Origin of the sequence: Mycobacterium sp. E3305 (assembly GCF_001666785.1) — a bacterium.
In the GTDB taxonomy this organism is placed as follows: domain Bacteria; phylum Actinomycetota; class Actinomycetes; order Mycobacteriales; family Mycobacteriaceae; genus Mycobacterium.
The window spans coordinates 1-41,922 of sequence record NZ_LZJA01000166.1 but is presented as its reverse complement, the minus strand read 5'-3'; the positions used below and the strand labels follow the sequence as shown (position 1 = coordinate 41,922).

Here is a 41,922-nt window from a genome sequence, read left to right as displayed (position 1 = left end):
TTGTGCCGATGTGGGATCCGGAATTGTGCGCGGCCGAGGTGCGGCGTCTGGCCGACAAAGGCTGCAAGGCCATCAGCTTCCTCGAGGCGCCGCACGCTTTCGGCTTCCCCAGCTTTCACAGCGAGCACTGGGACCCGATGCTGACCGCGATGTCGGAGACGGGCAGCGTGCTGTGCATGCACATCGGGGCCAGTGGCGGCCTGATCACGCTGGCGCCTGACGCTCCGATCGACCATCACATCATCCTGCCCACCCAGCTCACGCTGATGGCCTTGCAGGACCTCATGTTCGGCCGTACCCTGCGCAGATTCCCGGACCTGCGTATCGCCCTTTCCGAGGGCGGCATCGGTTGGATCCCCTATTACCTCGAGAGGGCCGACCGACACGCCAAGAATCAACTCTGGATCGGTCAGGACTGGTCGGATCGCATGCCCAGCAAGATATTTCGGGACCAGGTCCTGGCCTGCTTCATCACCGACCCGGCCGGCGTCAAGCTGCGCAACGAGATCGGCATCGACAATCTGGCGTGGGAGTGCGACTATCCGCACACCGACTCGACCTGGCCCAACGGCCCGGAGCAGTTGTTCGGCGAGTTCACGGCTGCCGGTGCGACCGACGAGGAAATCAATAAGATCACTCACGAAAACAGCTGTCGTTTCTTTGATTTCGACCCGTTCAAGCACACCGCGAAGAAAGACGCGACGGTGGGTGCGCTACGCGCCAGGGCCACCGACGTCGACCTGTCGACGGTGAGCAAGGCCGAGTACCGGGCCCGTGCCGAGGCGGCCGGCCGGGAGACGGTGCAGGTCTGATATGACGAGTACCGTCGATCTGCCCAAGATCTCGGCCGATGCGCACGTCGACGAGCCGCATGACCTCTGGTATGAACGCCTCAGCGTGGACCTGCGCGATCACGCCCCGCGCCGCATCCTGGCCAATGACGCCGGCGGGTGGAGCCTGGTCGTCAACGGCAGCCCCATCGGTTGGAACGAACTGTCGGCAGAAGAGGCAGCGGCGAAGGAGGCCGAGCGCGTGGCGGCGGCCTCGCCCGACGTGCGGCTCGACATGATGCGGACCGACCGCATCAACGCCGAAATCGTCTTTCCCACCATCGGGCTATACGCGTGGGGCATCGCCAATCCCCTTGCCGGGCAGTCGGTATGCCAGGTCTACAACGATTGGATTCGCGAGCAGATCGGGGGACACGACCGGATCAAACTTGCGATGATGATCCCCACCTGGGATGCCGACATGGCCATCGCCGAGGTCGAGCGGGTGGCTGCCGATCCGTCGGTGGGTGGACTGCTGTTGCCGCTGGTCGGCAAGCCGGAGTGGAACTCCAAAGAGTGGGAACCGCTGTGGGGCGTCATCGCGTCGACGGGCCGGCCGGCCGTCATGCATCAGGGCAGCGGCCACGACATGATCTTCTATCGAGGGTGGGGGAGCGGCACGGCGAATCTTCTTGCCACGCAATCGATGGCGCCGCGCGCAGCCGCCTTGTTGAGCTGCAGCGGGATCCTGGAGCGGCATCCAGACCTGCACGCTGTCTTCGTCGAGTGCAACGGCGGCTGGATCTCGTGGGCGATGCAGACGCTGGACTACTATTACCAGGCGCACGACGAGATCGGCTGGACCAAACCGAAACTTGCCGAACTGCCCAGTCACTACATCCGTCATCAGATCCACTCGACCTTCCAGGACGATCCCGTCGCGATTACGAACCTCGCGGATACCGGTGCCGAATGCCTGTTGTGGGGCAACGACTATCCCCACCCCGAGAGCACATACCCAGAGTCGGAGAAGATCCTCGACAGGCTCTTCGCCGGCGTCGACATCGACAGTGCGCGGGCCATCGTCGGCGGAAATGCACGCAGGCTATTTGGTTTTGACGAAAGCGTCCTGAAGGACGCCCCCTGAGTGGCCGTCCGATGAACGCAGAGTTCTCGCTTCGCCAACAGGACTACTCGCTCAGCGAGGAGCAGGCCGCACTGCGGGATTCTTTCCGGGCCTATTTCGAAAAGACCATCCCGACATCACGGGTTCGCTCGGCCGAACCGGACGGGTTCGACGCGGCGCTGTGGGACGAGCTCCAGGAACGTGCCGTCGTTGAGATGGCGCTGCCCCAAGCGGTCGGTGGCGACGGGGCCGGCTTGGTCGAGCTGGCGTTCGTGCTCGAAGAGGCCGGCCGCCGCGCGGCGCCGGTACCCCTGGCCGAGGTGTTGGCGGCGGCTCGCGCGCTCGCCCGCATCGACCCGTCATCGCGGCTGCTGGCCGCCATGCGCGATCGTGGCGCGGTTGTCACCCTCGCCCCGGGCACCGCCGACCGTCGGCTAGCACCCGCCGGAGCGATCGCAGAGGCCGTGCTCGCGCCGCAGGGCGCCAACCTGACGCTGGTCACCAGCCCGCCGGCGCCGACCCAGGCCAATCTGGCGTGCGCTCCGCTGGGCTGGCGCGAGGTTACCGGTGGCGCACGGGTGGGTTCGGCCGACGAGTGGGACCTAGCTGAACGGGAATGGCACGTCTTGACGGCGGCCGCGCTGGTCGGGCTGGGTCAGGCCGCCCTGGACCTCGGTGTGCAATACGCCAAAGAGCGCACGGCTTTTGGCACCCAGATCGGAGCGTTTCAAGCCATCGCTCATCCATTGGTCGACGCCGCCAACAGCGTGGGCGCGGCCCGGCGGCTGATGTGGCGCGCTGCCTGGTTCTGCGACCATGAACCCGAATCCGTTGGTGCGCTGGCCTTGTGCGCAGTGCTGGCCGCCGGTGACGCCGCCGAGCAAGCCGGGGCCACCGCCATCCACACCCAGGGCGGCTTCGGGTTCACCCTTGAATCCGACGTTCAGCTCTACTACCGCCGGGCCAAAGGCTGGGCGCTGGCCGTCGGCGACCGTCGCACCCTTCTGCGACGCGTCGCCCGGTGGGCGCCGCATGTGTTGAAGGATGCGCTCGCGTGAATTTCGAGACCATCGAACTCGACGACGACACCCTCACGTTCTGGCAGGGGGCACGCGCCTTCTTCGGCGAACACGTCACCCCGGCGGTGCTGGAAGACGAACGGCTGCACGGCGGCGGATTCAACGAGGGCCTGCACCTGGCGATGGGGGCGCGGGGATGGGTCACGACGCAATGGCCGACGTCCGAGGGTGGGGCGGGCCTGGACGCGTTGCGGGCGCGCATCGTCGCCACCGAATGGGCGCGCAGCGGCGCGCCCTACATCCTGGCCTCCACGACGTTGCTACCACCGATCGCCATCCGAATCTTCGGCTCGCCGGACATCCAGGCCGAGGTGCTGCCGCGGGTCGCTGACGGCACCGTTCGCATCTGCCTGGGTTACACCGAACCGGACTGCGGATCGGATTTGGCCGCGGTGCGCACCCGCGCGGAGCGGGATGGCGACGAATGGGTTATCAACGGACAGAAGATGTTCACCACCGGTGCCCAGTTCAGCCAATACTGCTTTCTCCTCACGCGCACCGACCCGTCGGCGCCCATGCACAAGGGCCTCACCGTTTTCCTTCTGCCCCTGGACACTGCGGGGGTGGAGATCCGGCCGATCGGCACACTTGGCGGCGAACGTACCAATTTCGTTTACCTGCAAGATGTTCGCGTCAACGACCGCTGGCGCCTGGGCGACGTCAACGCGGGTTGGACCGTGGTCGCCGCGCCGCTGAGCCAGGAACACGGCATCTCCGCCGACGGCAGTGACCCGACCATCGGGGGGCCCTACCTGGCCGAGTGCGAGAAACTCCTCGCGGAGTTCGTTCGTTGGGCCGCAACGCAACCGGGTCCCGCAGGCAAATCCTTGCTCGACGACGCCGTGGTGGCCGAGCGCATCGGCGAAGCGCTCGTCAAGGTCGAGATGACGCGTTCGGCGTCGGGACCGCCGGCTCGCATCCTGTCCTCCGACCTGCTGGTGCAGACGGCGTCGGAGCTGATCGATCTCATCGGCCCGACAGCCCTTCTGGCGCGCGGGGCGGAGGGGAGTGCCGGCGACGGTGCATTCGAAGCGGGATTCCGATTCGCGCCGGGGACCGGCATCTATGGCGGATCCACCGACGTGGCGCGAAACGTGATTGCCGAGCGATTCCTGGGACTTCCCCGTAGTACACCGCGAAGGAACAAAAATGAGCGAAACGACAGCGCTGTCGGCTAGCCACGACGAACAGTCCGACGACGCCGTAACGGAGGGCATAGCCGCCGAGGCCTTCGGGGGTGACTTCGCAGCGATGCTGACTGTCCCCGAACCACAGGAAGTGTATGCAGGCATCGGATCGGCGCCGATAATCGTGATCGACGGCAATCACATTGTCGGCGCCGCCAAGAGCGTCGACGCTCTGACCCGCAGCCACGATGTGCGCGGATCGGGGGCAGTGGGCAATACGCAGAGCGCCGATCGCCCGCTGATTCCGCTGGACATCGACCGGCCCGAGCACACCAAATACCGCAAACTGCTTGACCCGATCTTTTCGGCGAAGGCGATCGCTCACCTGGAGACCGACGTAAGAACGCTCGCCGACGAGCTGATCGACAAGTTCATCGAACGCGGCCACGCTGACATCTACGATGAATTCTGCGCGATCCTCCCGTCCACGATTTTCCTGCGCCTCATGGGAATTCCGCTCTCCGAGCTGAACTACTTCCTGCAGAACAAAGACGATTTGCTGCGCGACGTCGAGGGGGAAACCGTCGCGCAACGCGAGGCCAGGTACAAGGCGGCGGGCAAACGGTGCTACGCGTACTTCAACCAAGTTCTCGACGAACGCGAAGCGAGCGGCGAACCCGGGGACGACATCCTCGGCCGCTTCATGACAGCCGAAGTCGACGGCCACTCACTGACCCGCGAGAACATTCTCGACATCTGCTTCCTGCTGATGATCGCCGGCCTGGATACCGTAGCGGCGTCGCTATCCTGCATCCTGTCCTGGCTCGCGCGCCATCCCGACGAGCGCCGTCAGGTAGTGGCGAACCCGGAAATGTGGCCCGACGCGATCGAAGAGTTGATGCGTTGGGAGACCCCGGTGCCGGTGGCATCGCGCACTCCGACCGTGGACATGCAGGTCGGCGAGACGACCGTGGCCGCAGGAACGCAGGTGACGGTGCTGTGGGCCGCTGCCAACCTGGATCCGGAGAAGTTCAAAGATCCTCTCAAAGTGGACCTGACCCGTCGGCCCAATCCGCACTACTCGTTCGCAAGCGGTTTTCACCGTTGTCTGGGAAGCCATCTCGCCCGGATGGAGCTGCGGGCGGCACTCGACCAATTTCACAAGCGCATTCCCGATTACGAGATCACGCCGGGCTCATCGTTGCGATACGAAGCTCTTCCGGTGCGGCTGGCGCGGCCGCTGCCACTGAGTTGGGAGGTGCGTGGATGAGGCTGGAGCTCGACAGCGGAGCCTGCCAGGGGCATGGCCGCTGCTACAGCCTCTCGCCCGCGTTGTTCGACGCCGACGAGGAGGGGCACAGCGTGCTGCTGGCGGCCGAGGTGCCAGTAGGAGAGGAACCCTCCGCCACGGACGCCGTGCGGTCCTGTCCCGAGGAGGCCATCGCCCTTCATGACTGACCAAGCCGGCTCGACCGCGCGCCCCGACTCCGCGACGCCGACGTCGTCGGATCGTCCGCAGATCCGAGCCGGATTCATCGGTCTCGGGGACCAGGGCAAGGGAATGGCGGATCGGCTCATAGCCTGCGGGGTGCCCACGACGTTGTGGGCACGCCGGGCGGAATCGCTTGAGCCCTATCGCGGTTCTGCGGCGTCGTTCGCGGAAACCCGGGCCGAGCTGGGGGCCAACAGCGACGTGGTCGGGATCTGTGTGGTCGACGATGCAGGGGTCCAAGACGTCGTCCTGGGCGAATCCGGGGTGCTCGCCGGCATGTCGCCCGGGTCCGTGCTGGCCATCCATTCGACAATCAGCCTGGAGGTCTGTCACCACATTGCGCGGATCGCGGCGGAACGGGGCGTCGGGGTGATCGACGCTCCGGTCAGCGGCGGCGGCTTCGCGGCTGCCGAGGGCAAGCTCACCGTCCTCGTCGGCGGCGAGGACGAAAACTACGAAAAATGCCGCGCGGAGCTCGAAACTTTCGGCGGCAACGTGATTCACCTCGGGCCGCTCGGCAGCGGGTTGATCGCCAAACTCGTCAACAACACTCTGCACGCCGCCCACTACGCCCTGGCGCGCGACGCGATGGTTGCCGGCACTCGGTTGGGCCTGGACGAGCACGCTCTGGGCCGCGCTTTGTCGGTCAGCAGCGGCAACAGCTTTTCGCTGAACACCGCCGTCGCTGTCGGTGGCTTCGGGGTGTTGGCTCCAATGGTGGGACCCCTGCTCCGTAAAGACATCGGAATCTTCGACCGGCTGACCGGCGAACGCGATGCCCCCACCGGCTCGCTGATCGCAGTCGCCGACGAGGCGCTGCAGCTTTTCGGATATCCGCGTGAGCCGACTGAAACAGGTCTCTGACCGGTCACCAACGTGTTTCTGGCGCAGCCCGATTCGGCAAGTTGGCGTTGCGCCCACCGGGAACTCCACGTGGGTCGCCAACCAGCTTGTACGTCAGGCCATCCCGGCGATCGAAACCGGCGGCTGCACGGTCGGCGGTGTTGCTGTCGTCGCATGAATGCGGCTGGGAGCCGCCGCCGATGGCGAGAACCCCTATCGCTTCTCCGATGTCGACGCGGAGGAACCGCCCTCCTGAGCGCGACGATCCACACCGTCGCGGTCCGCACCGAAAAGAAACCTGTCGGCGATCGCATGCTCGTTGCGAATGGACATCTCCTGGGCGGTGTTGAGCCAGAGTCCCTCGAACCCGGCCGAGTGCATGCCCGCGTGGATGGCGCCGATGTTCCTCAGGTCCTGTGAGGGCAGCTCGCCCCAGCCGTCGTGGTCCTGCCACCGCTCGAAGACCTGCCACTGCGTCTCGGGCACCTCGCCGGGCGCGAAATGCTCCAGCGAGAACATCTCGAACGTGCACCGATTCGGGTCTTCGGCGTCGGGCAACATGCGGTATCCCAGCAGGCAGGACTTCTCGACCAGGATCACCATGGTCGGAAACACATGCCAGTCGCCGTTCCCCGCGAAGTATTGCTCCATCGACATCCGCGGGAAGTCAACGCCTTCGGCGCGGGCGAGCTCCTCGCACATCTGGTGGTACAGAACAAACGGTGGGACGTCGCCGGGCTCCATCGCGGCCAGCTTTTGCGCGGCCCGGTAGTCTCGCTCGGTGACCAGCGACCCGACCTCGAGGTATTGGTATTTCATCGAATTCGCGAACACCTCGGGTCGCGCCGCCTGCTCCTGGCGGCCCTTGTCGCGGCCGGCATGCTCGGGACGCTGTGTGTAGACGAACCGCGAGTGGTTCTTATAGGTGATGGTCGGGGTGTAGGGAGCGTAGACGTATTCTTGCGGCGCTGCGGGCTCCGCAGACGGCCGCGGGCCCTGCGCCGATCGCATCGTCTGCGGATGGGTCCCGGGCGTGTGATAGCCCTCGATGAAAGCGTCGACGACGGTCTTGTAGTTCGCCGGCAGGAACGTGCGCTTGCGCCAGCGGTAGCGCATGTCCTGCAACCGAAATGGAGCCAGCGCGGTCGGCAGCGGGTCCAGCCACTCGAGCAGATCCGGCGGGTCCTCGGCCATGCTCACGAACACCCAGCCACCCCACGTCCCAACCGCGACGGGACGCAGGCCCCACTGCTGGCGGGGGCGCGGTGCGAATTCGTCGCGACATGGGACGAAGGAGGACCGGCCATCCAATTCATAACGCCAGCCATGGAATTCGCAGCGCAGCTCTTTGTTGGCCGAGCAACCGCTGCCGCGGACGACCTTCATGCCGCGGTGGGCGCAGGTGTTGTGGAATGCCTTGATGCTGCCGTCCTTCTGGCGCACCACGGCGATGGACTGCCGGCCGATCGTGTACTCGTAGAAGCAGCCGGCGTCCGGTACTTCCTCTACGCGACACGCGGGCTGCCACACGCGGGTGAACAATCGCTCCAGCTCGAGGTTCAGGAATTCCGGGTCGATGTACCGGCTCTTGGGCACGAAAGTCTCGCCGCAGGCGAACTTTTGTGGCACCCGCTCGGTGGCAAGCTCGGTCATTGTCGCACTTTTCGTCGGCTCAGCTGGAGGGTGGCTTGTCAAAGATGTTGGGATACAGCACCGCTTCCTTGAACGACGTCTCGATCTCGGCGAATGCGGTCGGGATGTCCCACGTCCCCGACGCCGACACGATCTCGCGTTCGACGACCGGATTGGACATCAGGCTGATCCGCCCGTTCCCGGCGAAGATCACGCGCCGGTTGAGCCAGTCGGACTGCTCGCTGGCCAGATACACGACCGGCGGCACGCAATTCTTCGGCGAAAGGCGAACGTTCGAGTCCGAGTAGTCCATGCTGCCGCCGCCCTTGATGCCCTGCGTCATCCGGGTGCCCGCGATCGGCGCAACGGCGTTGCAGCGCACCCCGTAGTTGCGCAGCGCGTTGGCGCACGAGAAGGTCAGGCCGACGATGCCCATCTTGGCCGCGGCGTAGTTCGGCTGGCTCGGCGCGCCCTGCAAGCCCGACATGGATGTGAAGGTGATCAGCCGGTACTGCCCGCCGCGGTTCTCCCGCCACCAGGCTGCCGCGTGGCGCGTGACGTTGAACGTCCCTTTGAGGTGCACCGACACCACCGCGTCCCAGTCCTGCTCGCTCATCTTGAAGACCATGCCGTCCCGAAGGATCCCCGCCGCGTTCACCACGACGTCCAAGCCGCCGAGCGTCTCGGCGGCCCGGCCGATGAGATCCGCGCACGCGGCGAAGTCGGTGATGTCGGTGGTGTCGGCGAATGCCTTGCCGCCACGGCTCGTTATCGCCGCCGCGACGCTTTCGGCCGGACCGGAGTCCTGTCCGGTCCCGTCGACGCCGACGCCCGCATCGGAGACCAGGACCGTCGCGCCCTCGGCGGCCAAGCCCTCTGCCACCGCGGCGCCGATTCCCCGCCCGGCCCCCGTCACCAACGCGGTCCGTCCGTCCAACACACCCATCGTCATCCAACTCCTCGTGGCCTCGCGTCAAAGACGAGCATACAGAACATACAAACAATATCTGTATAGCTGTTTAGCGCCTACTCGAACCCCCACTCGGCATAGCGGCGCTCCAACTCGGCCATCGCCTCCCGGCCGCCGCGGGTACTGCGTTCCTTCATGAAGTTGAACTCGTCGTCGCGCCACACGAGGTTGCTGAACACCGTGTGGCCCATCGGGACCCAGTCCCCGAACTGCGCCATCCCGACGGCGTGCCAAAACGCGATCAGAGCGTGCTTTCCCACCATCAGGCCGTCGGCCGAGTGGTGAGCGATCGCGCGGGCATAGCGCAACGCTTCGTCGCGGAGCCGCTCGGCGGGCACCACCGACGCGGCTACCCCCCACTCGCGTAGTTCGTGCGCGGTCACCTTGCGGCCGGTGATCATCGCCTCGTAGCCGCGGTTGGGTCCCATCTTGAGCAACGCGAGGGGCATGGCCGTGGAGAACCCGGCGAACCCAATGCGCGCCTGAGGGCGGGCAACGTACATGTCATCCGAGACGACCAGAATGTCGGCGGCCAGGGCCAGATTCATCCCGGCGCCCAGCGTGGCACCCTGACAGCCGGCGATCACCGTCTTCGGGAACTCCAGCCAATTGGTGAGGTGCCGGTGCAGCCGCCGGGCGTTGCCCAGGCGCGCGGTCTGCGGCAGTCGCTCGCCCTTGCGCAGTCCCGCTTCTTCCACCGGGAGCCGGCGCACGTCGTCGCCGCTACAGAAGTCCTTGCCTTCGGCCAGCAACACGACGGCCTTGACCTGGTCATCGTCCTCGGCGCGGTCCAGCCGCTCCTTGAAGAGTCGATGCATGCCCGGAGACAGGATGGCGTTGCGCCGTTCGGGCCGGTTGATGGTGATCTGCGCGATGTGCGGTTCGACAACCTCATAGCGGACCCAGTCCTCATCGACCTCGAATTCGCCTCCAGCCGCGGAGTCGGTGGCCATCAGCCCTCCTTCGCGCGTTGGCAGTACATAAGTACACTAGTCGATCAATTGTCACATCGGGTGATACGGTCGGCGAATGCCAACATTCACGGTCACCAAGCGGCTCGCCGTGTCACCGGACGCGGTGTGGGCCGTTCTCGCCGACTTCGGTAACGTCGACTGGATCCCCGGACCCAGCGATGTCAGGGTCGAGGGCGAAGGACCCGGCATGCGGCGGTTCATCGCAGCGAGCACCGAGAAGCCGGTCATCGAGACCCTGATCTGGATCAAGCCGGACGAGCGTGCGCTGTCGTACGAGATCACCAACAATCCGATGCCGGTCAGCCGCTTCGTGGCGGTCAACACCGTGACCGAGAGCGCGGATGCCGGCGGAGAATCAATCGTGGTCTGGGACATCGACTACGAGCCCATCGGTGACGACGCCGCCGCGCGCGATGCCATGGAGGCCGTTTACGGCCTGATGGCGGGCTGGGTGCAGGACTTCGCCCAAGCGAAAGAGTCCGGATAGAACACTTAGACAGAAAGTGTCTATTAGTTTAGGATTGTTCGAGTGATTGATCCTCTCGATCTGGTACTGATCAGCGTCGACGACCACACCGTGGAACCACCCGACATGTTCAACGGCCGGGTGTCAAGCCGTTTCGCCGACGACGCACCGCGCATTGTCGAGGACGCCGACGGCATGTGTTTCTGGGTGTACGACGGTCTGCAGCTGCCGAACATCGGGCTCAACGCCGTTGTGGGCCGGCCCAACGACGAATGGGGATTCGAGCCGTCGCGATTCAGCGACATGAGGTCGGGGTGTTACGACGTCGACGCACGGGTGAACGACATGGACGCCTCGGGGGTCCTTGCGTCGCTGTGCTTCCCGTCGTTCCCGACCATCTCGGGCGCGCTGTTCACCTACCGCGGGGACCGCGACGTGTCCGAGGCGATGGTGCGCGCCTACAACGACTGGCACATCGAGGACTGGTGCGGGCGGCATCCCGACCGGTTCATCCCGATGGGGATCCTGCCGTTGTGGGACGCGAGCCTGGCCGCGGCCGAAGTGCGGCGCCTGGCGGGGCGCGGCTGTCGCGCGGTGACGGCTCCACAGCACATCGGGAGCTACGGGCAGCCGCCCTGGCAGGATCCGCACTGGGATCCGCTGTGGGAGGCGATCTGCACAGAGAACACGGTCGTGAACATCCACATCGGCACGGGCGGCGGATTGCCGGTGCCGTCGGACCTGACCACCTATCTGGCGTACAACTCGATGCTGCCGATCGACACCCAGCGCTTCGTTGCCGACCTGTTGTTCTCACCCATTGTGAAGAAGTTCCCGTCCATCAAGTTCTCGCTGTCGGAGGGCGGCATCGGATGGATTCCGTTCCTGCTGGAGCGATTCGAGGACATCTACTCGCGACAGCGGGCCTGGACGGGAGACGATTTGGGTGACGGGCTGAGCCCCAGCGACGTGTATCGCCGCAACTTCATGTCGTGCTTCATCCGCGACCGGGTCGGCATCGAGATGCGGGAGCGCATCGGAGTGGACACCATCTGCTGGGAGATGGACTACCCGCACTCGGACAGCAGCTGGCCGGACGCGCCCGAGCAGCTCGCCGCCCAGTTGGAGGGCTGCACACCCGACGAGGTCGAGGCGATCACCTGGCGTAATGCGGCCCGCGCCTTCGGCTACACCGGCGTCGAGCGACGGGGCAGGGAACACTGCACCGTCGCGGCGCTGCGGGAAAGAATTGCCGGCCTGGATCTGTCGGCGCCCAAGGTGGACGCCGGCCGCGCGCCCAGGGCGGGCGCTACCGCGATCACGTACGGCGACATGAAGGTACGGATGGCGTCGATCCTTCGCGGTGGGGCGTGACCGAACCGGATTACGGGGTCGTCCTCACCGGGGCCGATCGGCAGTTCCGCGACGAGGTGCGCGGGTTTCTTGCAACGGCATTGACCTCGGACGTGCGCGTCCAGGGCCGCGACGAGATGGATCGATTGAGCCGAATGCGCCTGTGGCAGAGGCGTCTTCACGACGCGGACTTGGCGGCGATCTCATGGCCGTCCGAATTCGGTGGTCGCGCGGCCACTCCGGTGCAACAGCTCATCTTCAACGCCGAGATGGCCGCCGCGCACGCTCCAGAGCCCATCAACCGCAGCGCCGTCAATCAGCTCGGCCCCACGATCATTCAGTGGGGTACCGACGAGCAACGCCAACGCTATCTGCCGAAAATCCTTTCGGGCGACGAGGTGTGGTGTCAGGGATTCAGCGAACCCGACGCGGGCAGTGATCTCGCCGCCCTGAAGACCAGGGCCGAGATCCACGGCGAAGAGCTGGTCATCACCGGGCAGAAGGTCTGGACGTCCAAGGCGCAATACGCCGACTGGATCTACATCCTGGCACGCACGGATCCCACGGCGGACAAGCACCAAGGAATCAGCTACATCCTCGTACCCCTACGCACCAGCGGGATCGAGGTGCGCCCGATCCGCCAGATCACCGGGCAGGCCGAGTTCAACGAGGTGTTCTTCGATTCGGTGCGGGTGCCGCTCGACAACGTGCTCGGCCCACTGCACGGCGGTTGGCGGGTGGCCAAATCCACGCTGGGCTACGAGCGCGTCGGACAGAGCCGCACCCATCGGATCGAACGGCGGCTGGCGATTCTGATCAAGATGGCGCAGGAGCAAGGAGCGCTGGGGCACCAGGGCTGCGGCGACGGCTACGTGGCCGATCGGATCGTCGGTTTCGCCGCGCGGGTGGAGGCGCTGCGTCAGATCTCGGCCCAGGCGACGGCCGCCGGCGTCCGCGGCGTCAGTCCCGGGCCCGAGGCGTCGGTGGCCAAGCTGCTGACGTCGGAAGTCGATCAGGAGATGGCCAATTTCGGGCTGGAACTCACCGGGCCGGGTGGCACCCTGGAGCGCGGCTCGGCGGGGGCGACGAACAACGGGAACGTCGCACGGAGCTACCTGCTGATGCGGGCGGCGACCTTCGGTGCGGGCACGTCCGAGGTCCAGCGCAACGTGATCGCCGAGAAGCTGCTGGGACTGCCGCGTGACCCCTGATGGCCCGTCGTCGCTGAACGAACTCGCACGCAGCGCGGCCGAACTCGAGCAGTTGCGGGCGTCGGCCGATGACGCCCTCCGAAAGGTGTGGTCTGCCAGCTCTTTTCGGAGCCTGCTCGATGGCCCCGGCCCGGTGTTCGACCCGAAGCTGTGGCAGACGATCGTCGAGGCCGGGTGGGCCGACGTCTTGGTCAGCGAGGCCGCCGGGGGCGGAGGGGGCGGGCTCCGTGATCTGTGCGTGCTGGCCGAGGCCGCCGGCGCGGCGTCGGCCCCTGCCCCGCTTGCGATGGCGGCGGCCACGGGATGGTGCGAGAACCGCTGCGCCGACGGGATTCCCCTGCTGTTGCCCGAGCGCGGAGAGCGCACCGCGGCGGGCGTCTCCGGAGTGTGGCCGCTCGTGCCGTTCGGTGCGGTCGCAACCAAATTGTTGGTCTGCGCGGGCGACGGAGAGTCCGCCGTGCTCGGGGTTGTCGACCCGGCGGAGGCGGGCGTGGTGCGCGAGCCGGTGACGCCCCTGGATCACAACCCCGGCGCACGAATCACGCTGAGCGATACGCCGATTCAGGTCCTCGAGACCGGGCCGGATGCGGTCCGCCGCCACGGTGAAGCCGCGCTGCGCGCCCTGATCGGCCGGGTGGCCGAGTTGGTTGGCATTGCGGCGGCCGCCAACGAGGCCGCAACCGAGTACGCGAAGCTGCGCGTCGCCTTCGGCCGCCCGATCGGCGCCTTCCAGGCGATCAAGCACCGCGTGGTCGATCAGCGGTGCGCGATCGAGATCGGGCGGGCGCTCGTCAATCGTGCCGCCGACGCTTGCCAACACGGGCATCCCGAGGCCCCCGCGCTGGGCTCCCTCGCCGCCTACTGGGGTATCGACGCGCTGCGTACCGTGCCCGAGGGCGCCACTCAGGTGTTCGGCGGCATCGCGTACACGTGGGAGCACGATGCCCACGTTCATCTCCGCCGGGCGGCCAGTGCCGCGGGAAGTCTCGGTCAGCGCGCGCACCACCGCGACATCGTGACGCGCTGGCTCACGGGGCGCTATCCGGTGGAGCAGCCGGGAGGCGACGGGTGAACTCGTTCCTCTCGGGTGTCAAAGTCCTTCAGGTCGGCGACGGGATCGCCGCTGCGGCGGCCACGTCGCTGCTGGCGAACCTCGGCGCCGAGGTGAGGAAGCTCGGCGGCGGTTTCTCGCCGTCCCGGGTAGGGCCGATGATCGCGGTTGGCGCCGCGTCGGTGCCACTGGTTGACGTGGTTCTAGATCGTGGCAAGCGAATTCTGCAATCACCAAGCGACACATCGGCATTGATCGACGCACACGACATCGTGATCGTCGACCACGACGCCGCGATCGACCCGCCGCAGGCCAGAAACGCCGTGGTGGTGAGCGTCAGCCCATTCGGCCTGACCGGACCGCGCTCCGTCGAGCGGGGTGGTGAACTGATCGCCCAGGCGACCGGTGGCATGCTCGCTACGATCGAGGGCTCCGACGGGACGCCGGTGCCCGCCCCTGGCTATGTCGCGCTCAAGGCGGCGGGCGCGGTGACGGCGCTGGCGGCCCTGCACGGCCTCGATCGGCGCAACGCTACGAGCGCGCCGGTGAGCGTGGATGTGTCGGTGCAGGAGGCGGTCGCATTCACCGCGGCCCTGCCCGAGTGCGCCCACGTGCTGTACTCCTGCCCGGGAAGGGCGGGCAGCGGGCGTTATCTCGCCCCGTCGGGCTTGTTCGCCTGCCGCGACGGACTGGTGCGCATCACCGCCGTCGAAAATCACCAGTGGACCGGCCTGTTGGTGGCCTTGGGTCATCCCGCATGGGCCACGGGCCTGGGCGAACGAGCCGCCCGGATAGAGCACGCCGATTTGATCAACCACCACGTCGGGGCGTGGGCGGCGACGCTCCTCAAGGAAGACTGCGCAGCCCTGTTGCAGGCCAACGGCGTGCCTTCGACGCCGGTGAATACACCCGCGGAGATCCTGACGTCGCCCCAATTCGCTTCTCGCGGAGCCATTTCGGTGACTCGACTGGGCGGTACTGCCCTGTCCGTACTGGCCCCCCCATGGGCGACGCGCCCGGGCGGGCGGTTCGGACGGCACCGCACGGGCCGGCTGAACGACCTGCGAGTCGCCGAGCTGACCCACGTCCTGGCCGGGCCGATCGTCGGCGCGTTGCTCGGTGGGATGGGTGCCCGGGTGCTGCGACTGGAAGACCGCGACCGACTCGACATCTACCGCCGCACCGGACCGTTCGCCGCAGGGCGGCCCGGCGTCGAGCGCGGCGCGTATTTCGCGGTGGCCAACCACTCCAAGCGCAGCGCGCTGATCGATCCCGGCCGGCCGACGCAGGACGTCGCCGCCGCCCTCGAGGAAGCCGACGTGCTGATCGAGAATGTCGGCGCGGCACGGCTGACCCGGCTCGGCGTCGACCCCGCCGAAATCGCCGACTCGGGCCGGTTGGTGATGCGGGTCTCGGGTTTCGGGTCGACGGGTCCCATGGCCGGATACCGCGTGTACGCCAACAACGTTCAGTCCTACGGGGGTCTGGCCGGACTCACCACGGGATCCGACGGGTCGCCGGCGCGGCTCGGCACGGTAATCGCCGACCCGCTGTCTTCGGTGGTGGCGGCCACCGTGATAGCGGCTTGGGCGCTCGGGCCTGCCCGCGACTTCGGGGCGGTGATCGATCTGTCCATGGCCGAGGTGGTGGCGTCCACGGTGGCCGAATTCGTCGCCGCGGCCTCGGCCCCCGACGGGGTGGTGTCCGACGGTGGGGCCGACGCGCGGGGCGGCGTCTACCGTAGCGCCGATGACCGCTGGGTGGCGGTCGAACTCTCGGCTCCCGCGGACCGGGCGCGCCTGACGGAATTGGCCGGGGAACCCGATCAGCTCGCCGCGCTGATCGCCGGCGAACCGGCCGGCGAGGCGGCAGCGCGCCTGACGGCCGCGGGGTTGCGCGCTGCGGTCGTGCAGCGCGCGGACGACCTGGTGAACGACCCCCACCTGGCCGCGCGGGGATTCTTCCCGGAGATCGCCCACCCCGATCCGGATATCACCACCGCGCGCCTGGTCGGTCTCCCGTGGCGATTCACCGGGCAGGGCCCGATCCCGCTGGCGCCGCCGCCGGCCCTGGGCGACGCGAGTGCCCGTCAGGAGAGGATGACAAGTGCCGGCTGATCCACCCAGTGATGAGACTGCGACGGTGTGGGCGTCGACGTTCGTGCCGTCGAGGTCGCCGATTCCCGAGTTCGGCCAGGAGGGCTACTCCGTCGCATGGGTCGACACTCGCGAAGGCCGGGTGCAACTCCTGGTGTCCGGGCCACGGCCCGGGCCCGGTGCCGTTGGCCGAATCGTCGAGCGGAAGCTTGGCGAGGCTGAAGTGCTGCTCTTCGAGGCGGATCCGGCGTGACGGGCGTCCACGTCGCGGGCGTCGGGCTCACCCCGTTCGGCAAACACGGCGACACCGCGCTCGCCCAGTTCGGGGTGACGGCCGCCCGGCAGGCGCTCGAGGACGCGGGTCTCGGCTATGACGCCATCGGCGAGGTCTTCTGCTCGTCGTCGATGGCGCCGCCGCAGACCGGGCTGAAGGTCGCGCATGCGTTGGGACGCAGCGGGATCCCGGTAACCGCGATCGAAAGCGCCTCGGCGGGGGGCATGGTCGCCCTGCGGCATGCTGTGTGGGCGGTGGCGTCGGGCCGCTGCGAGGCGGCGTTGGCGATCGGCTATGAGAAGACGACCGCGCTCGAGCCCGGCGGGGTGGTACCGGCGGCGGTCGATTTCTGGGACCGGTTCCCGCCGCAGATCCACTACGCGATCGAGGCGAATCGATTTCTGTACGAGGCGAACTGCGCGCCGGATGTTATCGGTGCCGTCGCGGCCAAGTCGTATAACCAGGCGCGCCTGAATCCGCTGGCGGCTCGGCGCAACGACCACGAGGTGACCGTTGAACAGGTGATGTCGTCGCGGATGATCGCCGAGCCGCTAACCAAGATGATGTGTCACGCCTCGGTCGACGGCGGTGCCGCGATCGTCGTGACGTCCGGACCACGCATGCGGTCCGTGGCGATCAACGCCATCGAGCAGACGAGTTGGCCGCGCGACCCGGGCTGGCCGCTGGCCGGTCCGTGCGTCGGTCCGCCGTCGCAAATAACCCTGACGGCAGGACGGGCTTACGCCGCGGCGCAGGTCGCGGCGAATGACGTCGGAATTGTTTCCCTGCATGACATGTGCGCCAGCGAGGAGGTCACCGCGCTGATCGCACTCGGCCTCGTCGACGTCAAGGATGTCGCCGAACTCGTCCAGTCGGGCGGGTTGGGATCCAAAGGCAGGCTGCCGACCAACACCGACGGCGGCTGCCTTGCCCGCGGGCACGCGTTCGGTGCAACGGGACTGGCCCAGGTCGCCGAGGTGGTGAGTCAGCTTCGTGGAGAGTCGGATTCGCGGCAGGCCGCCGATCCCCGCGTCGGGCTGGCGCAGGCGATGGGGGGCGGTGGGTCCTGTGTTGTGGCCGTACTGGGTCGGTGATTCGGCCCTCAGCCGGGGTCTTCGTAAGACCGGCCGAAAAAGCGTTCGACGAGGGCGCGTTCGTCGGCGGGGTCCCTCACCGGCCACCACCACAGCGCCAGGAACGCCCGGATAAGCCATTGGGCGGCAAGTGGATCTGCATTGTCGGATCCGAGCATGTCATAGGCGAGTGCGATGACAGCGGGGGAGTTCGTGAGCCACTCGCTGCGCGGCACCGTCGGTGCGGTCTGCATGAGCTGAGCCAACGGATCAGAGCGCAGGCGCTGCAGGGCCAGGATGGTGGCCGTCACCACTCGTTCGCGGCCGGTCAGGTCTTTGATGGCCTCGCGCACGGTATCGACGATGCGGCTTGCCTGGAGGGCAACCACCGCGTCCCTGATGGCCGCCTTTCCGCCGGCGTGCCGGTAAATCGTCGCCGGTGAGCAGTGGACCGTTTCGGCGAGGCTCTCGATGGTGAACTCGTCGTATCCGACGTGCGAGATGAGGTCGGCGGCGGCCGCATATATCCGTTCGGCGGCTGCGCTGCGGCGATCCCGGCCCACCAGCCAGTCGTTCCGTGCCATGCAACCCTCCCGTACAGCCGACAGAAACTTCCCTCAGGGTGAGAATTATCGGTAACAATTCTCAGGCTAACGCGCTGGTCCTCCCGCGCAAGCGGTTTGGGGTGCACGGACGGCGCGGCGGGAGGCTTATCAAACTTTCCTCGCCCTATTGACCGCGCCGACGGTCACCTTCAGCCTGGGTCTATGGCGGTCTTGAGCGACCCGGTCGATTTCTTCGGTGCCGAGGCTTTGCAGGATCCGTATCCGATGTATGACCGGATGCGCGCGACCGCTCCGGTGCATCGCATCGCCGATTCCGACTTCTATGCCGTGTGTGGCTGGGACGCGTTGATCGAGGCCGTCACTCGGGTCGATGACTTTTCGTCCAATCTCACGGCAACCATGATTTTCCGCGAGGACGGCAGCATCGGGGCGTTGCCGATGATGGAGGCGGGAAGCCCCACCCACGCCCTGGCCACGGCCGATGATCCGGCGCACGCACTGCACCGCAAGATCTTGCTCCCACACCTGTCCGCGCGCCGGGTGCGGATCATCGAGGAATTCGCTGCGGAGACCGCCGAGCGCCTGTGGGAGGAGAACCTGCACCAAGGACGCATCGAATGGATGGGCGCGGTGGCGAACCGGCTCCCGATGATGGTGGTCGCAAAATTGCTGGGCCTGCCCCATGCCGATGTCGACAAACTGATCCGGCTGGGTTACGCCACCACCACCCTGCTCGACGGCGTCGTCACCGAGGCGCAGCTCGCGGAGGCCGGGATTGCGGCGTTCGAACTGTCGGCGTACGTCATGGAACATTTCGACAAGGCGGATACCGCGGACAAATCCGGGCTGATACCGGACATGGCCGCCCGCTACGCCTCCGGCGAGGTGGACCAGGCCGTGGCGATGGGCATCATGCTCACGCTGTTCAGTGCCGCCGGCGAGTCGACCGCCTCGTTGTTGGGCAGTGCGGCATGGATTCTCGCCGACCGCCCCGAGGTCCAACAGCGGATTCGCGAAAACCCGGAACTACTAGGCAATTTCATCGAAGAAACACTGCGCTACGAGCCGCCGTTTCGTGGCCACTACCGCCACGTGTGGCGTGACACCACCCTCGGCGGGGTGGAGGTGCCGGGGAATGCGCATCTGATTCTTTTGTGGGGAGCCGCCAACCGCGACCCCGAGCACTTCGAGTCGCCCAACGAATTCCTTCTCGACCGCAGCAACGGGAAGGGGCATGTGACGTTCGGCAAGGGCGTGCATTTCTGCGTCGGGGCGGCCCTGGCCCGGTTGGAGGCTCAGATCGTGTTCAAGATGCTACTGGAGCGGACCACCTGGATCGACGCGTGTGACGTCGGAGATTGGCTGCCCAGCATCCTGGTCCGGCGACGGAAGCGGCTGGAGCTCGTCGCACGGTAGCGGCCTCCGACGCGCGCGTCAGCGGCCGAGTAACCGGGCCAGCGGCGTCAGCGGGTGCACGCCGCCGGCGCGGTTGAGAACCGGCTCCAGTAAACGCATTTGCCGCATGATGCGGCGGTGGAACAGCCGAATGAGCTCGGTGTCCATGTTGTCGGGCGCCTGCAGCACGAATGCCTCAAGCGCCGCATCGCCTGCACGCCAGTCGGCGTATCGGGAGCCGAGCAAGCGTTCGACGTCGTCGAGGTTTTCGGATTCGATCGCGGGGCCGTGCCGGCAGACGCCGGCGACGTAGCGCGCGGTTTGCGCCGTTTGATGCCGGCGAAAGCGCTCAATCTCGGTCTCGGCCGCTAGCTCCTCGATGATGGGTGCCAACGCGTCGATAAGGCCGCTCTGGCGGACATCTGTCGCCTGCGGGAGTCGGTAATCGCCGAGGGCGACGCCCTCGACCGCGGCCATGGCTTCGACTGCGTTGAGCGAGCATTGCTGAAACCACTCCTCATATTGCAGCAAGTCGCTCATCGGAAAAGGGTTGTGCAAGACCATCACCAACGAGAGAGGCGTGGTGAGCGAGAACTGCGCGGTGTGGAACTCGACCACCGGCAGGTCCAGTTCCACGCCGGAAACCTCCTCATAGCGCCGGAACGCGCGCTCGAGGTCGCCGAGGGGCTCGGAGATGTCGCGCAGGCGCAGTCCTGCGAGGTCGTGGGCGGTGTCGCCGAGGTAGGCCAGTTCGACGTCGAGCAGTCCGGTCACACGACCGTCGGCGAACATGAACTGTCCGGGATCGCCGAGGACGAAGCGAGGGTCGAACCGGTGCGCGGGAACGTGGCGGCGGATCCAGCCGATGCCGAATTCCAGAAACGGCTCCGGGCGCTTCTTGGTAGACCGATACCTCGCGACGGACGCTTCGAAGCTCGACAACGCGTGCTGCTGAGGGCTTTCGGGCAACTTGAGCCCGGCGGTGGAGAACTCACCCGGATCCAGCCGATGGATCCGCGCAAGGATTTCCATGTATTCATCGATGACCGAGTTGCGTTCTGCTGCACTCGGCGAGGTTGACAGATTGGTGGCGCCGGGGAGGCGATCCATCACGATGGCCGGTGGTGCCTCAATCCGACCGTGAATGTGTGGGACTGGAATCCCTTGCTTCTCCAGGGCTTCAAGGATGTCCGCCTCTCGATGGGTGGACAACGAGAACTCCATGCCCTCGCGGTTGCCCCGCACATACAGCGGCATGATCGTGCCGTCGCGTTCGACGTCGGCGAACCAGGCCGGACGCCAACGTGGTTGGCGCTCGAAGGCCCGCACGGGCCCCAGGTGACTCTCGAGCCAGCTTCGTACCGCCTGATCGGGTGTCATGTCGTCGGGGAGGTCAGAAACCCATTTTCAGCGCGGCACCGGCGTCGATGAACATCTGCAGCCCGGTGACGTATCGCGATTCGTCAGAGGCGAGGTAGACCACGGCGTGCGAGATGTCCTCGGGCTGCACCCAGGGCACCGGCATCGCCTGGAGCATCGGGTAGATCACGAAGGCATCGTCGTGTGTCGGAGCCTCCAGGTCGGGCCGGAACGTCTTGTACATCATCGGGTTGTTCATCATCGCGGTGTTCACGTTCGTCGGGTGCACGGCGTTGACGCGTATCTCGCGCGCCGCCAGCGTCATCGCCATCGATTTGACCCAGTCGCGGACGAACTTCTTGGCCAGACCATAGCCGAGCCCGCCGGGGCCCGCGTTGCCGCCACCGTTGAACATGTCGTGTTGGGAGACCAGTCCGGCGATCGAGCCGGTGGCGATGATCGACGCACCGGTGTCCAGATGGTCGAACGCGGCGTTGACGGTGTTGACCACGCCGAGGAAGTTCACGTCGAGCACGTCGCGGAACGCCGGATACCCTTTGTGCTCTCCGTGCGGGCAGATGCCGGCGTTGGCGACGACGACGTGCAGCCCGCCCAGTTGGGCAACGCCGTCGTCGATCGCCTTCTTCAGGGCCGCCCGATCCCGCACATCGGCCACCGCGGTGACCACCCGCCGGCCGGCCTTCTCCACCAGCTTCGCCGTCTCGTCGAGGTCGCTCTTGCGTGCCATCGGGTAGTCGTTGGTCGCGATGTCGTCGCAGATGTCAACGGCGATGATGTCGGCACCCTCGTCGGCGAGATGGACTGCGTGACTGCGTCCTTGGCCGCGCGCCGCACCCGTGACGACCGCAACTTTGCCGCTGACTCGATTCATCTGCTTACTCCGTTGGTTGGATCTTAAGAGGGCTGTCGATCACGCGATGGTCCCGCTGTCCTTGAGGGCGATGATGTCGTCCCAGTCCTTGCCCAGTTCGAGCAATAGCGCCTCGGTATGTTCGGCGAACTCCGGTGTCGGGCCGAGAGTAAACGGTGTCTGATCGAAAAGCACGGGGCTCGATACCAACTCGAGGGCACCGCCGCTGCCTTGGACGGGCGCGATGACACCGTTTGCCCTCACCTGCTCGTCAGCCACAACATCCATCGTGTTCTGTACGGGCGCCCACTGCCCTTCGAAACCGGCCAGCGCTTTGCGCCAGTGCTCGAGGGTTTTGCTTCCGAGCACCTCGCGCAGGATCGCAGTTGCCTGGGCCGCGTTGCGGGTTAGCAGCTCATGGCTGGCAAAGCGTTCGTCGGTGGCAAGCTCGGGGAGTCCGACCCGCGAACAGAAGTCCGCCCAATGGCGGAAACCTTGCATCATCGACAATCCCATGTACCGCCCGTCGCCGGTGCGGTAGAAGCCCACCAGCGGATTGTGGGGGGCGACGTTGGCGCCGGCGGGGTTTGCCTGCCACGGCTCTCCGGAGATCAGCGCGGCGTTGACTGCCACCCCCATCGCCCACACCCCCACTCCGAGGAGCGACACATCCACCACCTTGGCCTCACCGGTCCGATCACGAGCGAACAGCGCCGCCGCGATTCCGCCGGCAATTGTCATGCCGCCCAGAGAATCTCCGTACGCCGGGCCGGGTTGTGCGACGACGCCGCCCATATCGGGCGGGGTGACGCTTGCCGCGCTACCGCCCCGGCTCCAGAAGCCCGTCATGTCGTAGCCACCGATGCCGGCCTCGTCGCCGAGCGTTCCGTATGCGCTGCCCCGCACATAGACGATGTCGGGATTCGCCGTCCGCAAGTCATCGACGTCGATCCGCAGTTTGGCACGGGCGTCGGGCAAGAAGTTGGTCAGGAACACGTCGCTTGTGCGCGCAATGTCCATCAGCAATTCATGGCCGGCCGGTGTCGAGATGTCCAGGGCGATAGATCGTTTGCCGCGGTTCGCGTGCTCCATGACGGGGTTGCGGTCGCCGGCGATCTGCACGTTGCCGAGCTGACGTAGGCCCCGCTGGGCATCGCCGGTGCGCGGATGTTCGATTTTGAGTACGTCGGCGCCCCAGTCCGCCAGCACCGCACCGGCGGCCGGAACGAACGTCCACTGGGCGACCTCGAGGACGCGTACGCCTGCCATGGGTCCGCTCATGGGCACGCCCCTCAGCGGTAGTCGAGCACAACAGGCAGGTGGTCGTGCGTGTGCACCAGCGTCGACACGCGGGGCACTCGGTCGCCGACCACGTGAATCCCCTTGGCGCGCCGCGCCACTTCCTCCAGCAGCAGACGAGCTTCGCGTCGAGCCAGGGCGGCGCCCATGCAGAAGTGCTCGCCGACCCCGAAGCCGAGGTGATTGGCGGCGTCCTGGCGGTGGATGTCGAACTGTTCGGCGGTCGGGCCCCAGTGCTCCTGGTCGCGGTTCGCGGACGCATAGGCGAGCAGCACCCCGTCGCCTTCCTTGACCTCCGCACCGCGCAGACGAACGTCGCGGGCCGCCTGCCGGGCCATGCTCATCACCGGCGTCCAGTAACGCAGCACCTCCTCGACGGCGTTGCCGCTCAGGCCAGGTTCGGCGAACAACACCGCCGATTGGTCGGGATGCGTGTCGAGGCAATCGGCTATTCCCGCGATCAGGCTCTGCGTGGTCTCACTGCCGGCGGCGAGCAAGGTGAGCGCGTAGATCATCACCTGCATGTCGTCGAAGGGCTCCCCGTCAACGGTCACCTGGGAGAGCATCGTGAGCAGATCGTCCTGAGGATGCTCCTTGCGTTCGGCGACGAGGCCCATCAGATAGGGCCCGATGTGTTCGAAGATGAATGCGTAGTCCTCGTCGCTCGCGGCCCCACCACCGACGTTGGCGATCGTGGTCGCCCAGCCCGCGACCTTCGGCCAGTCTTCCTCGGGCACTCCCAGCAGGTAGGCGAACACATACACGGGGATGGGCTCGGCGACCCGTTGAATCCAGTCGAATTCACCGTTCGGCAGGTCGTCGAGCGCATCGTTGACGACCTGGCGTACCCGGGCCTCCATCTTGGCGACCGCGGCCGGCGTGAACCGCACGCCGACGGCCTTGCGGTGCACTCGGTGCACCGGCGGATCCATGAACATGATGCCGCGGTTGCCATATCCCTGAGGGTCGCGGCCCTCCCGGTGCGCGATCAGATCCATCATGATCCCAATGCGCTCCGACTTGAACCTCTCGGGTCGAGCCGAGATACCCTTGATGTCTTCGTACTTGGTGATCACCCAGAACTGGCCCTCCTCGTACCAATGCACGGGATCGTGTTCGCGCAACTGCGCGAATGTGGCGTTCGGGTCGCCGAGGTAGAACGCCGGCTCGTCGAAGCGGGCCGCTGTGATCGTCACCATAAGACTGAACAATAGAACATCAACTGTTAATCTGCGAGTAGCCGTCCCGCCGGCCTGGCTGCGGCGCGGCATTGGCAGAAGAACAAAATCTGTTTTATTGTTGCATGGTGAGCGTCGGGTTGTCCCACCTTCGGGTATGCGACCTCGGCGGTCAACTGGCGGGCGCCGGGGCGACGAAGATCCTGGCCGCCTTCGGTGCCGAGGTCATCCGAGTCGAAGACCCCGCAACGCGCGGGATGTGGGACGCGCTGCGCGGCGTCGGCCCGTTCGTCGACGAGCGCCGGGGCGTGAATCTGGGTGCCGGCTTCAACAACCACAACGTGGGCAAGCTCGGGGTGACCATCAACCTGCGTCAAGAGGCAGGCAAGCAGCTGTTGCGTGAGCTGATCGCCCTGTCCGACATCGTCTGCGAGAATTTCGCCGCCGGCGTGCTGGACAGGATGGGTTTCGGCTACGACGAGCTGCGCCGGATCAAGCCGGACATCATCTACGTCTCCAACTGCGGCTTCGGACATAGCGGCCCCTACCGCGATTTCAAGACCTGGGGTCCCATCGTTCAGGCGCTGAGCGGGCTCACCTTCACAGCCGGGTTGCCCGACCGTGAGCCCGCGGGATGGGGTTACTCGTACATGGACCACGTCGCCGCCTACTACATGACGGTCGCGATCCTGGCGGCCCTGCATCAGCGCGAACGCACCGGCGAGGGTCAACACATCGACTTGGCCACGGTGCCTGCGGGAATCGCGATGCTGCCCACCGAGGTGCTGGATTGGACGGTCAACGAGCGGCCCGCGCGCCGGCCGGGGTTCCCGGACGGTAACCACGCCGACTTCGGTGAAATGGCCCCGCATGGGATCTACCCGTGCCTGGGCGAGGACCGGTGGGTCGCCATCGCCTGCCGCGACGACCGGGACGTCGCCCTGCTGTCCAAAGTCGTCGACGAACCGCGATTGACAGAGGACCGATTCGCCACCCTGGAGCAGCGGTTGCTCGGCGCCGACGCACTCGACGCACTCGTCAGCGCCTGCACCCGGACCCGCGAAGCCTCCTCGCTGGCAGCCGAACTCACTGCGGCCGGGGTGCCGGCGAGTGTCGTGAAGTCGCCGCGGGAACGGATCGACGAAGACCCGGACCTCGCCAACTGGGGACTGTTTCCGACCGTGACGCACCCCGAGATCGGGACGGTGCGCGTCGAAGGGGTTCCCCTGCGAATGTCGGCGTCGCCGTGGAGCATTTCGCGGGCCGCGCCGTGTCTGGGCGAACACAACCGAGACGTGCTGGGCGGGCTGCTCGGGCGCAGTGATCAGGAGCTGGACGAATTGACGAAGCGGGGTGTGATCTGAACGCGCTGAGCGGGATTCGCGTCGTCGAGATCAGCGGCCAGTTCACCCCCGTCGGGGGAAGGTTGCTCGCCGAACTCGGCGCGGAGGTCGTCGTGGTCGAACCTCCCGCGGGATCTTCACATCGGTCACGACCGCCGTTCGCACACGACAACATCGGGTCGGATACCAGCCTGCGCTGGTGGAGCGGCAACGTGGGCAAGAGGTCGGTGACCGTCGATCTCGACACCGCGGAGGGTGCCAACGCACTGGGGCGCCTGATCGCTGGCGCCGACATCGTCATCTCCGGGTCCGGCCCCGTCGGCGATGCCCGGCACCCGTCCCTGATCTGGGTGGCGGTCACCCCATTCGGCCTCGACAGCATGCGGGCCGACCAACCCGTCACCGACCTCACCATGCTCGCCGGCGGGGGTCCGGTCTGGAACTGCGGCTACGACGATCACTCCCTGCCGCCGGTCCGTGGCGCCGGCGAGCAGTCGGCCAACCTCGCCGGCCTGTATTGCGCGATCGGAGCGCTGGTGGCCCTTGCGCACCGGGACCAGGCCGGCCAGGGTCAGCTCGTCGACGTCAGCGTCAATGCGGCCTGCAACGTCAGTTCGGAGCAGACGACGTACCACTGGCTGGTCAACAACGAGACGTGCGTCCGCCAGACCGGCCGTCACGCGTACTTCACGCGGAGCCAACCGACGCAGGTCCGGTGCGCGGACGGCGCCTACGCCACCACCGGCGTGCTACCCCGCAAGCCGACCGAATTCGCGAACCTGCTGACCTGGCTCGCGGACCTTGGCCTGACCGACGAGCTTCCCGAGGCGGTGTTCCTGGAAATGGCCGCCTCTCGCGACGAGCCGGTCGACATCGCGATGATCGGTGCCGACGACGAGACCACCGCGATACTTATGGCGGCCCGCGACGCGATCACCTTGATTGCTTCCCGGATGCCGGCGAATGAGTACTTCCTGGAGAGCCAGCGACGCGGATTCCCCGCCGGAGCGGTGCTGTCACCCGACGAGGCCTTCGAGGACGAACACATCGCCGCCCGCGGGTTTCACGTGCCGGTCCACCACCCGGAACTGCGGGAGACGTTCCGCTATCCGGGCACGCCATACCTTTTCAGCGCCACTCTTGCGGGCGGGCCCGTACGGCCACCCTTGCTCGGGGAACACAACGCGCTGCTCGACGAACTTGCCGACGACACCGCATGACCCCCGGTGACCGCCTCACCCATATCGGGCTGTGCGTCAGCGATCTCGAAAGATCCGTCCGATTCTATTGCACGGCAATGGGATTCGACGAAAGCGGCCGCCTGACGGTCGACGGGCCCGAGACGGCACGGCTGCTGGGCGTGCCCGGGCTGGTGCTGGACTTGGTCTACCTGCAACGCGACGGATTTCGCCTCGAGTTGCTCGGCTACCCGGTACCGGGCGTGCGCGAGAAGCGCCGACCCCGCCGGATGAACGCGGTGGGCTTCACGCACCTGTCTTTCCGCGTCGACGACGCGGACGCGGTCGTCGCGCGTATCGAGCGCCTGGGTGGCCAAGCCCGACCGGAACGAACGGTCACATTCGACGGCGGCAACCGGGGACTGATGGCGACTGACCCCGACGGCAACTGGATCGAGTTGATCGAGCGCACGGCGCCGAGCGACTGAGCAGTTAGTCACTCAACGTCCGATTGTTCATTGCGATGATAGAGTCAGGGCTGTGCCAGCGACCAGCGAGTTGATGTATTCGCCGTTCTCCAAGGCGATCTTCGACGATCCGTACCCGGTGTACCGGAGATTGCGCGACGAGGCGCCGGTCTACCGGGATCCCGAAAACCGCTGGTGGGTCCTGTCCAGGTTCGACGACGTGTCGCAGGCTCTGCGGAATTGGGAGACGTTCTCGTCCAAGCGCGGTCCGGCACCGGAGAACCCGGACAACGACGGACGGAAGTACTCGGTGATCTCGATGGACCCGCCTCGCCACGACCGCATTCGCGGGGTCCTCAAAGGGTTCTTCACGCCAAAAGCGGTCGCCGCCATGGAGTCTGCCCTGCGGGCCGTGGTCCACACGCACCTTGGCCGGCTGCAACCGGGTACCACCGTCGACGCGATGGAGGCGTTCGCGTTCTCGGTGCCCACGGACGTGATCGGTGATCTGCTCGGCGTGCCGCACAGCGACCGCGCGCAGCTGCGCGTCTGGTGGGAGGCCTTCCTCACCCGGGAGGAAGGGCAGGTCGCGATGCCGGCCAAAGCCATCGAGGCCAACCGCCTGATCAGCCAGTACATCGGTGACCTGATCGAGCGGCGCCGCACCGACCCGGGTGACGACCTGATCAGCGTCGTGCTGCAAGCCACGTTCGACGACCCCGAGGCCGGCGGCCAGCGCGCCCTGACCCCGCACGAGGTGCTCATGTTCTGCAATCTCCTGTCGGCCGCCGGTTCGGAAACCACGCAGAAGCTGATCTCCAACGGCCTCGTCGCGCTCGCCGAGCACCCCGAGGAGTGGCAGCGCATCGTGAAGGACCGCAGCGTCATTCCCGCCGCGGTGAACGAGGCGCTGCGCTACGACACGCCGAGCCACTGGGTGGCTCGCACCTTGACCAGGCCCGTCGAGCGACACGGCGTCACCATGGACGCCGGCGACTGGGTGCTGCTGCTCCTGGGCAGCGCCAACCGCGACGAACGGCGCTACCACGATCCCGACCGTTTCATCATCGACAGGCCGCGCGGCACCGACGTGTATTTCGGGTGGGGAATCCACATCTGTCTCGGGCAATGGTTGGCTCGCCGCGAGGCGCAGCTGGTGTTCGAGTACATCGCCGACAGGTTTCCCGACTACGCCATCGGGGCTCGGGAACGCGTGCTTACCGCGACGGTGCGCGGATACACCAGCGTGGAGATGACCCTGCGCTGACCATGGAGATCGCCTTTACCGACGAGCAGCAACTGCTCCGCGACACCGCCGCGCAGCTGGGGGCGAGCGTGGGGGTTTCCAGCGCGGACGAAATCCCGACCGGCGAGGCGCTCGACGCCCAGTGGCGCCGCCTGGTGGATCTCGGTGTGCCGACGTTGCGTTCACCGCGCCTGTGCGGGCTCGAGGCGAGCGGCGTCGAAACCGTCGTCGTGATCGAAGAACTCGCCAGAACCCTCAGCGCCGTTCCGGTGGTGGGCCAGGCGGTGCTGGCCACCGAGCTCTTGGAGGCGGCCGGAGCCGAGAAGGAACTGGAGCTCGTCGCGGAAGGCGGCCTTCGGCTGGCGCCGGTGCTCGGCCCCGACTTGATGGGTTTCGGCTCGGCTCACCGACCTGGGGTGGCATTCGACGCCGCGGGCGCCACCCACGGACTACTGACCGCCCGCACCGACGGACAACGTCGGCTGGTGTGCGCACCACTGTGCGGCGCCGACCCGCGCGGACTGGACCTGACCCGTGAATTCCATTGTTTGCCAGCCGATTCGGTCGCTTCGGCGGTGGTGACCGGCGAGGCCATCGAAGACGAACGGTGGCAGCGGGTCGAGTCCTTGGCGATGACCGCCGTCGCCGCCGACCTGGTCGGCATCATGCAGGGTGCCCTGGACGACGCGGTCCGCTATGCGGGCGAGCGGGCTCAATTCGGGGTCAAGATCGGCTCGTTTCAGGCCGTGGGTCATCTGCTCGCCGATGCCCTGGTGCAAGTCGAAGGCGCCCGGAGTTGCCTCTGGCACGCCGCGTGGGCGATCGACCACTCGCCGGCCGACGAGGCGCGGCTGGCGGCGATGACGGCCAAGGCATACGCCTCGGCCGCGGGCCGGGAGGTGGTGGAAACCACGGTGCAGGTCTTTGGTGGCATCGCGATCACCTGGGAGCACGTTTCACACCTGCGGCTGCGTCGGGCGCTGTTGGACCGGCGGTTGTTCGGCGACGAGACGGTGCACTACGAGGCCATCGCCGCGCTGCGGCTGGCGAACCGGGAACTCGCCTAGCCATGGACTTCAACGACAGCGCACCCGAAGCGCAGTTCCGCGCCGAGCTCAGGCAGTGGCTGTCCGAGCACGCCGCCGACGCCGCGATTCCCGACGACCCGGCGGCGCGGGCTGACGCGCAAAATGCCTGGCACCAAACGCTTTACGAAGCCGGCTACATCGGGTTGTCCTTTCCCGTCGAGTATGGGGGGCATGGCAAGGCGCCGGTCTACGAGGCGATCCTCAACGACGAGCTCGGGCGGGCCGGCGCCGCGCCCATCGAGGGCGTCGGTCACCTCAGCAACGCGTTACGCCTGTTCGGAACCGACGAGCAGCGCGACACGCTGCTGCCCGGGCTATTGTCGGGCCGGGTGCGCTGGTGTCAAGGGTTCTCCGAACCCGAGGCCGGATCCGACCTCGCCGGCCTCAAGACCCGGGCCGATTGCCTCGACGCAGGCGGGCGTGAGATGTTTCGCGTCAACGGCCGCAAGATCTGGACGAGCTTCGGTGCGGTTGCCGACTGGTGCTTCCTGCTGTGCCGCACCGAGCCGGACGCACCGAAGCACGCCGGCATTTCCGTGTTGCTGGTGCCGATGTCGACGCCCGGCATCGAAGTGCGGCCCATCGTGAACGCCGCGCGCAACCGCGAGTTCACCGAGATCACGTTCGACAACGTCGATGTACCCGCGGGCAACCTGCTCGGCGGGCGCGGGGAGGGCTGGTCCATTGCCAACCAGCTGCTCGCCTACGAGCGCGGTCCCAGCGACATCAACTGGATCGGCCGGCTCAAGACGCAGCTACGTCGCCTCGAGGACGACGTTCGCGTCGGCTGGCTCGAAGACTCGCCGTCGGCTCGGGCCCGGCTCGGGCAGGCCTACGTGGAGCTGCGGGCACTGCAGATCAAGGTCATGAGATCGCTCACGGAGCGAAAGAACGGCCGGCTTCCCGGGCCCGAGGGTTCGGTGGACAAGTTGCTCATGACACGTGCCGACCAGTTCTTCGCCCACGCCATGATGGACCTTTCGGCCAGCGGCCCGCTGCTCACCGAAGGCCTGGAATGGGATATCTACGTGTGGTCGCGCGCCGCGGGCATCTACGGCGGAACTGCCCAGGTCCAGCGCAACATCGTCGCCCAGCGGGTGCTGGGCTTGCCGCGCGCCTGAGTGGAGCGGGGTCAGCCCTGTGGGTCCCGCGTCAGGTGCTTGTAGGCCTCCTGGAGCCCGTTGAGTCGTCGCATCAGGGTCGCGTCCTGATCATCCGACGCGCCGAGTTTGGCAGCGACCTCGGCGATCTCGGCGGCGAGCCGTTCGGCCGCCTCACCTTTGGTGAGCAGGTCCTGGTCGGCCCAATCGTCGTGCGGGATGCGCGACTGTGGGCTATCGGATGTTGTCATGGTCCTCCTTGATGCGCCCTGTTCGTTTGGGCTCCGGCCACCATCGGCGCTATAGTCAAATAGTCAGAATCTGTTCACTTGTACCGTATCGCACGACTTCGAGAGACGACTCCCACAATGCCGCTGCAACCTTCGATGAAGCTCCTGTCCGTCGATGATCACCTGATCGAGCCACCGCAGGTCTGGGCGGACCGACTGCCGAAGAAATTCCTCGACGCCGGTCCCCGCATCGTCGATTTCCCGCGCGACGGGGCTCCGCCGGTGCAGCAGTGGGTCTACGAGGGCAGGGCCTATCCGAACATCGGGCTGAATGCCGTCGCCGGCAAGTCGCCGGAGGAGTTCGGTGTCGACCCAATCCGCTACGCGGACATGATCCCCGGGTGCTACGACCCGAAAGCCCGACTGGCGGACATGGACATCGACGGCGTGCACGCCATGCTGTGCTTTCCGTCCTTCCCGCGCTTCTGTGGCACCGTCTTCCTGGAGGGCGAGGACAAGGAACTCGCCCAGTTGTCCGTCCAGGCGTGGAACGACTTCTCGCTCGACGAATGGTGCGCCACCGACCCCGCCCGCTTCATCCCGATGGCGATCACACCGCTGTGGGACGCGGCCCTGATCGTCGCCGAGATCGAGCGGGTGGCGGCCAAGGGCGCACGGGCGATCGGGCTGCCGGACAACCCGACCAACTTGAAGCTGCCCAGCTACCACACCGCGTACTGGGAGCCGGTGTGGTCGGCGCTCGAAGAGACGAACCTGACCGCGGTGATGCATTTCGGCAGCGGCGGGTTCCCGCCCCAGACCGCACCGGAGGCACCTTTCGCGGTGATGATCACCTTGATGGGCACAACGTCCATGGCCGCGGCGACCGAGCTCATCTTCTCGCCGGTGTTTCACAAGCACCCGAACCTCAAAGTCGCGTTCTCCGAAGGCGGCGTCGGCTGGATGCCGTACCTCGTCGAACGCGCGGACTACGTCTGGCGCAAGCACAAGTTCTACCAGAACATCCACCCCACGGTGGCGCCGTCGGAGCTGTTCCGGCGCAACATCTCCGGATGTTTCATCGAGGACGAAGTCGGCATGTCGATGCGCCACCAGATTGGGATCGACAACATCACCTGGGAATGCGACTATCCGCACTCCGACTCCTTCTGGCCCAAGAGCCGCGCGCGCGCCGAGGAGATGCTCGCCGACGTGCCCGACGAGGAGGCCGCCAAGATTGTCGAACTCAACACGCGGCGCTGGTACGCCTTCCCCGAGGGCGGCTTCAAGTCCTGCACCGCGGATGCCGGGTGGCGCCCCAACGGCGGCAACCCGCCGGAGTACGACTACGACGAGGTCATGGCCGGCCACGGCGGCATCGGATTCGACGCATTCATAGACAAGATGGAAGAGCAGAAGTCTCACAAGGTCTGACGCGCACGGAGCTTCAATCGACCGGGACGGCGATGTCGGTCGAATTCGCCCGTCCGCGTAGCACTTTCGAGTCGACGACCCGCCATCGGTGCGACTCCTCCTGATCGGCCATGTCCAGCGCCACGGCGGACGCGGCGACGCCCACCGACAGCTTGGCGACGTCGGTGAGCCGCGCCGCCTCGTTGACCGGGTCGCCGATCACCGTGTACTCATAGCGGCCGGGGTGGCCGACGTTGCCGGCCACCGCCATGCCGGCCGAGACGCCGATGCCGGCCCTGATCGGCGCGCCGGGCGGATTCAAAATCCTGTTGAGTTCGCGCGCCGTCGCCAGCGCATGCGCGGCGCGGTCATCGTCGTCGAGGGGGGCGCCGAAGATCGCCAGCGCGGCGTCCCCTTCGAACTTGTTGACGAAGCCCCGATTCGCTTCGACCGCGTTCACGACCATCGTGAAGAAGTCGTTTAGCGTCGCCAGCAACTCGGGCGGCTCCAGTGTGGTGGCCAGCCGCGTCGAGCCGACCAGATCCACGAACAACACCGCCACTTCGCGGTTGACACCGCCCATCTCGATCTGGTCACCGGCGGCGGCGAGTTGCTCGGCCAGACGGGCCACATCCTGGCCGACGTGGCGGCCGAACAGGTCGCGCAGCCGTTCTCGTTCCCGCAGTCCGGTCGCCATGGTGTTGAAGCCCGCCTGTAACAGACCGAGCTCGGAGGCGTCGAAAACGGCAACGGACACGTCGAATTCGCCGCGCTGCACGCGTTGCATGCCGTGCCTGACCTCGTCGATGGGATCGGCGATCGTTGACGCGTTGAATGCGGCGACCACCAGGCCACAGGCCATGGCGCAACCCACGAGGACGATTACGACCAGCGCAAGCCGATGAGCGGAGTACTCGACGAACAGGGCGCTCGCGGCGACGAGCATGACCATCAGCGTCGGTACTCCCGTTCCGATCACCCAGGCGCTCACCGCTCGCAGCCGAAGACCCGGCCCCCGTGGCCGTGACGGCGGGTCTTCGGTGAGCAGCCTGGCCGCCGTCGGCCGCAGCGCAAACCTGCACATCCAATAGGACAGCGCGGTTGTCACGACGGCACCGAGCAGGATCGAAACTCCCAGGGTTGCGGCCAGCCAGGGGGTGCGAAAATTCGTGAGTACGAATATGACGGCGGCCGCCGACCATACCGTTCCGTGGATCACGGCCATTCTCATCGGGATGGCCAGGACGACGCGGCGCGCGGTGGCATCGTTGGCCCCCGCGGGCAGGCCCAGCAAGGTGTACCCGCATATCGCGGCCAGCGGCAGGGCGGTGCCCGAATAGCAGACGCCGGCAACGATGTTGACCAATATCACGTGGTGTTCGCGGAGCGCCGCACCCGTCGGCAGGGCCCACGCGGTCAATGCCGCGATCAGGACCGAGCCAGTGACGGTCGGGACGATCGCCCCCGATATCACGAGCGATTTGCCGGCGGGAGCGAACGGCGAACGCAGCCGGCGCCGGACGGGCTTCACGGCGACTGCCGGGCGGCGGTCGACTTTCCCCGCCAGCTCTCGACACTGACGAGTCGTCCCGATGATGCCAACGTCATGAACACGGTGCCGCCGTCGGGGCTCAGCGCGACGTTTGTGGTCATCGGATCGTCGGCGGGAATCGCGCCCAACAGCTCGCCGGTCGGGGAGATCACGGTGACACCGCCGGTCCCGAGGGTCGCGACGAGGATTCTGCCGGCGGCGTCGACACAAAGCCCGTCCGCCCCTCCGACATTCAGCGGGCCCCCGCTGGGCACCGTTGCCAGACCGCGCGCCCGGGTCACCATTCCGGGGCCGTCGAGCGCGAATTCCCAGACCCGGCGCGTTCGCGTCTCGGCCACGTAGAGCAACGCCCCGTCCGGGGACAGGGCCACGCCGTTGGGCATCTCGAGTGGGTAGACGATCTCGCGAAGCCCACCGTCGACGGTGCCGTAGAGCAGGCCGGTCATGCCGCGGTTGCGGCCTCGCGTGACTCCGCCGTCGGTGACGTAGAAGCCGCCATCGCCGTCGACGCAGATGTCGCTGGGCCGCATCAGCGGCAGCGTGCCGCCTGAAAGCGCGGTGAATTCGGTGCACAGGGTGCTGACCCGACCGCTGGCTTCGATCAGCTGCAGCGCGGGAGTGACTGGGTGGTCGGGCGCCCCCACCGGCCGGAAAAGTGTTGCACAGCCGACGAAATCGTAGGGCCACGGCCCGAGTCCGAAGGTGGAGCCGCCGTTCTGGCAGACCACCAGCCGACCGTCCGGAAGCCGGGCCACCCCGTTGGGGCCACCGCCGGTCTCGGCGACCGTCTCGGTGACACCGTCGGGGCGGACGCGGGTGATCCTGCCGGCCGCCATCTCCGACACCACGACGGAGCCGTCGTCGTAGACGACCGGGCCTTCGGGGAAGGAGAGCCCCTCGGCTAGGCAACGGCCGGAGCTCACGGCCGCGTTTCCCCGTCGGCCTTGCTCTGCCACCAAGCCGTGAAGACCGGGTCGCTCAGCGGCAGGTCGCCGACGCCGGTCTGGTTTCGTGGCCAGGCTGCGGCTCCTTGTGTCAGGGGCGACGGCCGGCGGCTGACGCCGTAGCACAGGTGATGCCTTCGGTGCAGGAAAAGCCAACGCCCGCAGTGCCGCTCGTAGCGGTCCTCGTACTTGATGAGCTGTTCGACAAACCCCTCGGCGTCGGTCTGGGCGAAACACTGGGCCCAGACCTGCCCGCGGGCGCGGTCCGCTGTGTCCAGCTCGACGAGGTGGTTAGCGACGAGGATGACCGCGAATACGCTCCCGTCGACGCTGGCCGACATCAGCCGGCGCAGCGCCTCGGGGCCCTCTCCGTGCTCGCCGAACCGGGCGTGCGGGACGAACAATTCGGCCATCGCATCGACGTCCCGCGTTTCGATCGCGGCGGCGTAACGGAAGGGCAGTTGACGAATTTCCTCCTTCGCCAACAGGTCCCGAATTTCGGTGTCGTGCATCGGGGCTAGGGCACCGGGGTCGAGGGGCCGAGTACGTAGCGCCCCGATTGCGGATGGTGATACCAGCCGCCGGCCGCCGATGTCCCGCCGTCGACGTGCAGCGTCTGCCCGGTCACGTAGGCGCTGAGGTCACTGGCGAGGAAGATTGCGGCGCCGGCCATTTCGTCGACGTGGCCCGCGCGGCCCATCGGCACCATGAGTTTGGCGTTTTCGACGCCGTTGGGCGCCATCTTCTGCAGGCTCTCGGTGAGCGTGAAGTCGGGCGCGAGCCCGTTGACGCGGATGTTGTGCGGTGCCAATTCAAGCGCGGCGGTCTTGGTGAAGTTGACCACGCCCGCTTTGGCCGCGGCGTAGGCGGCAAACCCGGGCGCGGCGCGGACCGCCTCGATGGTGCTGATGTTGATGACGCTGCCGCCCTGTCCCGCCTCGACCAAGGCCCGCGCTACGCGTTGCGTACAGAGCAGCACCTGCGTCAGATTGATCCGGATCAGGGCATCCCAGCCGTTGGGCGAGGTGTCCAGCAGGCCCGACCAGAAGACCCCGCCGGCATTGTTCACCAGGATGGTCGGAACCCCCAGCGCGTCGACGGTCGTGGCCAGCGCCGCGTCGACCTGTTCGGCGTCGCGCACGTCGGTGACGCACGCGAGGCCGCCGACCCGCGCGGCCACCTCCGTGGCACTCGGATGGTCCTTCTCCCAGATGGCCACCCGTGCGCCGAATTCGGTGAGGGCCTCGGCGATGGCGCTTCCGATCCCACCGCCCCCGCCCGTGACGACGGCGACCCGGCCGTCCAGCGATGCGGCGTTTCGGTGCAGCGTCATGAGCGTCTCTCAGCGCCCACGAAAGTCCGGGTCGCGTCGCTCGGTGAAAGCCGCCATGCCCTCGGCGACGTCGTCGGTCGCGGCGACCTGCTCCACCAACAGCGCCTCGGTGCGAAACGCGGCATCGCGGTCGACGTCGAATGCCTGATTCAGCATCGCCTTGGCCGCCGCCAGCGCACGGGTGGGCCCGCTGGCGAGCCGTTGGGCCCAGGCGGCCGTCTCGGCTTCCAGGTCATCGGCACCGACGACCTTATTGACCAGGCCGATCCTCTCGGCTTCCGCGGCGGAGAGCTCCTCGCCGAAAAGCAGCAGCTGCTTTGCGACGTTGAACGGAACCTTGCGCGCCAGCAGATAGGCGGCACCCCCGTCCGGTGCGAGCCCGCGCCGCGCGAAAAGCTCGATGATGCGAGCACTTTCGGCGGCCACGATGAGGTCGCACGCCAGCACCATGCTGGCGCCCACCCCTGCGGCGGTCCCGTTGAGCGCACACAACACCGGCTTTTCGCAGTCCAGCAACGCCGTCACCACCGCCTGAGACCCGGTACGCAGAATGCGGGCGGCGTCGCCCGCAATGCGGTCCTTCTTGGGCTGCATTCCCGGGTCCCGAAGATTCGGTCCCGTGCAGAAATGCTTGTCACCGCGGCCGGTGAGCACCACCGCCCTGACGCCCGCGTCGTCGGACGCGGAGCGGAGGTTTTCGATGAGGGCCTGCTGCACCGCCCGCGTCACCGAATTGCCGGCCTCGGGGCGGTCCAAGACCAACCAGAGCACCGCGCCTTCGGTGCGGACGGCGAGGTCGGGTGTCACAGCCGCATCGGCACGCTGGCGGGGCCGCGCACGGAATTGGTGTGCACGTACGTCACGGCATCACGGTCGACGTCCCAGGTCGGGAAACGCTTCAACGTCTCTTCCAGCGCCACCCGGGCCTCGAGGCGGGCCAGCGCCGCGCCCAGGCAGAAGTGTGAACCATGGCCAAAGCTGATGTGCCGGATTCCCGTGCGCTCGACGTCGAGGACGTCGGGGTTCTCGTATTGGCGTTCGTCGCGGCCCGCCGACCCGGTCAGCAGGGCAACGCGCGAGCCCGCCGGGATGAGCGTGCCGTTGTAAGTGACGTCGCGTTTCGTGTAGCGGCCCTGTACCGGCGAGGGGGCGTCGTAGCGCAGCAGTTCCTCGACGGCGTTGCCGATCAGGTCGGGCCGGTCGACCAACTTGGCCCGCTGGTCGGGGTATCTCGCCAGTGTCAGCGCGGCCCACCCCAGCAAGCGGGCAACTGTCTCGTTGCCGGCGACGTTGATCATCGCGATGAACATCAACACTTCGCCATCGTCCAGGCGGCGGGTCTCGCGGCCCGCCTGGACCAGGTCGGAGCTCATCAGGTTGCCGACGATGTCGTCGGTCGGTGCGGCCCGCCGTCGCTGAATCTGATCGGCGTAGTAGCCCAGCAGTTTCACGTTGGCCTGCTGGCCCTCCTCATTCAGCTCGGTCGTGCCCTCGTCGCGATGCAGCTGGGCATCCGACCACTCGCGCAGGTTGTCGTGGTCTTCCTCGGGGAAACCCAGCAGCGAGCTGATCACCATCACCGGGAGCTTCATCGAGAAGTCGCGCACGTAGTCAAAGCCGTCGGTGCCGACGAACGCATCCAGGTAGGCGCAGCACAGCGAGCGGACCCGGTCCTCGAGCTGGGCGACTTGAGTGCGGAAGAAGGTGCGATTGACCATCTTTCGCAGTGCGGTGTGGTCGGGTGGATCCATCATGATCATCGCCCGGGGCGGCGGCCAAGGCTCGTCGGTGATCGCGTCGAGGGTGATCCCGTGCGACGAGGAAAACGTCTCGGTATCCAGCGACGCTTCCATCACGTCGGCGAACCGGCTCAAAGCGTAGAAGCCGTACTGGTCGTTGTAGTAAGTTGGCGCTTCGTCGCGCAGCCGTTTCCAGACCCCATACGGATTCTCGTGCAACGCGCGGTCGAACGGATCCCAACGTAACTCGATCGTCGTCATCGGCACCGTCCCTTCCCAAAGAACACTAATACATTATCTGTATAGTTGCACCATGCTGACGGCGTGGTGATCGTCTGCCCGGTGTTGAGGAGGACGAACGATGGAAACGCGAGAACTCGAGCACGTGATCTACCAGAAAGATGGCCCGATCGCGCGGATCATCCTCAACAACCCGGACGCCGCCAACGCCCAGAGCTCGGAAATGGTCCACAGCGTCAACGAGGCGCTTGACGATGCGCAGTACGACTATGACATCAAGGTCGTCATCATCAAGGCCAACGGCAAGGGGTTCTGCTCCGGTCACATCCCCACCGGTGCGTACCCCGAATTCATGGCCGAACTGCAAGCGTCCGGCAAGGTGTGGCGTTCGGCCGCGCAGTTGTTTTTATGGCCGGTGCTGAAGTTGTGGGAATTCCCCAAGCCGGTGATCGCCCAGGTGCATGGGTATGCGATCGGCGGAGGTACCACCTGGGCGCTGATCCCCGAGATCACGGTGTGTTCCGAGGACGCGTGGTTTCAGATGCCCCTGGTGCCGGGGTTCGGCCTGCCGGGCGCCGAGACCATGTTCGAGCCGTGGGTCTTCATGAACTACAAGCGGGCCGCCGAATACCTCTACACCGCCCAGCGATTGAGCGCGGCGGAAGCGCTCGAGTTCGGTCTCGTAAACCGGGTGGTCCCGGCCGACAAGCTTGAGGCCACCGTGGAGGAACTGGCCACCCAAATCGCCAAGGCGCCGCTCATCACGTTGCAGGCCGTCAAATCCGGCGTCATCCGCGCGTGGGAGACGATGGGGTTCCGCACCCACCAGCAGGCCACCAACGACCTGCAGGCGATGGTGACCGGCAGCAAGGAATTCCAGGAATTCATGGCGGAGCTGATGAAGAAGGGCTCCAAACCGACCGAGCGCATCTAGCCATGCCGTGCAAGCCCCTCATCCAATTCGGCGGTGACGAGAACACCGAGGCACTGCGGACTTCGATCCGCGAGTGGCTGGCGGACAACCTCGCCGACGAGTTCCGCCGCACCGCGGCCAATCCCGACTACCTGCCGCGCGACGCCCACGAACGTGCGGTCTCGTTCTGCAGAAAGTTGCACGAGCAGGGCTGGTTCGTGCCGCACTGGCCCGCCGAGTACGAGGGCGGCGGACGCGGGATCGTCGAACAGGTGGTCATCCGCGAGGAACTCGCTTATGCGGGCGCACCGCTGGTGAACACCAACGGAGTCAACATGCTGGCACCGGTGCTGTTCAAATACGGCACGCCCGAGCAGAAGGCCGAGCACCTGCCGGCGATCGCCCGATCGGAACGCATGTGGGCACAAGGCTATTCGGAACCTGAGGCCGGCTCGGATCTGGCGTCGCTGCGGATGACGGCCCGGCGAGACGGCGACGAGTACGTCCTCGACGGACAGAAGACGTGGACCAGCAACGGCGTGCTCGCCGATTGGATCTTCGTCCTGGCGCGCACCTCGCCCATCGAGGACAAGCGCCAGGCCGGAATCTCGTTCTTCCTCGTCGACCTGGAAAGTCCGGGAATCACGCGCCGGCCGATCCGGTCCATGACCGGGTATCCGACCTTCGCCGAGGAGTTCTTCGATGGTGTGCGTGTGCCCGCCGCCAACCTCGTCGGAGCCGAGGGGCAGGGCTGGACGGTCGGGAAGGCGCTGCTTGACGCCGAACGGTCGAACGTCACCAGGGCGGCCCAGGCGCAACGCTACCTCGATGAGCTCATCGACTGGTGCCACGCGCAGAAGGGCTCGGCGCACGACCCCCTGTCCGATCCGGCCAACCGCATCGCGTTGGCCCGCGCCGTCGAACGCGTCGAGGTGGGCCGCGCCCTGTCGTATCGCGTAGCGCACCTGCAGGCGGCCGGCGCCCTGGATCCCGCGCTTCCGTCGTTGTCGAAGCTGTATCACTCCGAACTGACCGCCGAACTGCGCGCACTCGGGGCCCAGATCCTGGGTCCGGCAGGCGAACTCATGCCGGACGATCCCGACGCGGTGCTCGACGGGCACTTCTCCGAAGGCCTCTTGCTGTCCTTGCTCCACACGATCGGCGGCGGCACCAGCGAGATCCAGCGCGATCTGATCTCGACTGTTGGCCTCGGGATGCCGCGCTGACGTCAGGCGTACCCGGCCCGGCCCTTGGCGGCCGCCGAACGTTGTTGCGCCACGGTCGCCATCGCCAGCTCGAGCGGATGGAAGGCGGCGAGCTGGGCGGCCTCGGCGGAATTGATCAGCCGCTTCGTCATCTCCACCGCCCCCGCATCGGCTCGGGAGATTTCGTCGGCGATGGACAGGGCGCGGCTGACGGCGGATCCGGGTTCGACGATCTCGGTCACCAGCCCGAGCTGCTCCGCCTCGCCGGCCGGCAATCGTGTTCCTCGCAGCAGCAACGACGCAGCGCGGTTGCGGCCCAGCTGCTGCGTTAAGCGCCAGGCCAATCCGCCGTCGGGCACCACCGCACGCGCGACGAACGGGGCGGCAAAAAATGCGTCGGAAGCGCACACGACGAGGTCGCACGCCAGCGCCAAGCTCCAGCCGAGGCCGACGGCCGCACCCTCGACTGCTGCGATCGTCGGTATCGGCACAGCTTTGAGTTGTTCCATTACGCGTTGGGCGTGCTCGACGCGGCCGGCAGGGCCCAATGGACCGTCGCCGCGTGCCGGCCCCGTCTTCAAATCCCCACCGGCGCAGAAGAAGTCTCCGGCGCCGGCTAAGACCAACGCGCGGTCGCCGTACGCAACCACTCCGCCGAGCGCGATCGACAGCTCGGTCCAGGTTTCGTAACAGAGGGCGTTGCGCCGGCGTGGCCGATTGAGGAAGAGGACGGCGATGCCGCCATGGTCCTCGCGGCGAATGAGCGGATCGCTGTCCGTCACTGTCGGCCGAGGAACTTGTCGATGGCGGCCCGGTGTTCGGGCGTGGTGAAACACTCGGTCTCCGCGGAGATCCCGTATTCGAGGATGCCGGTGATCGCGCGCTGGGCGTGCAGGTTCAGCGTTCGTTTGGTGTCCTGCACCGCCCTCGGTGGTAACGCGGCCAGGCGGTGGGCGATCGACAGCCCCTCCTGCTTGATCTCCGCGTGCGACACGACGCGGTTGGCCAGGCCCAACTCGACGGCCTTGTCGGCCTTGATGCGTTCGCCGAGCATCAGGTATTCCTTGGCCTTCAGCAGGCTCATCAACAGTGGCCACAGCACCGACCCACCGTCACCGGCGACCAGGCCGCTCGCGACGTGAGTGTCGGCGAAGAACGCGCGGTCGGACATCAGGACGATGTCACACAACACCGCGATGCTGCACCCGAAGCCGACCGCGGGCCCGTTGACGGCCGCGACCACAGGCAGCGGAAAGTCGATCATGTCCCGCACGATGCGGCGGGCGTCGCGCATCCCGGCGCGGCGTGTCACCGGGTTGTTGACGTGGGTTTCCAGCCACTCCACCAGGTTTCCGCCGGCGGAGAAGTAGTCGCCCGTGCCGGTGATCAGCACAGCCCGCGCGTCGGCATCTTCGGCCAGCGTCGCCCACAGTCTCGAGAATGCCGTGTGCATTCTGTTGTTGACCGCGTTGGCGTCGTCGGGGTTGTTCAGCGTCACGATCCGGACGGGACCGTCGGCGGCAACGAGGATCTCGTCGCACCCGGTCAGTTCCGACGTGCCCTGCGGTAACTCGGTCATGGGCGGTCAGCCGTCCTCGTGCGGCGCCAGCCACGCCGGTCGTCGGGTCTGGACAAACGCGTCTCGATCGCGGCTGACCGCCCAAGCCGGAGATCGCTTCTGCAGGAACGCCGTGAAGGCCTCGATCTGTTCGGCGGTTCCGATCGA

At 66.8% G+C, this 41,922-nt stretch carries 41 protein-coding genes; 24 read left to right on the top strand and 17 right to left on the bottom strand.

Going from position 1 to position 41,922, the window contains the following annotated elements; translation table 11 throughout:
- The 7 genes from A5701_RS15565 to A5701_RS15535 form a co-directional block, all read left to right on the top strand.
- Positions 1–812: amidohydrolase family protein (locus A5701_RS15565; protein WP_156670105.1), on the top strand; the 812-nt coding region annotated here is incomplete at its 5' end.
- An 85-nt stretch (positions 813–897) separates the two neighbouring features.
- Entirely contained in the window at positions 898–1,917 is a 1,020-nt protein-coding gene (locus A5701_RS15560) for an amidohydrolase family protein (protein WP_197504988.1), read from the top strand.
- A gap of 11 nt (positions 1,918–1,928) precedes the next feature.
- Positions 1,929–2,954 carry an acyl-CoA dehydrogenase family protein gene (locus A5701_RS15555; protein ID WP_067755187.1) on the top strand — a complete coding sequence of 342 codons (1,026 nt, stop codon included), beginning with the start codon at positions 1,929–1,931 and terminating at the stop codon, positions 2,952–2,954.
- Positions 2,951–4,153, top strand: coding sequence for an acyl-CoA dehydrogenase family protein (locus A5701_RS15550; RefSeq protein WP_067755184.1), 1,203 nt, complete (start codon positions 2,951–2,953; stop codon positions 4,151–4,153). The genes A5701_RS15555 and A5701_RS15550 overlap by 4 nt, the downstream gene beginning before the upstream one ends.
- On the top strand, positions 4,125–5,372 hold the full coding sequence (locus tag A5701_RS15545; RefSeq protein ID WP_082950440.1) for a cytochrome P450: 1,248 nt from the start codon (positions 4,125–4,127) through the stop codon (positions 5,370–5,372). Before A5701_RS15550 ends, A5701_RS15545 begins: the two co-directional genes overlap by 29 nt.
- Positions 5,369–5,560, top strand: coding sequence for a ferredoxin (locus A5701_RS15540; RefSeq protein ID WP_067755181.1), 192 nt, complete (start codon positions 5,369–5,371; stop codon positions 5,558–5,560). The genes A5701_RS15545 and A5701_RS15540 overlap by 4 nt, the downstream gene beginning before the upstream one ends.
- Entirely contained in the window at positions 5,553–6,458 is a 906-nt protein-coding gene (locus A5701_RS15535; protein WP_082950439.1) for an NAD(P)-dependent oxidoreductase, read from the top strand. Before A5701_RS15540 ends, A5701_RS15535 begins: the two co-directional genes overlap by 8 nt.
- A gap of 192 nt (positions 6,459–6,650) precedes the next feature.
- On the opposite strand, the gene A5701_RS15530 is transcribed toward A5701_RS15535, so the two are convergent.
- From A5701_RS15530 to A5701_RS15520, 3 genes are all read right to left on the bottom strand, one after another.
- Complete coding sequence (locus A5701_RS15530; protein ID WP_067755178.1) at positions 6,651–8,090, bottom strand: aromatic ring-hydroxylating dioxygenase subunit alpha; 1,440 nt, start codon at positions 8,088–8,090, stop codon at positions 6,651–6,653.
- A gap of 19 nt (positions 8,091–8,109) precedes the next feature.
- Positions 8,110–9,021: an SDR family NAD(P)-dependent oxidoreductase gene (locus A5701_RS15525; RefSeq protein WP_231972836.1), complete on the bottom strand. Its 912-nt coding sequence runs from the start codon at positions 9,019–9,021 to the stop codon at positions 8,110–8,112.
- A 74-nt stretch (positions 9,022–9,095) separates the two neighbouring features.
- Positions 9,096–9,992 carry an enoyl-CoA hydratase/isomerase family protein gene (locus A5701_RS15520; protein WP_067755175.1) on the bottom strand — a complete coding sequence of 299 codons (897 nt, stop codon included), beginning with the start codon at positions 9,990–9,992 and terminating at the stop codon, positions 9,096–9,098.
- A gap of 76 nt (positions 9,993–10,068) precedes the next feature.
- Between A5701_RS15520 and A5701_RS15515 the strand changes: the two genes are divergently transcribed.
- Genes A5701_RS15515 through A5701_RS15485 form a run of 7 tightly spaced genes read left to right on the top strand, consistent with a single transcriptional unit; the run spans position 10,069 to position 17,558 of the window.
- Positions 10,069–10,500 carry an SRPBCC family protein gene (locus A5701_RS15515; RefSeq protein ID WP_067755172.1) on the top strand — a complete coding sequence of 144 codons (432 nt, stop codon included), beginning with the start codon at positions 10,069–10,071 and terminating at the stop codon, positions 10,498–10,500.
- 42 nt (positions 10,501–10,542) lie between these two features.
- Positions 10,543–11,853 carry an amidohydrolase family protein gene (locus tag A5701_RS15510; RefSeq protein ID WP_082969766.1) on the top strand — a complete coding sequence of 437 codons (1,311 nt, stop codon included), beginning with the start codon at positions 10,543–10,545 and terminating at the stop codon, positions 11,851–11,853.
- Positions 11,850–13,043, top strand: a complete 1,194-nt coding sequence (locus A5701_RS15505) for an acyl-CoA dehydrogenase family protein (RefSeq protein ID WP_067755169.1) — start codon at positions 11,850–11,852, stop codon at positions 13,041–13,043. The genes A5701_RS15510 and A5701_RS15505 overlap by 4 nt, the downstream gene beginning before the upstream one ends.
- Positions 13,033–14,115 (top strand): acyl-CoA dehydrogenase family protein, encoded by a 1,083-nt coding sequence (locus A5701_RS15500; RefSeq protein WP_067755166.1) that lies wholly within the window; start codon positions 13,033–13,035, stop codon positions 14,113–14,115. Before A5701_RS15505 ends, A5701_RS15500 begins: the two co-directional genes overlap by 11 nt.
- Positions 14,112–16,211, top strand: a complete 2,100-nt coding sequence (locus tag A5701_RS15495) for a CoA transferase (protein ID WP_067755163.1) — start codon at positions 14,112–14,114, stop codon at positions 16,209–16,211. The genes A5701_RS15500 and A5701_RS15495 overlap by 4 nt, the downstream gene beginning before the upstream one ends.
- The gene (locus tag A5701_RS15490) at positions 16,201–16,443 is read left to right on the top strand and encodes a hypothetical protein (protein ID WP_067755160.1); all 243 of its coding nucleotides are present in this window, start codon (positions 16,201–16,203) and stop codon (positions 16,441–16,443) included. Before A5701_RS15495 ends, A5701_RS15490 begins: the two co-directional genes overlap by 11 nt.
- Complete coding sequence (locus A5701_RS15485; RefSeq protein WP_067755156.1) at positions 16,440–17,558, top strand: thiolase family protein; 1,119 nt, start codon at positions 16,440–16,442, stop codon at positions 17,556–17,558. The genes A5701_RS15490 and A5701_RS15485 overlap by 4 nt, the downstream gene beginning before the upstream one ends.
- Before the next feature lie 8 nt (positions 17,559–17,566).
- Here A5701_RS15485 and A5701_RS15480 read toward each other — a convergent pair whose 3' ends face one another.
- Positions 17,567–18,121, bottom strand: coding sequence for a TetR/AcrR family transcriptional regulator (locus A5701_RS15480; RefSeq protein WP_067755153.1), 555 nt, complete (start codon positions 18,119–18,121; stop codon positions 17,567–17,569).
- Positions 18,122–18,304: 183 nt separating this feature from the next.
- Between A5701_RS15480 and A5701_RS15475 the strand changes: the two genes are divergently transcribed.
- Positions 18,305–19,519, top strand: coding sequence for a cytochrome P450 (locus A5701_RS15475; protein ID WP_067755150.1), 1,215 nt, complete (start codon positions 18,305–18,307; stop codon positions 19,517–19,519).
- An 18-nt stretch (positions 19,520–19,537) separates the two neighbouring features.
- On the opposite strand, the gene A5701_RS15470 is transcribed toward A5701_RS15475, so the two are convergent.
- The 4 genes from A5701_RS15470 to A5701_RS15455 form a co-directional block, all read right to left on the bottom strand.
- Positions 19,538–20,827, bottom strand: a complete 1,290-nt coding sequence (locus A5701_RS15470) for a phosphotransferase family protein (protein ID WP_231972835.1) — start codon at positions 20,825–20,827, stop codon at positions 19,538–19,540.
- A 64-nt stretch (positions 20,828–20,891) separates the two neighbouring features.
- Positions 20,892–21,749 carry a mycofactocin-coupled SDR family oxidoreductase gene (locus A5701_RS15465; protein ID WP_055404272.1) on the bottom strand — a complete coding sequence of 286 codons (858 nt, stop codon included), beginning with the start codon at positions 21,747–21,749 and terminating at the stop codon, positions 20,892–20,894.
- A 39-nt stretch (positions 21,750–21,788) separates the two neighbouring features.
- Positions 21,789–22,997 (bottom strand): CaiB/BaiF CoA transferase family protein, encoded by a 1,209-nt coding sequence (locus A5701_RS15460; RefSeq protein WP_369807424.1) that lies wholly within the window; start codon positions 22,995–22,997, stop codon positions 21,789–21,791.
- Positions 22,998–23,020: 23 nt separating this feature from the next.
- Positions 23,021–24,226, bottom strand: a complete 1,206-nt coding sequence (locus tag A5701_RS15455) for a cytochrome P450 (protein WP_067755141.1) — start codon at positions 24,224–24,226, stop codon at positions 23,021–23,023.
- 107 nt (positions 24,227–24,333) lie between these two features.
- Between A5701_RS15455 and A5701_RS15450 the strand changes: the two genes are divergently transcribed.
- From A5701_RS15450 to A5701_RS15425, 6 genes are read left to right on the top strand one after another with little or no spacing between them, the layout of a single operon-like run.
- A complete protein-coding gene (locus tag A5701_RS15450; protein WP_197499180.1) occupies positions 24,334–25,569 on the top strand; it encodes a CaiB/BaiF CoA-transferase family protein in 1,236 nt (411 codons plus the stop codon).
- The gene (locus A5701_RS15445; protein WP_369807423.1) at positions 25,545–26,768 is read left to right on the top strand and encodes a CoA transferase; all 1,224 of its coding nucleotides are present in this window, start codon (positions 25,545–25,547) and stop codon (positions 26,766–26,768) included. Before A5701_RS15450 ends, A5701_RS15445 begins: the two co-directional genes overlap by 25 nt.
- Positions 26,765–27,214, top strand: coding sequence for a VOC family protein (locus A5701_RS15440; RefSeq protein WP_067755132.1), 450 nt, complete (start codon positions 26,765–26,767; stop codon positions 27,212–27,214). Before A5701_RS15445 ends, A5701_RS15440 begins: the two co-directional genes overlap by 4 nt.
- Before the next feature lie 52 nt (positions 27,215–27,266).
- Positions 27,267–28,460: a cytochrome P450 gene (locus A5701_RS15435; RefSeq protein WP_082950437.1), complete on the top strand. Its 1,194-nt coding sequence runs from the start codon at positions 27,267–27,269 to the stop codon at positions 28,458–28,460.
- A 2-nt stretch (positions 28,461–28,462) separates the two neighbouring features.
- Positions 28,463–29,506, top strand: a complete 1,044-nt coding sequence (locus tag A5701_RS15430) for an acyl-CoA dehydrogenase family protein (RefSeq protein WP_067755129.1) — start codon at positions 28,463–28,465, stop codon at positions 29,504–29,506.
- A 2-nt stretch (positions 29,507–29,508) separates the two neighbouring features.
- A complete protein-coding gene (locus tag A5701_RS15425) occupies positions 29,509–30,648 on the top strand; it encodes an acyl-CoA dehydrogenase family protein (RefSeq protein ID WP_067755126.1) in 1,140 nt (379 codons plus the stop codon).
- Positions 30,649–30,659: 11 nt separating this feature from the next.
- On the opposite strand, the gene A5701_RS15420 is transcribed toward A5701_RS15425, so the two are convergent.
- Positions 30,660–30,878 carry a hypothetical protein gene (locus A5701_RS15420; RefSeq protein ID WP_067755123.1) on the bottom strand — a complete coding sequence of 73 codons (219 nt, stop codon included), beginning with the start codon at positions 30,876–30,878 and terminating at the stop codon, positions 30,660–30,662.
- A 117-nt stretch (positions 30,879–30,995) separates the two neighbouring features.
- Between A5701_RS15420 and A5701_RS15415 the strand changes: the two genes are divergently transcribed.
- Positions 30,996–32,291, top strand: coding sequence for an amidohydrolase family protein (locus tag A5701_RS15415; protein ID WP_067755120.1), 1,296 nt, complete (start codon positions 30,996–30,998; stop codon positions 32,289–32,291).
- A 13-nt stretch (positions 32,292–32,304) separates the two neighbouring features.
- On the opposite strand, the gene A5701_RS15410 is transcribed toward A5701_RS15415, so the two are convergent.
- The 6 genes from A5701_RS15410 to A5701_RS15385 are packed head-to-tail and all read right to left on the bottom strand — an operon-like array spanning position 32,305 to position 38,099.
- On the bottom strand, positions 32,305–33,801 hold the full coding sequence (locus tag A5701_RS15410) for an adenylate/guanylate cyclase domain-containing protein (protein WP_082969765.1): 1,497 nt from the start codon (positions 33,799–33,801) through the stop codon (positions 32,305–32,307).
- On the bottom strand, positions 33,798–34,745 hold the full coding sequence (locus A5701_RS15405) for an SMP-30/gluconolactonase/LRE family protein (RefSeq protein ID WP_067755117.1): 948 nt from the start codon (positions 34,743–34,745) through the stop codon (positions 33,798–33,800). The genes A5701_RS15410 and A5701_RS15405 overlap by 4 nt, the downstream gene beginning before the upstream one ends.
- Positions 34,742–35,278, bottom strand: coding sequence for a nuclear transport factor 2 family protein (locus A5701_RS15400; RefSeq protein WP_067755114.1), 537 nt, complete (start codon positions 35,276–35,278; stop codon positions 34,742–34,744). The genes A5701_RS15405 and A5701_RS15400 overlap by 4 nt, the downstream gene beginning before the upstream one ends.
- Before the next feature lie 5 nt (positions 35,279–35,283).
- Positions 35,284–36,099 (bottom strand): SDR family NAD(P)-dependent oxidoreductase, encoded by an 816-nt coding sequence (locus A5701_RS15395; RefSeq protein WP_067755111.1) that lies wholly within the window; start codon positions 36,097–36,099, stop codon positions 35,284–35,286.
- 9 nt (positions 36,100–36,108) lie between these two features.
- A complete protein-coding gene (locus tag A5701_RS15390) occupies positions 36,109–36,906 on the bottom strand; it encodes an enoyl-CoA hydratase/isomerase family protein (protein ID WP_067755108.1) in 798 nt (265 codons plus the stop codon).
- Positions 36,903–38,099, bottom strand: coding sequence for a cytochrome P450 (locus A5701_RS15385; protein WP_067755105.1), 1,197 nt, complete (start codon positions 38,097–38,099; stop codon positions 36,903–36,905). The genes A5701_RS15390 and A5701_RS15385 overlap by 4 nt, the downstream gene beginning before the upstream one ends.
- 100 nt (positions 38,100–38,199) lie before the next feature.
- Between A5701_RS15385 and A5701_RS15380 the strand changes: the two genes are divergently transcribed.
- Both A5701_RS15380 and A5701_RS15375 read left to right on the top strand, forming a co-directional pair.
- Positions 38,200–39,012, top strand: a complete 813-nt coding sequence (locus A5701_RS15380) for an enoyl-CoA hydratase/isomerase family protein (RefSeq protein ID WP_067755102.1) — start codon at positions 38,200–38,202, stop codon at positions 39,010–39,012.
- A gap of 2 nt (positions 39,013–39,014) precedes the next feature.
- Complete coding sequence (locus A5701_RS15375) at positions 39,015–40,217, top strand: acyl-CoA dehydrogenase family protein (protein ID WP_067755099.1); 1,203 nt, start codon at positions 39,015–39,017, stop codon at positions 40,215–40,217.
- Between the two features lie 2 nt (positions 40,218–40,219).
- On the opposite strand, the gene A5701_RS15370 is transcribed toward A5701_RS15375, so the two are convergent.
- Together A5701_RS15370 and A5701_RS15365 are read right to left on the bottom strand one after the other, a co-directional pair.
- Positions 40,220–40,978, bottom strand: a complete 759-nt coding sequence (locus A5701_RS15370; protein WP_067755096.1) for an enoyl-CoA hydratase/isomerase family protein — start codon at positions 40,976–40,978, stop codon at positions 40,220–40,222.
- Positions 40,975–41,775: an enoyl-CoA hydratase/isomerase family protein gene (locus A5701_RS15365; RefSeq protein ID WP_067755093.1), complete on the bottom strand. Its 801-nt coding sequence runs from the start codon at positions 41,773–41,775 to the stop codon at positions 40,975–40,977. The genes A5701_RS15370 and A5701_RS15365 overlap by 4 nt, the downstream gene beginning before the upstream one ends.
- Positions 41,776–41,922: the final 147 nt, after the last annotated feature.

Coding starts and splice junctions, on each gene's coding strand:
- A5701_RS15460 (WP_369807424.1), bottom strand. CDS start 22,997: ATGGCAGGCGTACGCGTCCTCGAGGTCGCCCAGTGGACGTTCGTTCCG.
- A5701_RS15415 (WP_067755120.1), top strand. CDS start 30,996: ATGCCGCTGCAACCTTCGATGAAGCTCCTGTCCGTCGATGATCACCTG.
- A5701_RS15380 (WP_067755102.1), top strand. CDS start 38,200: ATGGAAACGCGAGAACTCGAGCACGTGATCTACCAGAAAGATGGCCCG.
- A5701_RS15455 (WP_067755141.1), bottom strand. CDS start 24,226: ATGGTGACGATCACAGCGGCCCGCTTCGACGAGCCGGCGTTCTACCTC.
- A5701_RS15440 (WP_067755132.1), top strand. CDS start 26,765: ATGACCCCCGGTGACCGCCTCACCCATATCGGGCTGTGCGTCAGCGAT.
- A5701_RS15385 (WP_067755105.1), bottom strand. CDS start 38,099: ATGACGACGATCGAGTTACGTTGGGATCCGTTCGACCGCGCGTTGCAC.
- A5701_RS15515 (WP_067755172.1), top strand. CDS start 10,069: ATGCCAACATTCACGGTCACCAAGCGGCTCGCCGTGTCACCGGACGCG.
- A5701_RS15530 (WP_067755178.1), bottom strand. CDS start 8,090: ATGACCGAGCTTGCCACCGAGCGGGTGCCACAAAAGTTCGCCTGCGGC.
- A5701_RS15475 (WP_067755150.1), top strand. CDS start 18,305: ATGGCGGTCTTGAGCGACCCGGTCGATTTCTTCGGTGCCGAGGCTTTG.
- A5701_RS15365 (WP_067755093.1), bottom strand. CDS start 41,775: ATGACCGAGTTACCGCAGGGCACGTCGGAACTGACCGGGTGCGACGAG.
- A5701_RS15465 (WP_055404272.1), bottom strand. CDS start 21,749: ATGAATCGAGTCAGCGGCAAAGTTGCGGTCGTCACGGGTGCGGCGCGC.
- A5701_RS15480 (WP_067755153.1), bottom strand. CDS start 18,121: ATGGCACGGAACGACTGGCTGGTGGGCCGGGATCGCCGCAGCGCAGCC.
- A5701_RS15520 (WP_067755175.1), bottom strand. CDS start 9,992: ATGGCCACCGACTCCGCGGCTGGAGGCGAATTCGAGGTCGATGAGGAC.
- A5701_RS15375 (WP_067755099.1), top strand. CDS start 39,015: ATGCCGTGCAAGCCCCTCATCCAATTCGGCGGTGACGAGAACACCGAG.
- A5701_RS15425 (WP_067755126.1), top strand. CDS start 29,509: ATGGACTTCAACGACAGCGCACCCGAAGCGCAGTTCCGCGCCGAGCTC.
- A5701_RS15555 (WP_067755187.1), top strand. CDS start 1,929: ATGAACGCAGAGTTCTCGCTTCGCCAACAGGACTACTCGCTCAGCGAG.
- A5701_RS15545 (WP_082950440.1), top strand. CDS start 4,125: ATGAGCGAAACGACAGCGCTGTCGGCTAGCCACGACGAACAGTCCGAC.
- A5701_RS15430 (WP_067755129.1), top strand. CDS start 28,463: ATGGAGATCGCCTTTACCGACGAGCAGCAACTGCTCCGCGACACCGCC.
- A5701_RS15525 (WP_231972836.1), bottom strand. CDS start 9,021: ATGACGATGGGTGTGTTGGACGGACGGACCGCGTTGGTGACGGGGGCC.
- A5701_RS15400 (WP_067755114.1), bottom strand. CDS start 35,278: ATGCACGACACCGAAATTCGGGACCTGTTGGCGAAGGAGGAAATTCGT.
- A5701_RS15420 (WP_067755123.1), bottom strand. CDS start 30,878: ATGACAACATCCGATAGCCCACAGTCGCGCATCCCGCACGACGATTGG.
- A5701_RS15535 (WP_082950439.1), top strand. CDS start 5,553: ATGACTGACCAAGCCGGCTCGACCGCGCGCCCCGACTCCGCGACGCCG.
- A5701_RS15395 (WP_067755111.1), bottom strand. CDS start 36,099: ATGACGCTGCACCGAAACGCCGCATCGCTGGACGGCCGGGTCGCCGTC.
- A5701_RS15540 (WP_067755181.1), top strand. CDS start 5,369: ATGAGGCTGGAGCTCGACAGCGGAGCCTGCCAGGGGCATGGCCGCTGC.